At 63.1% G+C, this 57,671-nt stretch carries 49 protein-coding genes (2 of these 49 running past the window's edge); 28 read left to right on the top strand and 21 right to left on the bottom strand.

Going from position 1 to position 57,671, the window contains the following annotated elements; genetic code table 11:
• The 9 genes from DWV00_RS03055 to DWV00_RS03015 form a co-directional block, all read right to left on the bottom strand.
• On the bottom strand, positions 1 to 88 hold the beginning of the coding sequence (locus DWV00_RS03055; protein ID WP_115532019.1) for a RidA family protein. Its footprint begins 266 nt before the window's first position; 88 of the gene's 354 nt are visible here — the first part of the coding sequence; its start codon is at positions 86 to 88; its stop codon lies off the left edge, out of view.
• Positions 89 to 132: 44 nt separating this feature from the next.
• The gene (locus DWV00_RS03050; protein ID WP_245964688.1) at positions 133 to 1,335 is read right to left on the bottom strand and encodes an NAD(P)/FAD-dependent oxidoreductase; all 1,203 of its coding nucleotides are present in this window, start codon (positions 1,333 to 1,335) and stop codon (positions 133 to 135) included.
• Positions 1,328 to 2,734 (bottom strand): NAD(P)/FAD-dependent oxidoreductase, encoded by a 1,407-nt coding sequence (locus tag DWV00_RS03045; protein WP_115532018.1) that lies wholly within the window; start codon positions 2,732 to 2,734, stop codon positions 1,328 to 1,330. Before DWV00_RS03045 ends, DWV00_RS03050 begins: the two co-directional genes overlap by 8 nt.
• Positions 2,724 to 3,083 (bottom strand): (2Fe-2S)-binding protein, encoded by a 360-nt coding sequence (locus DWV00_RS03040; RefSeq protein ID WP_115532017.1) that lies wholly within the window; start codon positions 3,081 to 3,083, stop codon positions 2,724 to 2,726. The genes DWV00_RS03045 and DWV00_RS03040 overlap by 11 nt, the downstream gene beginning before the upstream one ends.
• A gap of 7 nt (positions 3,084 to 3,090) precedes the next feature.
• Entirely contained in the window at positions 3,091 to 4,227 is a 1,137-nt protein-coding gene (locus DWV00_RS03035) for an NAD(P)/FAD-dependent oxidoreductase (protein ID WP_115532016.1), read from the bottom strand.
• Positions 4,224 to 5,021, bottom strand: coding sequence for an ABC transporter permease (locus DWV00_RS03030; RefSeq protein WP_115532015.1), 798 nt, complete (start codon positions 5,019 to 5,021; stop codon positions 4,224 to 4,226). The genes DWV00_RS03035 and DWV00_RS03030 overlap by 4 nt, the downstream gene beginning before the upstream one ends.
• Before the next feature lie 13 nt (positions 5,022 to 5,034).
• Positions 5,035 to 5,907 carry an ABC transporter permease gene (locus tag DWV00_RS03025; protein ID WP_115532014.1) on the bottom strand — a complete coding sequence of 291 codons (873 nt, stop codon included), beginning with the start codon at positions 5,905 to 5,907 and terminating at the stop codon, positions 5,035 to 5,037.
• The gene (locus DWV00_RS03020) at positions 5,894 to 6,964 is read right to left on the bottom strand and encodes an ABC transporter ATP-binding protein (RefSeq protein WP_115532013.1); all 1,071 of its coding nucleotides are present in this window, start codon (positions 6,962 to 6,964) and stop codon (positions 5,894 to 5,896) included. Before DWV00_RS03020 ends, DWV00_RS03025 begins: the two co-directional genes overlap by 14 nt.
• A gap of 83 nt (positions 6,965 to 7,047) precedes the next feature.
• Positions 7,048 to 8,118, bottom strand: a complete 1,071-nt coding sequence (locus tag DWV00_RS03015) for an ABC transporter substrate-binding protein (protein WP_115532012.1) — start codon at positions 8,116 to 8,118, stop codon at positions 7,048 to 7,050.
• Between the two features lie 176 nt (positions 8,119 to 8,294).
• Here DWV00_RS03015 and DWV00_RS03010 point away from each other — a divergent pair, with 176 nt between their 5' ends.
• Positions 8,295 to 9,230 (top strand): LysR substrate-binding domain-containing protein, encoded by a 936-nt coding sequence (locus DWV00_RS03010; RefSeq protein WP_115532011.1) that lies wholly within the window; start codon positions 8,295 to 8,297, stop codon positions 9,228 to 9,230.
• Between the two features lie 32 nt (positions 9,231 to 9,262).
• Here DWV00_RS03010 and DWV00_RS03005 read toward each other — a convergent pair whose 3' ends face one another.
• The gene (locus DWV00_RS03005; protein WP_115532010.1) at positions 9,263 to 10,360 is read right to left on the bottom strand and encodes a porin; all 1,098 of its coding nucleotides are present in this window, start codon (positions 10,358 to 10,360) and stop codon (positions 9,263 to 9,265) included.
• Between the two features lie 438 nt (positions 10,361 to 10,798).
• Between DWV00_RS03005 and DWV00_RS03000 the strand changes: the two genes are divergently transcribed.
• The 7 genes from DWV00_RS03000 to DWV00_RS02970 all read left to right on the top strand — a co-directional run bounded on the left by DWV00_RS03000 (position 10,799) and on the right by DWV00_RS02970 (position 19,446).
• Positions 10,799 to 10,996, top strand: coding sequence for a DUF3311 domain-containing protein (locus DWV00_RS03000; RefSeq protein ID WP_115532009.1), 198 nt, complete (start codon positions 10,799 to 10,801; stop codon positions 10,994 to 10,996).
• Positions 10,993 to 12,489, top strand: a complete 1,497-nt coding sequence (mctP, locus tag DWV00_RS02995; protein WP_115532008.1) for a monocarboxylate uptake permease MctP — start codon at positions 10,993 to 10,995, stop codon at positions 12,487 to 12,489. Before DWV00_RS03000 ends, mctP begins: the two co-directional genes overlap by 4 nt.
• A gap of 324 nt (positions 12,490 to 12,813) precedes the next feature.
• The gene (locus DWV00_RS02990) at positions 12,814 to 15,294 is read left to right on the top strand and encodes a type VI secretion system Vgr family protein (protein WP_115532250.1); all 2,481 of its coding nucleotides are present in this window, start codon (positions 12,814 to 12,816) and stop codon (positions 15,292 to 15,294) included.
• A 107-nt stretch (positions 15,295 to 15,401) separates the two neighbouring features.
• Entirely contained in the window at positions 15,402 to 16,040 is a 639-nt protein-coding gene (locus tag DWV00_RS02985; protein ID WP_115532007.1) for a DUF3304 domain-containing protein, read from the top strand.
• A gap of 15 nt (positions 16,041 to 16,055) precedes the next feature.
• Complete coding sequence (locus tag DWV00_RS02980; protein WP_115532006.1) at positions 16,056 to 18,260, top strand: T6SS phospholipase effector Tle1-like catalytic domain-containing protein; 2,205 nt, start codon at positions 16,056 to 16,058, stop codon at positions 18,258 to 18,260.
• Positions 18,261 to 18,281: 21 nt separating this feature from the next.
• Entirely contained in the window at positions 18,282 to 19,139 is an 858-nt protein-coding gene (locus DWV00_RS02975; protein ID WP_115532005.1) for a DUF4123 domain-containing protein, read from the top strand.
• A gap of 25 nt (positions 19,140 to 19,164) precedes the next feature.
• Entirely contained in the window at positions 19,165 to 19,446 is a 282-nt protein-coding gene (locus tag DWV00_RS02970) for a PAAR domain-containing protein (protein ID WP_115532004.1), read from the top strand.
• 13 nt (positions 19,447 to 19,459) lie between these two features.
• Here DWV00_RS02970 and DWV00_RS02965 read toward each other — a convergent pair whose 3' ends face one another.
• The 3 genes from DWV00_RS02965 to hpnN are packed head-to-tail and all read right to left on the bottom strand — an operon-like array spanning position 19,460 to position 23,826.
• Positions 19,460 to 20,251, bottom strand: coding sequence for a sulfite exporter TauE/SafE family protein (locus tag DWV00_RS02965; RefSeq protein ID WP_115532003.1), 792 nt, complete (start codon positions 20,249 to 20,251; stop codon positions 19,460 to 19,462).
• Positions 20,252 to 20,267: 16 nt separating this feature from the next.
• On the bottom strand, positions 20,268 to 21,197 hold the full coding sequence (locus tag DWV00_RS02960; protein WP_115532002.1) for an MlaA family lipoprotein: 930 nt from the start codon (positions 21,195 to 21,197) through the stop codon (positions 20,268 to 20,270).
• Positions 21,190 to 23,826 carry a hopanoid transporter HpnN gene (gene hpnN, locus DWV00_RS02955; RefSeq protein WP_115532001.1) on the bottom strand — a complete coding sequence of 879 codons (2,637 nt, stop codon included), beginning with the start codon at positions 23,824 to 23,826 and terminating at the stop codon, positions 21,190 to 21,192. Before hpnN ends, DWV00_RS02960 begins: the two co-directional genes overlap by 8 nt.
• Positions 23,827 to 24,047: 221 nt before the next feature.
• Here hpnN and DWV00_RS02950 point away from each other — a divergent pair, with 221 nt between their 5' ends.
• Complete coding sequence (locus DWV00_RS02950; RefSeq protein ID WP_115532000.1) at positions 24,048 to 24,644, top strand: MlaC/ttg2D family ABC transporter substrate-binding protein; 597 nt, start codon at positions 24,048 to 24,050, stop codon at positions 24,642 to 24,644.
• A 123-nt stretch (positions 24,645 to 24,767) separates the two neighbouring features.
• Here the strand turns inward: DWV00_RS02950 and DWV00_RS02945 are convergent, their stop codons facing one another.
• The 4 genes from DWV00_RS02945 to ispH form a co-directional block, all read right to left on the bottom strand.
• Complete coding sequence (locus DWV00_RS02945; RefSeq protein WP_115531999.1) at positions 24,768 to 25,412, bottom strand: response regulator; 645 nt, start codon at positions 25,410 to 25,412, stop codon at positions 24,768 to 24,770.
• Entirely contained in the window at positions 25,409 to 26,842 is a 1,434-nt protein-coding gene (locus tag DWV00_RS02940; RefSeq protein WP_115531998.1) for a cache domain-containing protein, read from the bottom strand. The genes DWV00_RS02945 and DWV00_RS02940 overlap by 4 nt, the downstream gene beginning before the upstream one ends.
• A 216-nt stretch (positions 26,843 to 27,058) precedes the next feature.
• On the bottom strand, positions 27,059 to 28,210 hold the full coding sequence (gene hpnH, locus DWV00_RS02935; protein ID WP_115531997.1) for an adenosyl-hopene transferase HpnH: 1,152 nt from the start codon (positions 28,208 to 28,210) through the stop codon (positions 27,059 to 27,061).
• A 10-nt stretch (positions 28,211 to 28,220) separates the two neighbouring features.
• A complete protein-coding gene (gene ispH / locus DWV00_RS02930) occupies positions 28,221 to 29,165 on the bottom strand; it encodes a 4-hydroxy-3-methylbut-2-enyl diphosphate reductase (protein WP_115531996.1) in 945 nt (314 codons plus the stop codon).
• Between the two features lie 406 nt (positions 29,166 to 29,571).
• On the opposite strand from ispH, the gene DWV00_RS02925 reads away from it, so the two are divergent.
• A complete protein-coding gene (locus tag DWV00_RS02925; protein WP_115531995.1) occupies positions 29,572 to 30,753 on the top strand; it encodes a glycosyltransferase in 1,182 nt (393 codons plus the stop codon).
• Positions 30,754 to 30,762: 9 nt separating this feature from the next.
• Here DWV00_RS02925 and DWV00_RS02920 read toward each other — a convergent pair whose 3' ends face one another.
• The 3 genes from DWV00_RS02920 to DWV00_RS02910 form a co-directional block, all read right to left on the bottom strand.
• Complete coding sequence (locus tag DWV00_RS02920; RefSeq protein ID WP_115531994.1) at positions 30,763 to 31,275, bottom strand: hypothetical protein; 513 nt, start codon at positions 31,273 to 31,275, stop codon at positions 30,763 to 30,765.
• Between the two features lie 105 nt (positions 31,276 to 31,380).
• A complete protein-coding gene (hpnA, locus tag DWV00_RS02915; protein ID WP_115531993.1) occupies positions 31,381 to 32,397 on the bottom strand; it encodes a hopanoid-associated sugar epimerase in 1,017 nt (338 codons plus the stop codon).
• A 102-nt stretch (positions 32,398 to 32,499) separates the two neighbouring features.
• Positions 32,500 to 35,715, bottom strand: coding sequence for a sensor domain-containing protein (locus tag DWV00_RS02910; protein ID WP_147297822.1), 3,216 nt, complete (start codon positions 35,713 to 35,715; stop codon positions 32,500 to 32,502).
• A 168-nt stretch (positions 35,716 to 35,883) separates the two neighbouring features.
• Here DWV00_RS02910 and DWV00_RS02905 point away from each other — a divergent pair, with 168 nt between their 5' ends.
• Both DWV00_RS02905 and rarD read left to right on the top strand, forming a co-directional pair.
• Entirely contained in the window at positions 35,884 to 36,180 is a 297-nt protein-coding gene (locus DWV00_RS02905) for an acylphosphatase (protein WP_115531991.1), read from the top strand.
• A gap of 94 nt (positions 36,181 to 36,274) precedes the next feature.
• A complete protein-coding gene (gene rarD / locus DWV00_RS02900) occupies positions 36,275 to 37,183 on the top strand; it encodes an EamA family transporter RarD (protein WP_115531990.1) in 909 nt (302 codons plus the stop codon).
• A gap of 30 nt (positions 37,184 to 37,213) precedes the next feature.
• Here the strand turns inward: rarD and gcvA are convergent, their stop codons facing one another.
• The gene (gene gcvA / locus DWV00_RS02895; protein WP_115531989.1) at positions 37,214 to 38,134 is read right to left on the bottom strand and encodes a transcriptional regulator GcvA; all 921 of its coding nucleotides are present in this window, start codon (positions 38,132 to 38,134) and stop codon (positions 37,214 to 37,216) included.
• Between the two features lie 307 nt (positions 38,135 to 38,441).
• Between gcvA and DWV00_RS02890 the strand changes: the two genes are divergently transcribed.
• From DWV00_RS02890 to DWV00_RS02815, 16 genes are all read left to right on the top strand, one after another.
• Positions 38,442 to 38,804 carry a CidA/LrgA family protein gene (locus tag DWV00_RS02890; protein WP_115531988.1) on the top strand — a complete coding sequence of 121 codons (363 nt, stop codon included), beginning with the start codon at positions 38,442 to 38,444 and terminating at the stop codon, positions 38,802 to 38,804.
• A 29-nt stretch (positions 38,805 to 38,833) separates the two neighbouring features.
• Complete coding sequence (locus DWV00_RS02885; protein ID WP_181885330.1) at positions 38,834 to 39,517, top strand: LrgB family protein; 684 nt, start codon at positions 38,834 to 38,836, stop codon at positions 39,515 to 39,517.
• A gap of 586 nt (positions 39,518 to 40,103) precedes the next feature.
• Positions 40,104 to 40,679 carry a helix-turn-helix domain-containing protein gene (locus tag DWV00_RS02880; RefSeq protein WP_115531986.1) on the top strand — a complete coding sequence of 192 codons (576 nt, stop codon included), beginning with the start codon at positions 40,104 to 40,106 and terminating at the stop codon, positions 40,677 to 40,679.
• A gap of 362 nt (positions 40,680 to 41,041) precedes the next feature.
• On the top strand, positions 41,042 to 43,777 hold the full coding sequence (locus tag DWV00_RS02875; RefSeq protein ID WP_115531985.1) for a TonB-dependent receptor: 2,736 nt from the start codon (positions 41,042 to 41,044) through the stop codon (positions 43,775 to 43,777).
• Between the two features lie 228 nt (positions 43,778 to 44,005).
• On the top strand, positions 44,006 to 44,701 hold the full coding sequence (locus DWV00_RS02870) for an energy transducer TonB (protein WP_115531984.1): 696 nt from the start codon (positions 44,006 to 44,008) through the stop codon (positions 44,699 to 44,701).
• A gap of 143 nt (positions 44,702 to 44,844) precedes the next feature.
• Entirely contained in the window at positions 44,845 to 45,783 is a 939-nt protein-coding gene (locus tag DWV00_RS02865; protein ID WP_115531983.1) for a MotA/TolQ/ExbB proton channel family protein, read from the top strand.
• A gap of 28 nt (positions 45,784 to 45,811) precedes the next feature.
• Positions 45,812 to 46,234: an ExbD/TolR family protein gene (locus tag DWV00_RS02860; RefSeq protein WP_115531982.1), complete on the top strand. Its 423-nt coding sequence runs from the start codon at positions 45,812 to 45,814 to the stop codon at positions 46,232 to 46,234.
• Between the two features lie 16 nt (positions 46,235 to 46,250).
• Entirely contained in the window at positions 46,251 to 46,679 is a 429-nt protein-coding gene (locus DWV00_RS02855) for an ExbD/TolR family protein (protein ID WP_115531981.1), read from the top strand.
• Positions 46,680 to 46,689: 10 nt separating this feature from the next.
• Entirely contained in the window at positions 46,690 to 47,895 is a 1,206-nt protein-coding gene (locus tag DWV00_RS02850) for a tetratricopeptide repeat protein (protein ID WP_115531980.1), read from the top strand.
• A 148-nt stretch (positions 47,896 to 48,043) separates the two neighbouring features.
• Positions 48,044 to 49,903 (top strand): extracellular solute-binding protein, encoded by a 1,860-nt coding sequence (locus DWV00_RS02845; RefSeq protein WP_115531979.1) that lies wholly within the window; start codon positions 48,044 to 48,046, stop codon positions 49,901 to 49,903.
• A 24-nt stretch (positions 49,904 to 49,927) separates the two neighbouring features.
• Positions 49,928 to 50,986, top strand: a complete 1,059-nt coding sequence (locus DWV00_RS02840) for a microcin C ABC transporter permease YejB (RefSeq protein WP_115531978.1) — start codon at positions 49,928 to 49,930, stop codon at positions 50,984 to 50,986.
• Entirely contained in the window at positions 50,940 to 52,049 is a 1,110-nt protein-coding gene (locus DWV00_RS02835; RefSeq protein WP_115531977.1) for an ABC transporter permease, read from the top strand. Before DWV00_RS02840 ends, DWV00_RS02835 begins: the two co-directional genes overlap by 47 nt.
• Complete coding sequence (locus tag DWV00_RS02830) at positions 52,046 to 53,686, top strand: ABC transporter ATP-binding protein (protein ID WP_115531976.1); 1,641 nt, start codon at positions 52,046 to 52,048, stop codon at positions 53,684 to 53,686. The genes DWV00_RS02835 and DWV00_RS02830 overlap by 4 nt, the downstream gene beginning before the upstream one ends.
• Entirely contained in the window at positions 53,683 to 55,119 is a 1,437-nt protein-coding gene (locus tag DWV00_RS02825) for a TldD/PmbA family protein (protein WP_115531975.1), read from the top strand. The genes DWV00_RS02830 and DWV00_RS02825 overlap by 4 nt, the downstream gene beginning before the upstream one ends.
• Positions 55,119 to 56,453, top strand: coding sequence for a TldD/PmbA family protein (locus tag DWV00_RS02820; RefSeq protein ID WP_115531974.1), 1,335 nt, complete (start codon positions 55,119 to 55,121; stop codon positions 56,451 to 56,453). The genes DWV00_RS02825 and DWV00_RS02820 overlap by 1 nt, the downstream gene beginning before the upstream one ends.
• Positions 56,454 to 56,578: 125 nt before the next feature.
• Positions 56,579 to 57,671, top strand: partial view of a multidrug efflux RND transporter permease subunit gene (locus DWV00_RS02815; protein WP_115532249.1) — the 5' portion only. Its footprint extends 2,072 nt past the window's final position; 1,093 of the gene's 3,165 nt are visible here — the first part of the coding sequence; it begins with the start codon at positions 56,579 to 56,581; its stop codon lies off the right edge, out of view.

Genomic DNA, 57,671 nt, shown 5'->3' with positions numbered 1-57,671 from the left:
ACGTTTGGCCGCCGATGAACACGAGCCCCGCCGCTTTGACGACGCGGCTCATGCGCTGATTGGTATCGATGCGAACGATATCGGACATACAGTGAACTCCCTTAGGTGACCTCGCGTGATTCCGTGAGGCGATTAGTGATGAACGGCGACGCTTGCTGCCGCCGCCTCGGTGGGCGATTTTGCGAATCGATCGATCGCGAACGCATCGAGCGGCAACGACGTGGTCCCGTCGAGCATCATTTGGGAAACGAGCCAGCCACAGCCCGGCCCCAACTGAAAACCGCTGCCGCAATAGCCGAACGAGTAGTAGAGGTTCGATGCGGTGCGGCTCGGAGAAATGACGGGCAGCGAATCGTCGGTGAACGCTTCGACGCCGGCCCACGCGCGATTGATGCCGAGATGTTTCAAATGCGGAAAGAGATCGACGACGGTGCGAGCGCTTCTGGCCAGCCGCATGAAGTCGACTTCGCCATGCCGCCCTTGCAGATCGGCGATACCGATCAGCTTGCCGCCGATCACGACCGTGCCGTTGTCGAACTGCTTGAACGATAGCGGCCGCCCGGTCGCCCCGAGGGTCGCTCGGCAGAACGGCGCGACGCGATGCGTGACCATCAGCATGAGGCCTTCGGGATGCACGGGCACGGGTTCCCCGGCCTGACGCGCCAGCTCTCCCGACCACGCGCCCGCGGCAACCAGCAGCTTTTCCGCGGCGAACAGTCCGCGGGGCGTATAGGCGTACCAGCGTTCACCACGCTGCTCGATGCGGGTGACCGGTGTGCCTTCGTGAAAGCGTACGCCCTGCCGCTCGGCGGCGAGCCGAAATGCCGTGGTCGTGCGAAACGGCAGAGCGTACCCGTCGCGCTCGACCCAAATGCCGCCCGTCACGTGTTTGGCGAGCGCCGGCTCGAGTTCGAGCACCGTTTCCCGGTCGATCACTTTCTCATGTGTGAATCCGTGCGCTTCGAGTAACGCGGCGCGCTCGCGGCATTCATCGAGTTCGGCTTCGGTTTCGGCGATCTTCAATTGGCCGGAAGGGACAAAGCCGCCGCCGTCTCCGACGACGTCGGGCAGCGTGTGCCAGATCTCGCGCGACATCAGCGCCAGCGGAATCTCGGGAAGCGGCCGCCCGAGCGTACGTACGCCGCCGGCATTCACGCCCGACGAATGACGTGCCACGTAGTCGGCTTCGAGCACGATCACATTGACACCGCGGCGCGCGATGTTGAACGCGCTGCTCGTGCCGTGAAGTCCTCCGCCGATCACGAGCACGTCGGCCTCCTCCACGACCGCCGCGCCCGCGCTCACGCTCGTGTTCGAGTGCGATCGATCATTCACCGGCGAGTTCTCCGAGCGTGAGCGGCTTGATCGGCGGGCGGATGCGGTAGTAGCCCACCTCGGCCGGCGACACCTTGCGGGCGTCGGCGATGACCTCCGTCACGGTCAGGCCGCACATGCGCCCTTGGCACGGGCCCATGCCGCAGCGGCCGAACGATTTCGCCTGATTGGGCCCCACGCATCCGAGCGCGACGAAGCTACGCAATTCGCCTGCCGTCACCTCCTCACAGCGGCAAACGATCGTATCGTCAGCGGGGATGCGGTTCGCCTCGCGAGGGCGGTACAAGCTGTCGAGGAACGGACGGATGCGCATCACGCGCGCAAGCAATGCGCGATGCGTTGCCGCTTCGCGATCTCGTGCGGCCGCATCTATTGCGCCGAGTTGCGATACGACGGCGAGGGCCGACAGTGCGCCTTGCTCCGCGGCCGCTTGCGCACCCCCGATCCCGGCACCATCCCCTGCCACGAAAATCCCCGGCACATCGAGTTCGCCCCATGCATCGACTTGCGGCGTGAAGCACAGTTGCGCGTCGTCCCAGCGGTGAGTCGCGCGCAATGCCTGCGTGAACTGCGTGTTCGGCACGACGCCCTGATGCAGCAGAATCACATCCGCCTCGATACGCTGCTGGCCGGCCGGCGTCGTGAACGCAAGCGCTGCGGCGCGCTGCGTTCCATCGCTTGCGGTCGTGCTTTCGACGCGCAGATTGTCGGCACCTTCATGGATCGGCACCCCGGCGTGCCGCAACGTGCGGATCAACTGCAGCCCTTTGCTGAGGAACGGCCACGCGCGCAGCGCCGAGAGCAAATGACGCTTCGCGCGCCAGCGATCTTCGTGCCGAGTCGTATCGACGAGCGCGCGAATCGGTACGCCGGCACGGACGTATTGCCATCCGAGCAGATACAGAAGCGGCCCGCAACCGGCAAGGATGGGCGCGGAAGCGGGGACTTCACCCGAACTCTTCAAGAGAATCTGCGCGGCGCCGGCGGTCAGCACGCCGGGCAGCGTCCAGCCCGGAATGGGGAAGGGCCGCTCGAGCGCACCGCTTGCGAGAATCACGCGCTTGGCCTCGAAGCTGCCGACCTGGCCGTCCTTCAGATAATGCACCGTGCGCTCGCGCGTCACCTGCCATACCGATGCATTGGACACATGCCGCGCACCCGAGTGCGCGAAGGCCTCGGCGATCGCCGAACCGGCCGTGTAATCGGGGCCGAGAATGTCTTTGCGCCGTGCGTCGGCTCGCCCGATCGCGCGATAGATTTGTCCGCCGACGGCATCCTGCTCGTCGAGCAGCACCACGGACAAACCGGCTCGGGCCGCTCGCGTCGCCGCGCTCATGCCGGCGGGGCCGGCGCCTACGACGACGACGTCGACGCTCTCCGATGTGAAATCAGCGGCCATGGACGTTCTCCGGCACGTTGGCGCTCATCGGCGGCAAATCGCGCGCGCCTTCCTGAGAACGAATGCGCATGCCGGCGCGCACTTGCACCATGCAGCTTTGCCGGCTCGGCACGCCGTCGATCTCGACAAGGCACTCGAAGCAGGCGCCCATCATGCAGTAGGGCGCGCGAGGCGAGCCGGACACGGGCGTCGCCCGAAAACGCGAGACCCCGGCGGCCAGCAGCGCGGCCGCGACCGAGCGCCCGCCCGGGACGGAGAGCGCTTGATCGTTGAACCAAATGTCGACGGGCGCATCGGCGCCGGTCAGCGGCTTGAACAGCGATTGATTCGAGTTCGAGTGGGAAGTCATGACAGTTTCAGTGAGCGGGGATCGGGTCGGCGCAAGCGGCAAAGCGGCGCGCGGAGAAAGCCGGCAATTCGGCCGGCATCGGCGCGCCTGCAATCCACGGTGCGAGACGCAGTGCATGGGCGGCGGCGAGCGTCACGCCGCTGTGGCAAGTCACGACGAACGCGCCCGGGTGGATTTCGGATTGGTTGTAGATCGGGAAGCCGTCGGGGCTGTAGACGCGCAGCGCGGCCCAGGTCCGCACGAGCCGAACGTTGCGCAGCGCGGGAAACGTGCGGACGCCGCGGCGAGCGATTTCGCTCAGGATAGGGGTGGCGGTGAAGTCGTCGAAGCCGGCCTGCTCCATCGAATCGCCGAACTGGACGGTGCCTTCGTCGGTTTGACGCACGTTGAGCGTCGGATAGTGGAGGAACGGCGCGACGCGCTCGCTGACCAGGATCATGCCGCGGTTCGGCGCGACGGGCGCATCGAGGCCGACGAGCGGCGCCAGCGCGCGGTTGCCGAGCCCGGCGGCGAGCACGAGCCGCGCCGCCCGGTAGCTGCCGCGATGGCTGTGGACCGTAAAGCCGCCGTCGTTCGATTCGATCCGCTCCGCTCGTTCGCCGGAATGCAGCTTGGCGCCGCGCCGCTGCATGCCGGCATGCAATGCGCGCAACAGCTTCAGCGGATTGACGTGGCCGTCCATCGGCGTATAGCTTGCACCGACAACCTCCGGCCCAAGGCCGGGCACGCGCTCGCGTGCTTCGCGAGGGTCGAGCATTTCGAACGGATAATCGCCGATTTCCTGTTGCAGCGTCGATAGGCGTTTGCGGCGCTCGGCCATCTCGTCGTCGGAGAAACAGAACTGAAACCCGCCGGGCTGGCGCAGGGCGACGTCGATGCCGGTATCGTCGAGCAGGTTTTGGGCGAAACCCGGCCAGCGCGTGGCCGAACCGCGCGACCAGCCGGCGTAAGGCGTGAGGCCGTAGCCTTTGCCCTGAATCCAAACGAGGCCGAAGTTGCCGCGCGACGCACGAAAGCCGCCGTCTCCCTCGTCGAGCACGGTCACGCGCGCACCGTCGCGTGCAAGGCCGTAGGCCAGCGCGGAGCCGACCAGGCCGCCGCCGATCACGATCACGTCGGCGCTATGGGACGTGTTGGAAGTCAATGCACTTCTCCGATCAGGATGCGATCCAGCCCGACGAGGCGATCGAGCAGCACCATCAAGAGGATCGTGCCGACGATCAGCACGGCCGACACCGAGGTGACGAGCGGATCGATGGTTTGTTGGATTTCGTTGTACATGGCGACCGGCAGCGTCGTCGTTCCCGGAGTCGCGACGAAGATGGTCATCGTCAATTCGTCGAAGCTCTGGATGAACGACAGCAGCCAACCGCCGGCCACGCCGGTGCGTATCATCGGCAGCACGACTCGGCGGAACGCGGTGAACCGGCTCGCTCCGCACGACAGCGCGGCACGCTCGGCGTCGCGGTCGAGCCCGACGGCTGACGACAGCGCGAGGCGCAGCGCATAGGGCACGACGATCACGACGTGCGTGGCGACGAGTGCCGCGAACGATCCATTCAGATTCAGCAGCGACAGGAAGCGCAGAAAGGCGATGCCGAGCACGACGGCGGGAATCATCATCGGCGATAGAAAGAACGCCATCAGCGCGCCGCGGCCGGGGAAGCGATAGCGCGCGATGGCGAGCGCCGCCGGCACGGCCAGGATGACGCCGATCGTCGCCGCCGTGAAAGCGAGCCGCACCGAGAGCCAGAATGCCGAGACGATGTCGTCGTCGTCCCAGATGGCGCGGAACCAGCGCAGCGATGCGCCGTGAAACGGCATCGAGATGTAGCCTTTGTCCGTGAACGCGACGAGCAGCACGACGACGAGCGGCGCGAGGATGAACGTGAGAAACAGCGCGTTGAAGGCGAGCGCAAGAAAGCCGTTTTTCTTCATGATCCGGCGCTCCTCAATCGAAGATGTGTTTGAAGCGGCGTTCGGCGAGGCGGCTGCATCCCATCACGATCGCGACGTTGGCGATCAGGAGCAGCACGACGATGCTCGCGCCGAGCGGCCAGTTCAGCGTGCCGAGGAATTCGTCGTAGGCGGCGGTGGCCACCACCTTCAGACGCCGGCCGCCGATCAGCGCGGGTGTCGCGAATGCCGATGCCGACAGCGCGAACACGATGATCGAGCCCGACAGCACGCCCGGCAGAATCTGCGGCAGCACCACGCGCCGGAACACGCGCATCGGCGAGCTGCCGAGCGAACGTCCCGCCCATTCCACCTGCGGATCGAGCTTTTGCAGCGTCGCCCAGACGGACATCACCATGAACGGGACCAGCACGTGCGTCAGTGCGACGATCACGCCCGTCATCGTGAAGACGAAGCGGATCGGCTCTTGCGTGATGTGGAGCGCACGCAGCATGTCATTGATCACGCCGTTGTTGCCGAGCAGGATTTCCCAGCCGAGCGTGCGCACGACCACCGAAATCAGGAGCGGCCCGATCACGATCAGCAGGCAGATCGATTGCCACGGCTTGCGCATGCGCGCGAGCACGATCGTTTCCGGCACGCCGAGTACGATCGACAGCAGCGTTACGGCGAACGCGAGCCCCGCCGTGCGCAAAAAGATCCTGCCGTAGTACGGATCGGTGACGACCTGCAGATAGTTGCGCAGCGTGTAGCCGGGCTGGACGCCGGCCATGTCTTTGAAGACATGGAACGACAGCACGAACGTCAGCGCGAGCGGTATGAGCAGCATCGCGGTGAACAGCAGCAGCGCGGGGGCCGACAGCAGCCACGGCGCGGCGCCGCCGCGCGCATCGTCAAGCGTGGCCATGACGACCCTCCTGATTCAGCACGCGCAGATCGTCGTCGGTCCAGGCAAGCCCGACCTCGCGGCCTTCCTCGGGCGGCGGCGCGCCGAAGTTCGGCTGCGCGACATGCATCCTCCCAAGCGCGGTATCGACGACGAGCAGCCATTGGTTGCCGACGAACACGCGCGTCGCGATGCGCCCTTGCAACCGTGCGTCGCCGTTCGCGAGCCGAACTTTCTCGGGACGGATATAGACGTTGACCGCACCGTCCACGTCGCGCCCTTCGTGCGGAACGTGCAGCGTCGTGCCGGCCACCGCGACTTCCGCGCAGCGCGGATTGCGGCGCAGCACTTCGCCTTCGAGCGTGTTCGTGCGGCCGAGGAACGTCGACGTGAACGGCGTGGCGGGACGCTCGTAGGCGTCGAACGGCGTGCTCAACTGGGCGACTTTGCCGCGATGCATGACGGCGATGCGGTCGCTCATCGTCATCGCCTCGACTTGATCGTGCGTGACGAGAATCGTCGTGATGCCGAGCCGTTTCTGAATGGCGCGCAGCTCGATATGCATTTCCTCGCGCAGCTTCGCATCGAGGTTCGACATCGGCTCGTCGAGCAGCAGGAGTTCGGGCTGCATCGCAATCGCGCGGGCGATCGCCACGCGTTGCCGCTGTCCGCCCGAAAGCTCCTTCGGATAGCGTTCATCGAGACCGCTCAAGTGCACGAGTTCGAGCGCTTCGCCGATACGGCGCCTGCGTTCGTCGCGCTTCATCTTGCGCATCTCGAGCCCGAAGCCGACATTGCCGGCCACGGTCATATGCGGAAACAGCGCGTAGCTCTGAAACACCACGCCGATGCCGCGCTTCTCGGGGCGCGCGTCGGTGATGTCGCGGCCGTCCAGCGTGATGCGGCCGCTCGTCGGCGAGATGAAGCCGGCGATCATCTGAAGCGTCGTCGTCTTGCCGCAACCCGACGGGCCGAGCAGCGACATGAATTCGCCGCGCTCGACCGACAGATCGATGTGCTCGATCGCCGTGAAGTCGCCGTATCGCTTGGAAATGCCTTGCAGGGTGAGGAAACTCATGTGTGTCCATCCTTCATCGAGGGCACGTGGCGGGTGAGGCGCACGGTGCGCTCACCCGCGAATCGCAGCGTCGCTCGTATCGTTCAACGCTCGACGGATCGGTTCCAGCGCTCGGTCCATGCGGAACGGTGCTGATTGATCGTCGTCCAATCGACCGAGGTCAGCTTTGCGATCTGATCGGGACCGTAAGGCACGCGCGCGGCGATGTCGGGCGGCAGCTTGACCGTCTTGTTGACGGGGCCCAGGCCGATGTCTTGCGCTTGCATCGCCTGGACTTCGGGGCTCAGCAAGTACTGGATGAATTGTTGCGAGAGTGCCGGCTGCGCGTTTTGCGCCACGGCGCAGGCACCCACTTGCAGCGCGACGCCGCCTTCCTTCGGATAAATGAACTTGAGCGGGAAGCCCGTGTTCTGCAGCGCAACGGCGCGGCCGCTGCCGTAAGGCGCGATGATCACGTCGCCCGATTGCATGAGCCCGTCCATCTCGCCCGGCGTCGGTGCCCACGACAGCACGTTCGGGGCGACGCGCGTCTTCATCGCCGTGAAGCCCGGATCGATATTCTTCTCGCCGCCGCCGTTCATGCGCGCGAACATGACGAGCGTATGCAGACCGTAGGTATTGGTGATCGGCGGCACGCCCACCTTGCCCTTCAGACGCGGATCGGCAAGCGCCTTCCATGAATCGGGGGCGGGCAGGCCGAGCTTTGCGAACGCCTTCTCGTTGTAGCCGATACCCGTTGCCACCATGCCGACGCCGACGGCCGTCGGCCCGAGATGCGCGAGCGGATAGAGATCCTTCATGACGGGAGCGTCGTCGAGCTTTCCGCACAGGCCGAGTTGCATGGCTTGATACATCGGGCCGTCGTCCATCACCGCCACGTTGATTTGCTCATGGCCCTTCTGCGCTTGCAATTTCGCCAGTGTGTCGCTCGAGTTGCCCGCGACGTAGACGATCTTCACGTGATGCGCTTTTTCGAACGGCGGATCAATCTTCTGACGGTACATGTCTTCGTTCGAACCACCGACGTTCGCCACGTACAGTGTCGTGTCGGCATGAGCGGGAGCGCTGACGGCACAGGTGCCGGCGAGCGTTAGCGCCGCGAACAGCGTTTGCGAAAGCAGGGAAAGGGCACGGTGTTGCGGCACCTTCTTCATGAGACTGTCTCCTGAATTATGTGTAGCGATGGTTCGACGTTTGAGCCGATGTAGCCAAGTTTCGCGCTGTGCGAGCTATATCTCCAATACGAATAAAATACCTACCTATGCATGGGTGATATGACCTAGGGTCCACCCTTACCGTTAATACGGGGCCGGGTTTGGAGGGGGCGAGGATGAATCTGAAGCACATCGAGGCGTTTCGGGCAGTGATGACGGCGGGATCGATGACGGCGGCGGCCAAGGAGCTTTTTACGTCGCAGCCGAACGTGAGCCGGCTGATTTCGCAGCTGGAACGCGAGACTGGGCTCGTGCTGTTTCAGCGCACGGGGGCGCGGCTCATTCCGACGAGCGAGGGCACGGCGTTCTTTCGTGAAGTGGAGCGTGCGTATGTGGGCCTACAGGGGCTAGCCAATGCCGCCGCGCAGATTCGCAATCTCGGCACGGGGCGTTTGCGTATTGCCGCGATGCCGTCGGCGGGATTGACGCTCGTGCCGCGTGCGATCGATCGCTTCCAGCGGCTGCATCCTGGCGTGACCGTGACTCTGCATATGAATACGTCCGGCACGATCAATCATTGGACCGCTTCGCAGTTTTGCGATCTGGGTGTGGCGGTGTACGTCAGCGAGGCATCGAATTGCGACGTCGAATTGCTTTCGACCGTCCCGGCGATGTGTGTGGTGCCGGCCGAACACGCGCTGGCGAAGAAGTCCGTGATCAAGCCCGCGGATTTGCAGGGTGAGTCGTTTATTTCGCTATGTCACGGTGACGGCACGCGCGCGCAGATGGACGAGGTGTTCGCGCGGGCGGGCGTGGAACGAGTGATGGCGATCGAGGCGCAGTACTCCGCGATTTGCTGCGAGATGGTGCGGCTGGGAATGGGGGTGACGCTTTCGCATCCGATCGTTGCTAGGGACTTTGTCGGGCCGGGAATTGCGATTAGGCGGTTTTCACCCGAGGTGCGGTTTCCGATCTACTTGCTGTATCCGCCGCATCGGCCGCGGGAGCGGCTCGCGTCGGCGTTTGTGGAGGTGCTGCGGGAACTGCATGATGAATTTCTCGCGGAGATGAAGGTGCCGCAGCGGCAAGCTACGAAGCGGCGGGGCGGGTAGGCCCCCGCCCCATCCTTCACATTGCTGGTGCGTTAGAACGCGGTGCGAATGCCGACGCGTGCGACCGTTTCGTCGTGCGATGACGAAGCCGCCGTGTCGCCGATTTGGCCGAGCACGGTGCTACCCGTTGCATGCTCGTACAGGCCTTGCGCATAGACTTCGGTACGCTTCGACAAGTGGTAGCCTGCCGTCAAGCCGAACTCGTTGCGATGTGGGAAATAATGCGCGGTCGTGGTGGCGATCGATTCGCGCGTGTACAAATACATCGCCGCGAGATACAACGCCGACGAAACATCCCATTTTGCGTTGGCTTCGATGTTGTCGAATTTCAGCGACTGCTGCGCAGGGAGATCCGGGCGACCGTAGATGTCGCTATGCGTGTACACAAGACCGAACTTCGTCGCGCCGATTGCATAGTTCACGCCGGCTGCGGCAATGCGCTGCCGGCTGGAGATGTATGGCGCATCGGTAACGGCTCCGCCGGTTGTTTCGTCGGCTCCGTCGATATCCATATACGCCGCGGCGGCGGTTAGCGCACCTGCTTGATAGCGTGCGCCGGCGCTCCAGACGCGATTGCTCGCGAATGAGCCGGCCTGATTGCTGAACCCGTAGACACCGCCCAACTGCAGGCCTGCATAGTTTGCGCTGGTGTACTTGATCGCGTTATTGACGCGGAACGAATCGTCTAGATTGTCGGCATCGAACGGATGGGCGAACAGCGTGCCGCCCCAGCTTCCGGCCGCGGCCAGCGGTGCGACATAGTCGACGACGGAATCGTATTGGCGTCCAAGCGTGACGGTGCCGGTCTCCTCCGACGAGAGGCCGACATACGCCTGACGACCGAACATCTGCCCGTTGGGCAGCGCCGCACCGGTATTGAGGGCGAAGCCGTTCTCCAATTGGAAGACCGCGTGCAAGCCGTTGCCGAGATCTTCGCTGCCTTTGAGTCCCCAACGGTCGCCCAGTTGCTGAGTGCCGCTCGTCAACGTGTAGTCCGAATGTCCGTTCACGTTGCGGATGTAGTCGAAGCCTTCATCGATGGTGCCGTATAGCGTGACGCTGCTTTGGGCTTGGGCCACGCAGGCGGCAGCGGCCAGCACAGCCGGCACGAATACTTTCAATGCTTTCAAGATTACCCCGGAGTTGGAATGTGCTCGATTGGCGTCGTTTATTGTGTGGTGCAGATTTGACGGCGGAGGCGATTCTAGCGGATCTGATCTTCGTCCGAGTTATTGGTGTTGTGTGATTGCCAAGGTGTTGATCGCGTGACTTGACAAGGCCGTTGCCAAGATAAGAACACCCGGCGGCGAGCCACGAAACGCCGCGGCGGCTAGCCCTACGTAGTTTTACGTAGCACCCCTAAGTAGTTGTGCGCTTGCGGCCAACATATGGCGCGGAAATACTACGGCCGTCAAACGCGATTCGATTTGCATGAGGCTCAGCCCTGCGCCTCCAAGCAAACAACGCGTTCGGCCCGATTCACCCCACGATAGTTCAATAAAGACAGAGTGCGAGCGGCTGCCCCTGCAAGATGCCGGTCGCCTTATCGTCAGCCCCTAAGGAGCATCATGGAGACCTCCCATCCGCCACGCCGTTCGTGGCTGCCGCTGATTTTGCTGTTGCCGTATTTCGCCTTGCTATGGCTGCCGTTCTATAGCGGCGGCCGGCCTTCGCTACTCGGCTTCCCGTTCTTCTACTGGTACCAGTTCCTCTGGGTGCCGATTACCTCGCTGTTGATGTACGCCGTCTACCGGAGCGCCAAATGACCGAACCCACTTCGATCAATACGACCGCTCTGACGATCTTCATCGCGTTCTTCGCACTCATTACGGTGATGGGTTTCGTCGCGGCACGCTGGAAACGCGGCGACCTCTCGCAACTGCATGAATGGGGACTCGGCGGACGCCAATTCGGCACCGTCATTTCTTGGTTCTTGGTGGGCGGGGATTTCTATACCGCCTACACCGTCATCGCCGTGCCCGCGCTCGTTTACTCCGTGGGCGCGTACGGCTTCTTTGCACTGCCTTACACGATCATCGTCTATCCGTTCGTGTTCGCGGTGATGCCCAAGTTGTGGGAGGCGTGCAAGCGCGGCGACCACATCACCGCGGCCGATTACGTGCAGGGTGTGTTCGGCGGCAAGTGGCTGCCGGCGGCGATTGCCGTGACGGGTATCGTCGCGACGATGCCTTATATCGCGCTGCAGCTCGTCGGCATGCAGGTGGTGATCAAGAGCCTCGGTATCGGCGGCGAACTGCCGCTGATCATCGCCTTCGTGATTCTTGCGCTCTACACCTATGCAAGCGGCCTGCGCGCGCCGGCGATGATCGCGTTCGTGAAGGACATCATGATCTACATCGTGGTGATCGCCGCGGTCTGCTGGATTCCGACCAAGCTCGGCGGCTACGGTGCACTGTTCGATACCGCGGACAAGTACTTTGCGGCGAAGGGCGGTGCCACGGGCATTTTGCTGAAGCCGTCGCAATTCACGGCTTATGCGACGCTCGCACTGGGTTCCGCGCTGGCCGCGTTCATGTATCCGCACACGATGACGGGCGTGCTCTCGTCGAGTTCGGCCGCGACGGTCAAGAAGAACGCGATCTTCCTGCCGGCCTATACCGTGCTGCTCGGTCTGATCGCGCTGCTCGGCTACATGGCGATCGCTGCCGGCGTGCACGTGAAATCGGCATCCGATGTCGTGCCGGCGCTGTTTCTGACGCTGTTCCCGTCGTGGTTCGTCGGCTTCGCGGCCGCGGCAATCGCGATCAGCGCGTTGGTGCCGGCGGCGATCATGTCGATCGGCGCGGCGAATCTGTTCACGCGCAATCTCTATAAGCCGCTGATCGCGCCGAATGCAACGCCGGAGAAGGAAGCGTCGAACGCGAAGCTCGTGTCGCTCGTCGTGAAGTTCGGTGCGCTGCTGTTTATTGTCGTGCTGCCGACGCATTACGCGATCGATATGCAGCTGCTGGGCGGTGTTTGGATCTTGCAGATCTTCCCGGCTGTCGTGTTCTCGCTCTATACGCGCCGCTTGACCTCGTCGGGGCTGTTCCTCGGCTGGCTGGCGGGAATCTCGCTGGGCACGGTGCTGGCCGCCGAGCAGGGATTGAAGCCCGTCTACGCGCTGCATTTCGCGGGGGCGACGTATCCCACGTATATCGGCTTGATCGCGCTGGTCGTCAATATCGTCGTGACGGTGGTCGTTTCGGCTGTGACGGCGAAGAGTCGCGTCGGGCAGGTGGACGTGGCGGTTAGGTAAGAGGATCCGGTCCCGATGTACCAGAAGCCCCGCGTAAGCGGGGCTTCTGCGTTCTAGCGCGACTTTCTTCATTGCCATGTTGCGCGCGCTCTTCGGCTTCTTCTCGATGACGCCCGCTAGCGAGGCGCACACTGTAGCAAGCGGTTTCTCAGTCCTAACGGCGGATCTTCATTGGAAATAGTTGCTGAAAATGCTAAATGGATTGGAAACATTTGCCTGTGAACATCAGATAATTCCGAAAGCGATTTAATCTATCTCACCGCGAAGAGGCCGCTCTGTAGAATCGCCCGAATCTGAATGCTGGCTTATTCGTCGGGCGTGCCAATGAATACCCACCTGTCTGCCCAAGATATCCGGAAGCTCGCTGCAGGAATGCAGAACAATCGGCTATTGACGCTGTCGTTCCCGCAGGACGATGCGCCGTGCGACATCCTGGTGGTGAACCGCCTTGAAGGTGAGGAATCCTTGTCGCGCGATTTCCGATTCGTTATCGAGATGCTGTCCGATAACGCGAAGCTCGATCCTAACGATTTCATCGGCAAGCTGATTTCGGTGCGGTTGCTGCGCAACGACGAAAGCTTCCGGCATTTCAACGGCTACATCTTCTCGTTCCGGCTCGTGCGCGCAGATGGCGGCATAACGTGTTACGAAGCGGACGTCGGCCCATGGATGAGGTACCTGACGCTACGCAAAAACAATAGGCTGTTCTTGAACCAGGCTATCCGTGGCCAAACCGCCACTATCTTCCAAGACTACGGGACGCTGCCGGTATGGGAATGGAAGGTCTACGAGAAAGACCCTTCGATGTCGATGGCGTGCCAGTTCGACGAGCACGACCACAACTACGTCCACCGCCGCTGGGAGCATTTGGGCTTGTGCTATTGGTACGAGCACACGGCAACCGAGCACAAGCTGATCGTGTCCGATCCGATACGCACCGAGCCGGCAATCGACGGCGACAGCCCCAAGATTCGTTACCGCAGCGAGGCAGGCTCACGGGAAGCGGACAGCGTTGCATCGTGGTCGCCTATCGAGCAAATCACGTCCACGCACATTTTGGAGTCTCGCACCGACTTCAAGCACAGCGATCTAAACGCGCGTACCGGCGGCCTGGCCGACGCGCGTACCGATGCTTGGGCTAGCAGTGGCGGGCAGCAGCTGGAGTGGTACGAGTACGCGGGCGCATACGGGCATCGCAACATGGACGACGGGCAGTGGCAAACCAGCCGACGCATCGAAGCGATCGAGGCGATCGCGCGGCAGTACGAGGCGAGCGGCAACAATCGCTTCGTGATGCCGGGACGGTGGTTTCAACTGACGGATCAGGTTGGGTTTCAGCTTAGCCCTAGCCACTACGATGACCAGTACCTGATTACGTTCGCGCATCACGTCGCGACGAATAACTATCTCCAGGGAGTGGGCGCGAAGGCGACGTACAGCAATCGATTTATGTGCGTGAGCAAGCGCACGCGCTGGCGGCCGATACGTGGGTACAACAGTGTCGCCACGCGCATCCTGGCGCCACAGACGGCGACCGTCGTTGGGCCCGAGCGCGAGAGCCTTTACACCGATGAGTACGGCCGCTGCCTGGTGCAATTTCACTGGGACCGCGAGGGCAAATATACGACGTGGGTTCGTGTGTCGAGCGGTTGGGCGGGGGGAGGCCAGGGCATGAGTGCGCTGCCGCGAATCGGCTCCGAGGTCATCGTCATGTGGCTGGATGGGAATCCTGATCATCCCATCGTGACGGGTCGCGTGCAGAACGCGGTGAAGCTATCGGCTTGGCGGTTGCCGCACCAACGTGCGTTGATGGGCATTCGCAGCCCCGAGTTGGTGGGCGAAGAGGGTAATCAGCTAGGCGGCCGCAGCAATCACTTGGTTTTGGATGACACGGCGAATGCGATCCAGGCCCAACTACGCAGTGATCATGCTGCGAGTCAGTTGTCGCTGGGAAGCATCACCCGCATCGAGGGCTGGCATGGCAGGCAGGATGCGCGCGGCGAGGGGTTCGAGCTGCGCACCGATGCCGTGGGTGCGATTCGCTCGGGCAAGGGCATGTTGGTCAGTACCGAGGCGAGGCAAGAGGCGAAGTCGCACATCTCGGATGTGAGTGAGCCGATATCACGTCTCGCAAGTGCGCACGCGCTGCACGACCAAATGAGCACGCTGGCGCAACGGAGCGGAGCGCAGGACGACGGAGGTGACCAGAGCAACGTAGCCGATGCGTTGCATACCCAGATCGAAGGTATCAAGGGCAGCACGGGTAGCCGCGGCGACGATTCGTTTCCTGAACTGAGCGAACCGCATCTGCTGTTCGCCGGTGCGAGCGGGCTGCAAGCGACGACGTCGGCGACTGTTCATGTCAATGGGGGTGATCATGTTGCACTCACAGCGGGACAGAACGTGTCGGTTGCGGCCGGCGCGTCGCTGTATGCGAGTGTGGTCGACAAAATCAGCTTGTTTGCACAACGCGCGGCCATCAGGATCTCGGCCGCCATGGGCGACATCATTCTTCATGCGATAACGAGTTCTATCAAGCTGGAGTCCGCCAAGTCGATTCAACTGCTGACGAAGGTCGTCCAGATAACCGGTGTTGAACGCCTGGAACTGCACGGCGGCAAAAGCCGACTCGTGCTCGACGACAGTGGCGCGCAAATCTTCACGCCTGGGAAATTTGTTGCGTTTGCATCGACACACTCATTGCCGGGGCCGCAGGATTCGCCGGTTGGCCTTGCGCCGAAAGGCGTTTGCGTCGAATGCATGCTGAAGGCTGCACGGAGTGGGGCCGCGCTCGTGCCTCGCTAATTCGGGATTCGATGGATCGCTCGAGCACGCGGACGGAGTGTCGGTGTCCGTGACGTGAACGCCTCATGCAACGCAGACACGCAGTGACGATTCAATGGAGTGACGCGATGTGGGATAGAACAGGTGGCTCGATCCGAAAACGCATCGGTGCGCGATGGCGTATCGCAATGGCCGTTGCGATACCGATGCTCTGCGTGTCTCTGGCCGCGTGCACGGTGGGGCAGTCGACAGCGGTGATGTCGATCGAGATCCCTCGCCATGTCGAACTGCTGTCGGGAGATACCAGGGCATTGAATTACACGCAGTGGTACATCCATACCTTTGCGATAACAGGTCCCGCAGGAAGCCGCATCGGCGGTGGAGGCCCGAATGTGATGCCTATCAGGGCTGATGGCAGACCTTCCGGCGGTGGTAAAGCGGTTTGTTGCACCAGTCTTCCGGCCGAATGGCAGCCGGACCTGAAACTGACAGTGCGCTGGCTGGTGGAAAAGAAGAGGCCCGACGGGAAGAAATGGGGTTATTGGTACAAGGCCGAGAACGTGCGGATTGCACCATATAGCAGCGGGAACACCGGCGACGCGTGGGGCATCTTCCTGCCGGGCGATAGGATTCGCGTCATGCTGACCGACGGCAATCACAATGGGGGCAACAACCCGAACATTCGGCCAGCCGATAACGACCCATACATCGCGCAGGGAGTACTCGACGAAGAGTGGAACCGGCTTTCTCCGCCGGCCCACGACTGATAACGGAGAAATGCGGTGGCGATTCAATGGCCTGAAGCGATACCTGATGGCGGTCGGTTGCAATTATCGGAAAGCGAAGACGCGTTCAGCCTAGGCGTCCTGCGGATGCATGACGAGACCCGGTCATGCCGGCAGACGCTGCAGATCAGCTTGTTCTTTGATGGCACGAATAACAACGACGCTCCGGACAATCCGCTGCGCGACTCGAACAAGCGCACTCATACCAACGTTGCGCGGCTTTTCAATGTGGCACTGGATAAGAACGATGAAAGCATATTTGCGTTCTACATCCCCGGTGTCGGTACACCCTTGCCCGAGATAGGCGAAGAAACCTATCTGCGGATGGGCAAGGCGATGGCGAAGGGCTTTAACCAGCGCTGCGTACTGGGATATATCCGTGTACTGAATGCTGTCTACTACGCGATTGCGCCGGACAACGCCCTGCCTCTGATATCCCGGGACAAAGCGAAAGCGCTCTGCAACGCCGGAGCGAACGGCGACATGAGCGGGTTCGACGAGCCGATCCAGACACTAGGCGTGACCCACAAGCTAGCCGTCGAGAACGAACACCCGCCCCGCACCATCCGGAAGATTTGGATCAACGCGATCGGCTTTTCCCGTGGGGCGGCATGCGCGCGTGCGTTCGTCCACAAACTGGTGAACGAGTGGGCACCGGGAGGAAATCTCGCGAAAAAATTTGAAGGCAGGTACGCGCTGCAATACCAAGTGAACTTCATGGGACTGTTCGATACGGTCGCGTCCGTGGGGCCACCTGATTCAACCCGTGCGACCGTCAACATCGGCACGTTCGATGGGCACTTCGCATTTGCAAACGACGGTGCCATGCGCATTCCCGATTCGGTCCGCTATTGTGTTCACGCGTTCTCGATCCATGAGCAGCGCATGAGTTTCCCGGTCGATTCGATCCGCGAGGTGGGCGGTAGCTATCCTGGAGGCATTCGTCATGAAATCGCCTACCCTGGGGTTCATTCCGATGTCGGTGGCGGCTATGCACCGAACGAGCAGGGTAAAGGGCGAGCGCCCGATCGGCGAGACGGCGGCAAGCTCAGCCAGATCCCCCTGCACGACATGTACATTCACGCGCTCAAGTACGGCGTTCCGCTGACGAAGGGTGACGCGATTCTCGACAGCCCGCAAATGAGGGCAGATTTCGCCCTGCTCCCCCAAACAATCGCCGCCTTCAACGGATGGCTAAAGTCCGCGGGCCCGATCGGCCGCATGGAAGATGCGATCCGTCACGGCATGGAGGAAATGCTGGCATGGCGTGCATTGCGCGCGCAGCCGGACACGCCAGACTACGTCACCCATCAGGGGTTCTTCCGCCAGGCTCACGAAGACCGCATGACCCCTTACAAAGTGGCCGTGAATCTCGAGAAAGCGAAGGATGCCGATCCGCAATTCAAGGCACTGAACGCAAAGCAGGCGCGACTGCTGGGGCAGAGATTGCAGGCAACGCGGGACCGGGAGTATCCGGCCAACATGCCGAGGATCATGGAACTCGACGCGCAGATTGAGGCAGCGAAGCGGGAGATCGATCGACGCACGGAGGCGCTGTGCGGCGTGGCTGGCCATCCAGACGCCACGGACGCCGCACCGGCGCGCCCTGGCGAGGGCGTATGGGACGTCACGACCAACGAGCAGAACGATCTGCGCCAGGGCGCGGAAGAGATGCGCTTGCTGCTGGGCTTTTTGCATCCTGACGAACGCGAGAAGAAATGGAAGGTCGCCGCCACCGTGCGAGTGAACCACGCGCAGCGCGGTGCACACCCAACTGCTCCGACGACCACTCCCACCCTGTCGGTCCCGCACGAACAGCCTGACAGCGACACGCCGAAGGTCACGCTCGCCGAGAGCGGAATCTTGCTTGCATCGACATGGAGCACGATTTTCAGCCAGTTCAGCCCAACGGACGATCTCTTGGCGGCACCCGCACCCGGCGTTATGGGCTTTCTGAAGAAGCATGCTTCGCTAGACGCCGCCGGCCGACTTCAAAAGCCGATCGTCACGCTACTCGACGACTACGTTCACGACAGCCGCATCTGGTTCCGCGTTCCTTGGTTCCACGAATACGCACCGGGCGGCTATGGCTGGCCACGAGTGCTGTTCGAGGGCGGCACAAAGCGAATCGTCTATCTCGGACTTACTTCGGAATCCGAACTGCTCGCGGCCGGCAACACTCAGAAGGCGGCGTGGGCGTAAAGAGCGCGGAGAGAGAACCCTATGCAGCACGATCCCGACCTATTCAGCTTGATCGACGGCGCCGCGAGCCCGGCCAGGCTCGCGCCCCTACTGGAGCAATCCGGCGCTCAGTTCGTTTCGCTATACAAGGCGCTGCCCGAAGCACAGCTCGGACCCGCCTCGCTTTTTCTCGCCCGCATCGACGACCCCGACGCAACGTGGCTCGGCGAATTGAACGAGATCGACCTTCATTCTCCGTGCCTCACGCTCTTCTGGAGTCGTGTCAGCCTTCAGGAGTTGGCAATCCATTTGAGCGCATTTCTGTTTGCCGGAATCGGCGAGGGGATGACCGTGATGATCCGCTTCTTCGATCCGCGGAACACGGGAGCGGTGCTCGAAATGTGGAGCGAACAGATCCGTGACATGTTCTTGTCGCCGATCGTGCGGCTCAAATATCGCGGGCGTCACGAACAGTGGCAGACGGTCGAAAGTGATCCGCCGAACGCGGGCTGCATTTTCCGCTCCGTTGCGATCGACCTCGATCAGCAGGACATCGATAAGCTGACGGCGCATTCGGAGCCCGATGTGCTGATGGCATCGCTGGTCGACTTCGGACACATCGATCAAACGCTCCCATACAGGCGCCGCTTTCTCGACTTCGAACCCCGATACATTCGGGCATTGGATTGGGGATTCGTCGAACCGAGAGACCGGCTGACCTACTGCGACTATTCGTATCGCTTCGGGGCAAATTTCGATCAGCACCGGCAAGTCCGGGACGCCCTAACCTCTCGTCGCGAAACAAGCGCGTCGTTCGACGCGACGATGGACCGGATACCCAGATCGGTATGGAATGACCTGAAGCGTAGGAACGAAGCGTTGTTGCGCGCGTACCCATAGCCAGGCACCGGCAAGGAAACACGACATGCCACGGAAAATCATCGTAGTCGGCGATACGACCTCGCACGGTGGCCGGGTCATCACCGGTTCGGAGACGCACACGATCGCCGGCCGGCAGATCGCCCGGCTGGACGACCTAGTCGACTGCCCCGAAACCTATCCCGATGGCCGCCCGCACGGCATCAACCGAATCGTCGAGGCCCACGTGACGCTCACCATCGGCAACCGGCGCGTGGCGATGCAGGGTCATCGAACCGAGTGCGGCTGCACGCTCATCGGTAGTGTCACGGCCGATGCGGGAGGCTAGCCCGCTACCTACATCACCAACCCAACGCCTTGCGAATCATCTGAAGCGCGGCGCCGAGCACGAACAGCAAGACGATGATGCGAAAGGCGTTTGGCGGCAGCTTGTCGCGAAGCGGTTTAGCGATCTGAATGCCGGCAATGACAGGGACACTGGCGGCGGCGGAAATCAGCAAGTCCGTGCCCGACGCATGCGCGCCGCTCTTGAAAGCGACCAGCAGCGTGACGATCGAGACGACGAGAATGATCGCCATCTGCTTGGTGAACGCTTTTCCGCGCGCCCCCGTGGCGATCAGATAGATCGCGAGCAGCGGGCCTGGAATCGACGCGATGCTCTCCATGAGGGCCGCGCCGAAGCCGAGCACGAAACCGACCGGCCTCACCCACTTGGGCTGGAGTGAGAAACGCGGCGAGGCGAGCAGCAGCAGCGCGGCAAACACGAGCAATCCGCCCGCAACGACCTGCGCATGGTGCGGCTCGAGCGAGATCAGGATCGATACGCCGGCGATGTTGCCGAGCACCGTGCCGATCAGCGGCGCGGCGATGCGGCGCGCCGTGGCCAAGGTTTCGCCGCCTTCCAGCGCCTGCGGAATATTGCCGAGAATCACAGGCATCGACAGGAGCAGCACCGCTTGCTTCACGGGCATCATCTGAATCAGGATCGGCATCGCGACAAGCGGTACGCCGATGCTGACGATGCCTTTGACCATACCGCCGATGATCAGTACCGCAACGAGGCCGGCGAGGGCATAAGGGTGGAGCGCATGCAGCGTCGGCGCGAGCATGCCCTGAGATGCAGCGTGAAGCATTGGTCTGGTCTGCCTATTATTTGCCGCTGGTACCCTTTGGAACGGGCGTGGCGGTGGTGGGTGTCGATGCTGCCGACGGCACAGCCGGCGCGGAGGCGGGCTGAGACACAGCCGGCTCCGATGCAGCAGGTGCTGATGCCGCCGACGGCGCGGCTACGGCCGATGCGCCCGATGCGGCCGCCGGCACTGCTGCGCTCGCCCCGCCGGGTGCGGCGGGAGCAGCGCTTTCGTCCTCGTCGCCATAGTTAGGCAGCGCGGGTGGTTTGGAGGATTCTGCGCCGAGCGCGGCGCGCCGTTGCTGCGTATAGGCGTCGCGCACGAACGAATACTTGTCGAGCGCAGCTTGTTCGAGAATGTTGGTCGCGCCGAGCATGTCGGAGCGCGCACTGACGAACTGCAAGCCGTAGAGCGGCTTCTGCGCGTCGACAGGCGCGTAGATCAGCGGGCTGAAGCGCGTATCGACGGCGAACCCCACGCCGTCGCGGAACGAACTCGGCCCGAAGATCGGCAGCACGATATACGGGCCGGACGGGACGCCCCAATGTCCCAGCGTGAGCCCGAAGTCCTGATGGTGCTTCGGCAAGCGCGCCGGCGTTGCGAAATCGATGAGCCCGCCGATGCCGAACGTCGTGTTCATCGCAAAGCGGATCAAATCTTCGGTCGCATCGGTGATTTTCAACTGCAGCAACTCGTTCGCGATGTTGTTCAGGTCGCCCAAGTTGGAGAAGAAGTTGCTGATCGCCGTGCGCAGCGGGTGCGGCGTGATCGCCTGGTAGCCCTTCGCGATCGGCACGGCAATCGTATGATCGATCGTGTCGTTGACCTTGAAGACGACGCGGTTCATCGGCTCGAACGGGTCGCCGGGCGTGCGTGTGCTCGGACTCGCGCAGCCTGCTAGAAGCCCCGCGACGGCAAGCGTCGCGGCCAAGGTTCGTAGGTTATCCATCGATTCCTTCTAATTCTTTCTTTTGGGCGCGCGCGGAGCGCGGTTTACCCATCAGCACGGGCTGGAACACGACGGCGCCGACGAGCGTGCAAGACAGCGCCAGGGCAAGCAGCCGTCCCATGCTCGCCGTGCCGGGATGGTGCGACAGCCAGAGGCTGCCGAACGCGGTGGCCGTCGTGGCCGCACTGAACAATACCGCATGTGTGAGGCTCGACGAGAGCAAGCTCGTTTGACCCGCACGCCACGCCATCACGAAATAGACTTTGAACGCCACGCCCACCCCGAGCATCAGCGGCAACGCAATGATGTTCGCAAAGTTCAGCGGCATGTCGAAGACAACGCAAAGCTCGAGCGTCACCAGCGCCGAGACGAGCAGCGGGATCATCGTGCGCAGCACGTCGCCGAAGCGGCCCAGCGTGATCCACAGCAGCAGCGTGATCGAGAGCACGGCCCACGCGGCGGCCTGCAAGAACGCCTCGATGATCGTATCGGCCGAATGCAGGATCGAGATCGGGCCGCCGATCGCGTTGGGCTCCGCTTGCTTCACGGCATGGGCGAAGCGGCGCAGCATGGCATCGTCGTCCGAATCGACGCTGGGCGGCACGCGCGGCGAGATTTGCACCAGGGCTCGGCCGTCGGGCGCCACCCAGTCGCGCACGAGCTCCGGCGGCAGCGTCGCGCGCGAGAGCGGGAACGGCTGCAGCAGCGTCGAAAGCTGATGCAAGGAAAGCCGCAGCGGCGTGGCGAAGGCGGCTTCGGCCCGGTCGCGCGTCGCGCTATCGGCCGCCGCGAGCTTGGCCAGCGAGGCCGAGAGCCGCTGCGCCTGCTTCGCGCCGGCCCCGGGGTAATCCTGGGCGGCGTAGGTGAGCTGATTCGATGCGCGCTTCAATGCGGCGACGCGTTGCTCGTCCGTGGCCGGCGGCGCGGGCGGCTGTGTCAGGGCGGGCAGCAGCGTCTGCGCCGCTTGCGCGATCAGCGAAAGCTTTTGCGGCTGATCGGGGGGGATGAACGTCGTGAGCGTCGTGACGCGTCCGACCTCGGGCAGCGCGCCGAGGTGGCGCGCGGTCAGATCGGCCGCCGCGAGCGACGGGGCCAGCACGGCCACGTCGTTGATCGAGGCTTCGGGCGAGTTCTTCAGCGACATCAGCGTCGCCATCGATTCGGTGTGCGGATCCTTCAGATGCAGCGGGTTGAAGTCGAACCGCAGATGAAGCAGCAGCGGCGTCGCGCCGAGGACGACGACGAGCGTGCCCAGCAGAATCGGCTTGCGATGGTCTTGCAGGAAATCGTCGATCGGCGCCAGGCGCTTGAAGCCGGGACGCGAGGCTTCCCCCGGCGGCGCCATCAGCTTGAGTAGGGCCGGCAGCAGCGTCATCGTGCTGAAGTAGGCGACGATCATGCCGACGCCCGCGATCAGGCCGAGCTCCGATACGCCGCGGTATGCCGTCGGCAGGAACGAGAAGAAGCTCGTGGCGACCGCTGCGGCGGCGAGGGTGAGCGGCAGCCCCATCGAATGAGCGGCGCCGACGAGCGCATGATCGAGCCGTTCGTCCCGATTGCGCTCTTCCCGGTATTTCACGCCGTATTGGATCGCGAAATCGGCGCCGAGCCCGACGAACAGCACCATGAACGCCACCGAGATCATGTTCAGCGAGCCGACCATCAGCAGACCGAGCGCGGCCGTGATCGGCAAGCCGACGGCCAGCGTGACGAGCACGGCGAGGATCATCCGCTTCGAACGCAGGGCCAGCCAAAGGATCGCCAGGACGACGATGATCGTGCCGATGCCGTTGACGAGAGCGCCGTCTTCGACCGAGGCGAATTCCTCATCGGAAAGCGGCTGCGCCCCGGTCAGGTGCACGACGGCGCCGTAGCGCTTTTGCAGGTCGAGTTCGCGGGCGACCGTGCGTATCGTGTCCGACGCCTGCGCGCCGGCTTGCAGGGCGCCGTAGTTGACGACGGGGGTGACGGTGACGAACGCGCGGGCAGGCTGGTGCGCCGCGTCCGGATCGACGAGCGCGCGCCAGGAGAACGCGGCGTTCTTGCCCGCCAGTACGGCGTCCACGGTATCGGCCGCGCGCGTGAGCAGGTTCGCCATGGCCGGCAGCTTCACTTGGCCCGATTGCAGCGGCAGGCCCAGCATCGTCGACAAGGTGGTCGAAAGGCCGGTCACGCTGGGATCGTGCGCGAGCGTATTGACGAGCGGGCGCGCCTGCGCGAGCTGGGCCGTCGTGCTGCCGACGTTGTCGACGGACAGGAAGAGCATCCCGTCGTGCTCGAACAGCGACCCGCCGCCCGGCTCCGAAACGGCGCCGATCTGGCTGCGGTAGGCCGGTTTCGACAAGCCGGCGGCGAGCGCATCGGCGGCCGCGTCGGCCATCTCCGGCGCGCTCGCGTCGACGACGGCGAGGATCGTCTGGTCGCGCTGCGGGAACGCGCGGTCCATGGCGTCGCCGAGTGCCGACCATTGGGCGTCCGTTTCGATCAGCTTGCTGACGTCGGTGTTGATCTTGAAGTGCCGCACCGTATAGACGCCGCTCGCCGCGGCCAGCACGAAGGCGAGTACGACGACCAAAATCGGTCGGCGCACGGACCAGTCAACGAGTCGGACGATGAAGGACGTCAGCATGGATCGGGCGGTAGGACTGAGCAAGCGGCAAAACGCCTAAGTATACCGGCGGACGGCCCTGCTCCGGTGGCCGCCGCGCAGAGCGTCGCGGAACCGCCCGCCCCGGGTGTGCGTCGAAACCAGAATCGAACGGGATGGGTATACTGCCCGCACCGCCCGTCGGGCCGTCGCGTCCGCGCGTGCGGTGCCGCCGGCACTCCTTCAATCGAGCTCGAGATTCCATGAAACGTCATTTGTTCGCATTTTTTACCGCGGCGTTCGTGAGCGCCGCCGCTTGGGCGCAAACGGCGCCTGTCGATGTCGTGAAGCAAGCCGTCGTCGGCACCGTCGATGCGATGAAGCAGGATCCCGGCGCGCGCGGCGGCGACTTGGCGAAGATCTCGCAAGTCGTGCAGGCGCACTTTCTGCCCGCCACGAACTTCGAGCGCACGGCCAGGATCGCCGTCGGCGACGCGTGGAAGCAAGCGACGCCCGCGCAGCAGCAAGAGCTGACGAAGCAATTTAAAGTCCTGATGACGCGCACCTACGCGGCCTCGCTGGCGCAGCTGGGCACGCAAGATGCACATTTCTCGTTCAAGCCCGAGGAAGCGACGGCCAACGACGCGCTCGTCATGTCCACGGTCACGACGCCCGGCGACAGCCAGCAAGTCGGCTATCGTCTCGGCAAGACCGGCAATGAATGGAAGATTTACGACATCGACATGTCGGGCGCCTGGCTCATCCAGGTCTATCAGAATCAGTTCAAGGCGCAGTTGAGTCAAGGCGGCGTCGACGGGCTCATCAAGTTCCTCACCGCGCACAACGCGCGGGCCGAGTAAGCCCGAAGTAAGCGCGAAGTCAGTGCGAAGTCAGTGCGAAGCGCAACTGCGGCGTCACCTCGGGCCGTTCCCGGTCGCTAGGGAATGGCCGGGTAACGGCCGCGGCCGCCGCCGATCGGACGGTCAGCGCCGGCGCCGTTCGACGGCGAACTTGATCAACTCGGCCTGCCCTTCGATTTCAAGCTTGCGTTTGACGTTGAGCCGGTGCGTTTCGACCGTTCGCACCGACAGCCCATAGCGCTCCGCGATCTGCTTGCTCGACAGGCCCTCGGCCAATGCGTCGAGAATCTCGCCCTCGCGCGGCGTCAGGCGTTCCACCGGCGTTTGCAGCGCGCTTGCCTGGATCATGCGCGCGGCAATCCCGGCGCTGAAAAAGGTGCGGTTAGCCAGCACCGCCGAAATGGCATGGACGATTTCGGTGGCCGGGGAATCCTTCAGCACATATCCGCTCGCGCCCGCCCGCACGGCCTGCGTCACGTATTCGATGTTGTCGTGCATCGACAGCATCAGGACGCGCACGGCCGGGAAGCGTTCGTGAAATATGCCCGCCAGCGCGATCCCGTTCATTCCGTTCATCCCCACGTCCATCAACGCGAGATCGGGGGCAAGCCGCTCGGCCAGGGATAACGCCTCCTCGGCGTTGCCGGCTTCTCCGATCACGGTCAAGCCCGGTACGCCTTCGAGGCGCAGGCGCAGGCCGTCGCGCACGAGCGGGTGGTCGTCGACGAGGATGATGTTGGAGGTGGAGCGGGAGTCGAGTGCGGTCATGTAGGGCGATCGTTGTGTGCCGGTTCGGCGATGCGCGGCGAAACGGGATGCGGCAGCGGGACGGCGGCCGTGACGACCGTCTGCCCCGGCTGGGAAGCGATCGTCAGCATACCGGCGAGCGGATCGAGCCGCTCGCGCATATTGCGCAAACCGATGCCGCGGCGCGAATCGGCCTGGGTGCGCTCGACGTCGAAGCCCTGGCCGTCGTCGACGATCGTGAGCGTGGCGGCCTTGTCGCGCACGGCGAATGTCAGCGTCGCATGCGACGCGCGCGCGTGCCGTACGATGTTCGTCAGCGCTTCTTGAGCGATCCTGAACAAGGCCGTGTTGACCGTTGCCGGCAGCGCCGCCGTACGCGATTCATGATCCGCCTCGACCCGCATCTCGATGCCGGTTTCCTCGCCGAGCTCCCGCGTCAATTGCTCGAGCGCCGCGGCCAAGCCCAGATCGTCGAGCATCGAGGGGCGCAGCGCGTGTGAAATGCGCCGCACTTCGCGCAGCGCGTGCGACAAGCGCGTCAGCGCGGTACCGAGGGCGGCTTCGGCGGTCGGGACGCGCACGTGTGGGGCGCCCGCCCGTTCGAGGCGGGCGAGCGCCGATTCGAGCAGCAGCTTCACCGATACCATCATCTGGCTGATGCCGTCGTGCAATTCCCGCGACAGCCGCGCGCGCTCGTGCTCCTGCGACTCGACGACCTGCTGCGCGAGGCGTTTGAGCTTCGCATCGGCGCTGCGGTGCTCGGATACGTTCAGGAAGAGGGCGCACGCGGTGATGACGCCGAAGCCCATGAGCGCGATGATGCCGATCCACATCGTCGTGCGCCCGATGTTGGCCGACGCGCGAGCATCGATGCCCGCGAGCGTCTCCTTGACGCCGTCCAGATAGATGCCGGTGCCGATCATCCAGCCCCAGCGCGGCAGCGGCACGACGTAGCCTAGCTTCTCCTCCAAACGGTTCGTCGACGGCCGATGCCAGACGTAGCGTACATAGCCGCCGCCCTTTCTTGCCGTGGCGATCAACTGCTGAATCGTGAGCGCACCGTTAGGATCCCTAAGCAACCACCAATTGTGCCCGACGAGATCGGGCTCGCGCGGATGCATCAGCGAATTGCCCTGCAAGTCGTAGACGAAGAAATAGCCGTCCGGGCCGAAATCCATGCGTTGCAGGACGGCGAGCGCTTGCTGTTGGCGCGCCGCGTTGTCTTGAGCGTTGCCGTGAACGTCGTCGTATAGCGGCGCGATAGCGGTGAGCGCGAGATCGACGTAATGCTTCAGTTCGGTCTGCTTGCTCGACAGATAGGCGGCTTTGACCGTCTCTCGCTGCGCTTCGGCGAGTGCCGTTGCCTGCAGGTGTACGCCGATGCCGATCCCTGCAATCGCCAGGAGAAATGGAACGATCGCCAGCAAGAAGATCTTCGTCTTGATTTTCATGGTCGACCGAAGGGATGCAAAACGCCGTATGGCAGGCGTAAGAATACTCCATGGACCGGCGGGATCCGCTTAGTCTGAACCCCCATGCCGGCGGGGATGCCGCGAACTCGATGACCGGCAAATGAGCGACTAAAGCAAAGCGGCGCGGCCCCTTGGTGGGGACCGCGCCGCTTTCATGAAGGTGTCCGAACGATTCGTCCGGTTACGCTTCGGTTTTCAGTGCGCCGCAGCCGCGCGCGCGTTCTTCGAGTTGGCCGAGTGCTTGATTTCCTCGAGCTTGATCTCGACGTGGCGCGAGAAGACGTATTCGGCCGGACGCTGCTTGTCGAGCGGAATATCCTTCGAGAACGCGCCTTCGATCTTCGGGCCGCGCAAGCTTACGCCCAGTGCTTTCAGCGGATGGGCGACGGTGTCCATCACGGCCGTCGCTTCGAAGCCGCTATGGACCATGCAGTCGGCGCACTTTTCGTAGTTGCCGGTGCCATACGCGTCCCAGTCGGTCTCTTCCATCAGTTCCTTGAAGCTCTTCGCGTAGCCTTCGCCAACGAGGTAGCACGGACGCTGCCAGCCGAACACCGTGCGCGCCGGGTTGCCCCAGGGCGTGCAGTGGTAAGTCTGGTTGCCGGCGAGGAAGTCGAGGAACATCGCCGATTGGCTGAACGACCAGTTCTTGCCGCGGTTGCCGCGCTTGAAGATTTCGCGGAAGAGCTGCTTCGTCTTGTCGCGATTGAGGAAGTGCTGCTGATCGGGGGCGCGCTCGTAGGCATAGCCGGGCGAGACGGTAATGCCGTCGACGCCCATCGGGCCGAGCGTATCGAAGAACGCCGCCACGCGCTCGGGCTTGGCGTCGTTGAACAGCGTGCAGTTGATGTTGACGCGGAAGCCGCGGCGCTTCGCTTCGCGAATCGCGGCAACGGCCTTCTCGTAGACGCCTTCTTGCGACACCGAGTGATCGTGCATCGCTTGGTCGCCGTCGAGGTGGACGGACCAGACGAAGTACGGGCTCGGCTGGTAGTCGTCCATCTTCTTTTCCATCAGCAGCGCGTTCGTGCACAGATAGACGAACTTCTTGCGCGCGATGATGCCCTTGACGATCGTGGGCATTTCCTTGTGCAGCAGCGGTTCGCCGCCGGCGATCGACACGACGGGCGCCCCGCACTCGTCGACGGCGCCGAGACATTCCTCGACCGACAGACGCTGATTGAGGATGGGATCCGGGTAATCGATCTTGCCGCAGCCGTTGCAAGCCAAGTTGCAGCGGAAGAGCGGCTCGAGCATCAGCGCGAGCGGATAGCGCTTGTTACCGGTGAAATGTTGACGCGTGATATAGGCACCAACGCGAACTTTTTGCAACAGAGGGATCGACAAGGCAACCTCCTTAAACTTGACGTGCCGCGACGGGCTCGAGGAGCTTCGCCGGCAGCTTGAATTCGACTTTTTCTTCGCGGCCGTCCATCGTCGAGACTTCGACGTGGCCCAGCGCGCGCAGCGCGTCAATGACGTGCTCTACCATTTCCTCGGGTGCCGACGCACCGGCCGTGATACCGACCGCTTGCGCATGGGCGAACCATTCGGGCTTGAGCTCGGAGCCGTCCGCGACGAGATAGCTCGGCACGCCCGTTTCGGCACCGATTTCGCGCAGGCGATTCGAGTTCGAGCTGTTCGTCGCGCCGACGACGAGCAGCACATCGACTTGCGCGCTCAACTCGCGGACAGCGGCTTGCCGGTTTTGCGTCGCGTAGCAAATGTCGCGCGTGTCCGGCCCGACGATGTTGCTGAAACGCCGCATCAGCGCTTCGATGATGCCGCGCGTATCGTCGACCGACAGCGTGGTTTGCGTGACGTAGGCGAGCGGCGTATCGTCAGGCAAATCGAGCTTGGCGACCTCGGCCTCGCTTTGAACGAGCAGCACCTTGCCCGGAATTTGCCCGATCGTGCCCTCGACTTCGGGGTGCCCGGCGTGGCCGATCAAAATCAGGGTGCGGCCGGCCGCGACGTATTGGCGGCCTTGCACGTGTACCTTCGTGACGAGCGGGCACGTGGCGTCAAGGACGTCGAGCCCACGCTCCTGCGCATCGCGTTCCACGCTTTGCGCCACGCCGTGGGCGCTGAAAATGGCAACCGCGCCGTGCGGAACCTCATCGAGTTCCTCGACGAAACGCGCGCCCTTGCTGCGCAGATTTTCGACGACGTGCCGGTTGTGCACGATTTCATGGCGCACGTACACAGGCGCCCCGTGCCGTTGCAACGCACGATCGACGATCTCGATCGCGCGGACGACACCCGCACAAAAGCCGCGGGGCTGAGCAAGGATGACTCGCATGGTATGGCGAACTCCGACCGAATCGGGGTATCGAGCCGCCTGCCGTTTAGCAGCGTGATCGCCCAGACTCCAACTATTATTAAGAACGCGGGCGTGAAAGCCGGCAAACCAACCCAAACGCGCATTCTAACGCTATCAGGCCGCGAACGCTTCCGGCCGGGCAGTCGGGCGTTGCAAGAATGTCAGCGTGCCGGCCCGGCCCATGTTCAGCAAGCCGGCAGCCAACATGCCCGGCAAGCCGCTAAACTAGCGGACTCGGCGGGTTCGGCCACGTTTAGGTTACATCCGGGCTGCGCCGCTATTACATTGTTGTTTCCATGATATTACGCAGACATTACGCAAACATTGCGTGTCGCCGCCGTAGTCATCGTATTTCGCACCTATTCTTTCAATTTCATTTCATCGCATGACCGTCGCCCTCTTTGGCTTGTCCGTCCTCTCGCTCGTCATCTGGTGCGTCTTGCTGTTCGCGCGGGGCGGGTTTTGGCGCACGCGCTGCGCACCGCCGATCGCCGGCGATGCAATCGCCGCGATCGAGGCCTGGCCCGCGGTCGTGGCCGTCGTGCCGGCCCGTAACGAGGCCGACGTGATCGGCGCGGCCGTCACGTCCCTGCTCGAACAAGCGTACAAAGGCGAATTCCATGTGATCGTCGTCGACGATCACAGCACCGACGGCACCGCCGAGTGCGCGCGCGCAGCGGCGCTGGCACTGGGTAAGCCCGAGCGCTTGACGGTGCTCAAGGCCGAACCGCTGCCGTCCGGGTGGTCAGGCAAAGTGTGGGCGCAATCGCAAGGCGTCGCCGCCATCGGCTCGCGCGGGCTTCCGGCCGATTACCTGCTGCTGACCGATGCTGACATCGCGCATCCGGCCGATGCCGTGGAGCAGCTCGTTGCGCGCGCGGCGACCGAACGGCGCGACCTCGTCTCGCTGATGGTGCGGCTGCGTTGCGATTCCCTCTGGGAGAAGGCGTTGATTCCGGCGTTCGTCTTCTTCTTCGCCAAGCTCTATCCGTTCAGCCGGGTCAACAACCCGCGCAACAAGACGGCGGCGGCGGCCGGCGGCTGCATGCTGGTGAAGCGCGCGGCGCTCGAGGAGGCCGGCGGCATGGAGGCGATTCGCGCGGCGCTGATCGACGACTGTACGCTGGCGGCACTGATCAAGCATCGCGGCCAGGGCGGCCATGCGATTCGGCTCGACGTCGCGGCGAACAGCCGTTCGCTGCGCCCTTACGACGGCCCCGGCGAGATCTGGAACATGATCGCGCGCACGGCCTTCACGCAATTGCGCTATTCGCCGCTGCTGCTGCTCGGCACGCTGGTCGGGATGACGGTGATTTACCTCGCGCCGCCCGTCGTCGCGCTGGTGCTCGGCGCGCTGGGTTGGCCGGCGTGGCTGGCATGGGCTGCCATGTGCTGCGCCTATGCGCCGATGCTCCGCTATTACGGCCGTTCGCCGTGGTGGGCCCCGGCGCTGCCGCTCGTGGCGCTGTTTTACGTCGGCGCGACGTTGGCTTCGGCCATTCGATATTGGCGCGGCAAGGGCGGCCAATGGAAGGCGCGCGTGCAGGCACCCGCGCAAGGCGGGTGAAGCGGCCCGCTATCGCTGCGTGAGCATCATGTAAAGCTGGACGGCGGCTTCGGGCGAGAACGTGAACGGCACCCAGCCGTGGCCCGTATGCCGCGCAATCAACAGACGATCGCCGTTGGCTTGCTTTTGCATCGCCACGACCGGATTTTTCGTCGACGCGAAGCGCCAGCCGGCCGGGATGCCCATTGGCGGCTCCGGGGTCATCGAGGCGCGCGCGTTCGCCAGCTCCTCGATCAATTGACCGATTTGCTCGGGGTGCAGCGTGACGGTTTGCTCGCCGATGCTCAGTGTCAGTTCGTTGTGCGAAGGACGCGCCACACGCAGCGTGGGCTTCTCGTCGTTCGTTTTCTCGTCGTTCGTTTCGTGGGCTACGGCGGCGGCTGCAACGGCCGCCTGCGCGGCGTCTTGCGCTTCGGTGCGCTCGGCCTGAGCTTGCTCGGCCGCGGCTTGCGTCAGCCGGACGAGTTCGCTGAGCCGATCGACTTGCGCGTCGATCGCGCCGATCTGTTCTTCCAGGTTCATGCCGGTCAATCTCAAGCAAAGAGACGCGATTCTACCGGCTGCTCGCCGCTTGCATCCGGGAGCGACGCCGGCGAGTTGTAACAAAATGCACGCGCCGCGACCGCATCAGTGCTTGCCCTTCAAGTATCCGGCTTCTTGGAACCATTGCAGCGCGTCGCGCAGTCCGTCGAGGTAGGGCCGTGCGCGATAGCCGATTTCGCGCTCGGCCTTGGCCGACGTGAAATACATCTTGTTCTTCGACATCTTGAGCCCGTCGACAGTCACGAAGGGCTCGCGCTTCGTGAGCTTGGCCACGCATTCGGCGCCGACCGCCAATGGGTAAAGCGGCCAGCGCGGCAGGCTGATCGTCGGCGGCTTGCGGCCCGTTTCCTTGGCGATGTCGGCGAGCATGCGCTGCAAGGGCAGATTCTCGCCGCCGAGAATGTAGCGCTCTCCGATTCGCCCGCGCTCGAGCGCGAGCAAATGGCCCTCGGCGACATCGTCGACGTGGACGAGATTCAAGCCCGTATCGACGAAGGCCGGAATCTTGCCGAGCGCGGCTTCGACGATGATGCGGCCCGTCGGTGTCGGGCGCACGTCGCGCGGGCCGATCGGCGTCGACGGGTTGACGATGACGGCGGGCAGCCGATCGCGTTCGATCATCCGCTCGACGGCGCGCTCGGCCAGCACCTTGCTGCGCTTGTAGACGCCGATGGCCTGCTGCGCCGTGAGCGGCGAAGTTTCGTCGGCCACGCGGCCTTCGCTCGTGACCTTCAAGGTTGCGACGCTGCTCGTATAGACGATGCGCTCGACGCCCTCCGCGAGCGCGGCCCGCATCGTCGCTTCGGTGCCTTCGAGATTGGCGCGCTCGATTTCGGACGGATCGGGTGCCCAGAGCCGGTAGTCGGCGGCCACGTGCATGAGGTATCGCACGCCGCGCAGGGCCGCGCGCATCGATTGCTCGTCGCGCATATCGCCGACGACGATTTCGGCGTCGAGCGATTCGACGTTCTTGCGCGGGCTCGTTGCGCGCACAAGCACGCGCACGCGCATGCCGCGTGCGAGCGCCGCGCGGGCGACGGCGGAGCCGACGAAGCCCGATGCGCCCGTGACGAGCACGAGATCGCCTGATGATTCGGTCATGGTGTGGCGCGGATGCGTTCGTTGCGGTGATGCGGCGAGATTGTACTGGTTGTCGTTGCGCGCCGTCGTGGATCGCCGCCGAGCCGGGGCCGCTGATCCGCCTCAGCTATACGCCATCATGCCTTCGTTGAATTGGCGGATGAACGCGTGTGCATCGGCGGCGGGCATTGCGCGTGCAAAGCGATAGCCCTGCACGACGCTGCAGCCATGCCGGCGCAGGAAGGCGAGTTGCGTTTCGGTTTCGACGCCCTCGGCCACGACCTCGAAGCCGAGCGCACGGCCGAGCGAGAGAATCGCGCGCGTGATGACTTCGTCTTCGCGATGGCGGCCGATGCCCGATACGAACGACATGTCGAGTTTCAACCGCTCCGCTTGGAAATTGCGGATGTAGGACAAGCTCGAATAGCCGGTGCCGAAATCGTCGATCGCCAGATCGATGTCCATCGCGCGCAAGGCACGCAGCACGTCGAGCGCGCCGACCGTCATCAGCGCGCCTTCCGTGATCTCGATCTCGAGCAGGCGCGGCGATAGGCGCGCGCGCGTGAGTGCCCGCTGCACGACGCGCAGAATGTCGCCTCTCGCAAACTGCCGCGGCGAAAGATTGACCGACATCCGCAGCCCCGGCAACGTCTCTTGCCAGACCTGCGCCTGGAAGCAGGCTTGCTGCATGACCCATTCGCCGATTGGAACGATGAGGCCGTTTTCTTCCGCGATCGGGATGAACGTCCCGGGACTGACGGGTCCGAGTTCCTGATCGGTCCATCGCAGCAGCGCTTCGACGCCGGTCACGCGATTCGTCTGTAAATCGACCTGCGGTTGATACTCGAGACGGAATTCGCCGTTGGCGAGTGCCGCGCGCATGCGGCGCGACAGCGCCAGCCGCTCGTCGGCACGCCGGCCCAGTTCCGGCATGAAGTGCTGCAGCGCATTGCGTCCGTTCGATTTGGCCCGGTACATCGCGAGGTCGGCGCGGCGCAGCAGCGTTTCGGGATCGGTGCCGTCGGTCGGGAAGCAGGCCACGCCGATGCTCGTTTCGACGTGAAATTCGGTATCGTCGATCCATACGGGACGCGCGAATGCGTGCGATACGCACGCGAGCACTTCGCTGAGCCGATCGTTGTGAGTGTTGGTATTGGCACTAGCATTAGCATTAGCGTGAGCGTCAACGTTAGCGCCCTGACGGATCACCATCACGAACTCGTCGCCGCCATAGCGCGAGACGGTATCGGCCTCGCCGACGCACGAGCCCAGCCGCGCGCCGATTTCCCGCAGCAGGCGATCGCCGACGCCGTGCCCGAGGCTGTCGTTGACGTCCTTGAAGTGGTCGATGTCCATGAAGACGACGGCGACGCGCGTGCCGTCCCGCTCCGCGTCGCTTATCGCTTGAACGAGGCGTTCGTTGAGACGGTACCGGTTCGGCAAGGCCGTCAGCGAATCGAAATTGGCCTGCCGCGTCAGCAAATCGCGCGATTGAACGAGTTCCGTGACATCGTTGACGACGCTGATGTGATGCGTGACGCTGCCGTGATCGTCGCGAACGGGCGCGATGTAGATCTGGTTCCAAACGAGTGCCCCGTCGCGCCGGTTACTGCGCAGCAGCGTGGTGACTTCGCTCTCGTCGGCCAGCGCGCGCCGTATCGTGTCGACCCCCTCTTGGTTTCGATCGTCGCCGTGCAGGAAGCTGAAATCCAACCCTTTGACGTCGTCGACGGAATGACCGGTGATGCGCTCGAACGCGGGGTTCGCATACTCGATCAGCTCGCCGTCTTCCGTGACGCGCGTGATCAGCACGGCGTTGACGATCGCGTCGAGCGCGCGGCTGCGCAGCCGAAGCGCGAGATCGATGCCCTTGCGCTCGGTCACGTCTTCGTAGGTCGCGAGCAGGCCCATGACCTCGCCATGCGTGTTGCGCAGCGGCACCTTCGTCTTGCGCAGCCATCGCCATGCGCCGTTTGCCGCCGGCGAGAATTCCTCGTAGTTCGAGAGTGCCTCCCCGGCCTGGATGACCTCGCTATCGCGCAGGCGCGCGTTGGCGGCCGCGGCGCGCCAGGGAAGGTCGTAGTCGGTGAGCCCGACGATTTGCGAGGTGTCGTCGACGCCGACATCTTGTGCGAACGCGCGGTTGCATCCGAGATAGCGCGACTCCGTGTCTTTCCAGAAGATGCGCTGCGGCACGCTGTCGATCACGGCTTCGAGCATTTGCTTCGATTGCCGCAATGCTTCCTTCGCGTTTTCCTTTTCGGTGACATCGATCGCGACGACGAAGCATGCGCGGCGATTCGCGTAAGTCAGGAAGTGATACGACGGTTCGACGAAAAATCGCGAGCCGTCTTTGCGGACATGCGTGCGCATGTCGCTGGAGCCGCTACTCGGGGATGGGTTCGCCGAACCCATCCTCGCCGCGTACTTGATGAAGCGCGCGATGAACTCGGCGCTCTCTTCGGCCGGCCGCAATGCGGCGATCGACATTCCGGCCAACTCCTCACGTTCGTATCCGTATTGCCGCACCGCGGCACCGTTGATGGCGGCGATCGTCAGCGTTTCGACGTCGTAGATGAGCATCGGCAGCGGATGCTCTTCAAAGTACTCGCGAAAGCGGGCTTCGCCTTCCTCGCTTGAAATGCGTGCGCGGGCGCGCTCGAGCCCGAGACGATGATTGGCGAGGAAGCCGTAGACGAGGAAAACGAACGCCGCCGCGACCGCCGCCGCGAACGCGGTCCGCTCGGATGCGTAGCGGCGGGCGATGTTCGCCGCACGCGGGTCGCCCGACAAGTTTTGCGCCGCGGCAAGCGTGCGCAAGCCGACGGCCACGCGGTGACGGCTGTCTTCGACCAGGAGCAGCGCATCGCGCGGCAGCACGACCGAGGATGCCTCGGGCGTTTCGCCGTGCGCGGTTTCGGCGATGCTGCGCTGCCATTCGTGCGTGGCCGAGCGCAGCTCCTCGATGCTGCGCTCGCTCGCTGCGGACTTGCTGAACGCCCGCGCCAGGGCATTGAGCGTTTGCTCGGCGCGCTGGATCCGCGCCGTGGGCCAGGGCGCCGTGCGCGAGTTCGGGTCGGCGACGAGACGCAGGAAGTCCGCGTCGGCCTGCGCGTACAAGTCTTGCAGTTCTTCTACGTTGTCACGAACTTGTAATGTATGTGCCATCTGAGCGTCGTCGAGTTCTCGCGCCGCAAAGATTTGGCTTGCCCCGAACGCGACGATGCCGACCGCGATCGCGCAGACGGCGACGGTCAGAATAGTGGTGCTGTGCTCGTCCAGCCAGTCTTTCAAAAAGCCTTTGCGAGCGACTCGTGTCGCGCGATCCAGTAGCGCCACTGTTAGGTCTCCTCTGGCTTATTAAGCTGTCGCGCATACGCAATCACAGCGTTTAACGACCGCGAACCGGGATTTCTTTAGACCCGAATTGTTAGGTGCTGCTAAAAAAACGATTTCAGCCGGACGACTACAATGCGGGGATTGACGCAAAGGCACTGGGGAATGGCAATGGAAGGTCCGGATTTGGACAACAAAGTCGAGACGTATTACGCACACGTGCGCGGCGTCGTGCAGGGCGTGGGTTTTCGGCATGCAACCGTGAGACAGGCGCACGCGCTCGGCGTCACGGGGTGGGTGGCAAATCTCGCCGACGGCTCGGTCGAAGCGATGCTGCAAGGATCGGCGAATCAAATCGACAGGATGCTCGAATGGATGCGGCGTGGGCCGCCTTCGGCGCGCGTGACCGATTTCTTCAGCGAAGAGCGCCAGGTCGATAAGCGCTTCGTGCGCTTCGAGCAGCATTGAGCGTGGAAACACGGGGCGCCGATTACGATATCGGCCTTATTACCGGCGGTGCGGGCGACGTGCTTTGCGCGACCGGCGTGCCGCTGTATACAAAATGAATCAACATGAAACGGGGCGTGGAATCGCGCTTTCGGTCACGGCTACGACATTATTTGCGCTGTTATCGGTGTATACCCGGATTTTGCATCCGCTCGACGGGCTGGACATCTTTGCTTGGCGCATTGTCTGGACGGCGCCGGGTGCGTTGATGCTTGTTTGGATGCGAGGGCGTCGCGCGCAGTTCGAGGCGCTCGCGATCGCTTCGCTGCGAGAGCCGATCAAAGGGGTGATGCTGCTGCTGGCGAGTGCGTTGCTCGGCGCGCAGCTTTGGCTGTTCATGTGGGCGCCGTTGCACGGCCGCGTGCTCGAGGTCTCGCTCGGATATTTTTTGCTACCGCTGTCGATGGTGCTCGTCGGGCGGTTCTATTATCGCGAGCAGCTCGTTCCGCTGCAGTGGCTGGCTGTTGCGTTTGCCGTGCTCGGTGTCGCGCACGAGCTATGGGTAACGCATGCGTTTTCGTGGCCTACTCTCGTTGTCGCGCTCGGCTATCCGCCGTACTTTATTCTGCGCCGGAAGATCGGCGCCGATTCGCTCGCCACGTTCGCGTTGGAAATATTGCTGCTGCTGCCCGTTGCCGTCGCTGTCATTGCGCTGAGTCCCGGTGCTCAGGCAGCGCTGCAGCGGCCGCTTTTGTGGGCGTTGTTGTTGCCAGGGCTCGGTGCGTTGAGTACGGTTGCACTCGCGAGCTATCTTGCTGCTAGTCGTTTGTTGCCGATGGCTTTGTTCGGGATTCTCGGCTATGTCGAGCCTGTGCTGCTCGTGCTCTTTTCGGTCACGCTGCTCGGCGAGACTCTATCGGTGCGGCAGATCGGTACCTACGCGCCGATCTGGATGGCCGTGGCCGTGACGGCCGTGCACAGCGTGTTGTTGTTGCGCGAGCAACGAAGGGATCGAGTGGGTTGATGTCGATTGCATCGACGGCGACCCGAATCATCAACCCAACGACCTCACGCCTTCCCGCACTTCATCGAAGAGCCAATCGCGAAAGGTCTTCACGGTTGACGTGTCCGCTTTGTCTTGCGTGCACACGAAATGAAAGTGCAGCCCCGTTGGAATTTCCGGTCCGAATGGAATGGCCAAGCGCCCGGCGCGTACATCGGGCGCAGCCAACACGCGTCGCCCGAGCACGACTCCCGAACCCTCCACAGCGGCTTGGATCGCATGATCCGCGTGATTGAAAAATAGCCCACGGGTAGCATCAACGTTCACGCCCGCGAGCGTGAGCCATTCCGGCCAACCCATCGCGCCCGAATCGACCATCCGCAGCGACTCGTCGTGGATCAACGGCATGTGCTCGAGATCTCCGACCGTGAGCGGCCGGCCGAGGGCTTCGATCAGCGAAGGGCTGCACATCGGCACGACCGATTCCTCGATCAGGCGCTCAATGTGCAAGCCGATGGCATCGATGCGTCCGAAACGAATCGCCACGTCGATGCCCTCCTTGGCGAAATCGCACCGCGACAACGAAGCGGACACACGTGTCTTGATATCGGGATGCAACTCCGCGAATTTCGATAGGCGCGGCACGAGCCATTTGCTCGTGAATGCAGGGCCCGCGGTAATGACCAGGCGCTCGGGTTCCCGGCTTTTGTCCACCCAGGTCATCGCGCGCGTCAAATGCGCGAAACCCAGCGTCACTTCCTCGAAGCAGCGTTTGCCGTGCTCGCTCAATTCGATCGCGCGGTTGGAGCGGCAAAACAGCTCGACGCCGAGATATTCCTCGATGCTGCGGATCTGGTGACTGACGGCGGCCGGGGTCACGAACAGTTCTTCCGCCGCCTTCTTGAAGCTCAGGTGCCGCGCGGCGGCTTCAAACGCACGCAGCGCGTTCAACGGCGGCAATCGGTGTTTCATCGCGTCCCGGCTTCAATAAAGGTAATCCGAACGCGAGGATTATTAGCACCCTTCGCCCGACTGGAACAGCCGGCTCAAACTGAATCACGGTATAACCGCGTCGACGCGGCGAAGTACGAATCGAAGCGCGAAGCGTTTGCCGTGACCGAGCCCCGCACCGCGTTACCTGACGCCTGGGATCGCCGCCGACGTGAGAAAAACTAATCCGACGCGCTCGATTACTCGCTTTTTTTGCCCGCCAGCCGATGGGATAGTCGTACTCGACCGGCACCGCTGTCGGCGGTGCTTCGATACGGAGCTTTCGACCATGTTTGGTTTTGCCTTTTATATCGCCTTGGATCTCATCGGCGACTACCTGTCCGCGCGATTCGCGCTCCCCGTGCCGGGGTCGATCATCGCGCTCGGCCTGGTGTTCGCGATGTTGACCGCACGCGGCAAGGTGGATGAACCGCTCAAGGCATCGTCCGACATGCTGCTGCGGTACCTGGCCGTAATGCTAGTGCCGACCTGCGTCGGCGTCATTACGTTGATACAGCATGCGCCGTCGGGGATGGCGACGCTGATCGTCGTGCTCGTACTGGCATTGGTGATCGGTAGCCTCGCGACGGGATGGATGGCCAACGCGCTGCTTGCACGCTACCGCGCCGCGAACGCGCCGGCTGCATCCTGAATACGAATCTCGACGTCCTTAAAGCCGCCATGACGATTTTCAACGATACGATGGGTTGGCTCGCGCTGACGATCGCTGCCTACGCGGCCGGCGACTGGCTCTATCTGCGCGCCGGAAGATGGCCCGTGCTGCATCCGGTCATGCTGGCCTCGGCTGCGCTGATCGCGCTGCTGTTGGTTACCGGGTTGCCGTACGGTCGGTATTTCCATGCGACCGGCCTGCTTCACGATTTGCTGGGGCCCGCGGTCGTCGCGCTAGCCGTGCCGCTCTACGAGAACATACACAAGGCGCGGGCCACGCTGGTGCCCATCCTCGTCGCGATCCTGCTCGCCGGCTTCGCGGTGACGGGCAGCGCGCTGCTGCTGGGTCATCTGTTCGGGTTGAGCCCGGCCATGCAGCATTCGCTCTGCACGAAATCGGTGACGACGCCCATCGCTTTGTCGATAGCGAGCAAGATCGGCGGCTCCATACCGCTGACGATCCTCGGTGTGTTCGTGACAGGGCTCGTCGGCGTCGTTGCAACCCCGTTTCTAATGAAGATGATCGGTGTGGACAGCCCCGCCGTGAAGGGCTTCACGCTCGGCGTGACATCCCACACCTTCGGCATCACGCGAGCCATCGAATTCGGTTCCGAGGCCGTTGCTTTCGCAACGCTAGGGATGGCATTGATGGGAGGCGTCTCCGCTGTCCTCGTTCCCGCGTTCTTTCATTAGCTGCTCTCTGTATTTCTCCATCCTTTTTTGGGCGCCGTCGAAACGGCGCCCGCTTTGCGTCGATTGCTGCATCGCAAAATAACCAACCGGGTCGATTCTTGTCGTCGACCTAACGGTCGGTCAACAAATGAAACTAATTAGAAATAAAATAGAAAGCTTAGTGAAATACTTTGGGTTAACAAAGTTAGATTGATCCCTCTAAAGAGAAGTGCTCCGGTTGCGCATGTCATCCTGCTATCGTCATGGCGCGCACCTTCTTGGCCTCACGAGCGCAGGTTGCAATGGATCGATTCTGGTTGCAACGCGAGTTGCAATGTCGGCGATTCCAACCAATTCTTCACTGCGCGGCTCCATTCAAATCGCTTTATAGAAAAGGCATTTAGCTTCACTCGAATAATCGCAAGACGGTTGCACCATGGGTAATCCCGCATCGACGTACGGGGCACCTCTCGCGGTACGTTACGCGTCGCGCGCTGGCGCTGGCACCGTCGCGGTGCATTGATGCGTGAATCGGCTCCGGGTAAACCTTGGGTAAACGTAATTTGCTTCTATCAAACAATTTTTGACGGCCGGTTTTAGTCCTGATATGGTTCCGCACACTGAAGATAAGACGAGCGCTGCTCTTGTGCTGGGCAGCAAAATTAGAGCGCTTCGCAAAAGGCTCCAACGCACACTAGACGAAACGGCAACGGCTGCCGGCATATCGAAGCCGTTCCTTTCGCAAGTCGAGCGAGGGCTGGCCACGCCGTCCATTACGTCGTTGGCAGGTATTGCGAAAGCGCTTGGAGTGACGGTGCAGTACTTCGTCGATACGCCGACAGAAGCAAAATCGGTACGGCGCGTGGACGAATTGCAGTTCTTTAGCTTTGCCGACTCGGCCAACCTTTTTGCCCGGCTCACGAACGTGTCGGGCGATAGGCAGCTCGACGCGATTCTCGTCCGGTTGCCCGCGGGTCAGCCGCCGTCGGAAGTGACGACGCATGCGGGAGAGGAATTCTTGTATGTGTTGCGCGGTGAGATATCGCTGAGCCTCGAGGGTTCGACCTTCGTACTGCACGCAGGAGACAGCGCGCACTATGAGTCGACGGTCCCACATGGATGGGCCAATACCGCAGGCGATGAAACCGTGCTGGTTTGGGTCGGAACGCCAAAGTTGTTTTGATTAGCCGCTGTTCGTTTTTTGCGGGTGCTGGTCTTCACATGACAGTTAGGAATCCTAAATTGTCCGAACTGTAGTGCGTAACCGGTAGCCGAGCGCATCTCGCCGCCTCGTAGCGGCTGAGATCGCACGCTTGCACGCCCATCGTCGGTTCGCAGGCGCTGTGCGTACGTTAAGACTTAGGACTACTAACTAAATCAAGGCGCTTCATTTAGGTGAAGACATGCAGTCGTGGTTGCGCATTGGTGGTGCAGTGCAAGAACGAGGCAGTCAACAGGGGGCGGTACAGCGGTGCCGCAAGCGCCGAAGGTGAGCCAGGCCTTCGCGCAAAACAACTTGGCGTTATCGACGAGAGAAGGGGAAAAATGAAACTGACGGCTTTAGGATCGGCCATACGCAAAATAGTGTGGGCTGAGGTGGCATTGACGGCGGCATTGGGCACGTCGGTTGCCTTCGCGCAGAGTCAGCCGGCTACTGCGCCGGTGAGCGCATCGGGTGCGACCGCGGCGGCTGCGCCGGCCGCGGGATCGGGCACGGCCGCGGCGGCGACGCCGGCCACCGGTGCGACGACGGAGAAGAAGGGCAACGTGCAGCAGCTCAAGCGCTTCGAAGTGACGGGCTCGCTGATCCGCAGTTCCGACAAAGTCGGTTTCAATCAGGTTCAAACGGTAACGGCCAAGCAGATCCAGTCGAGCGGCGCGACGTCGGTTGCCGACTTCCTGCGCGATACGGCGGCGAACTCGGCCAATAGCTGGAGCGAAGGCCAATCGGGCAACTTCGCGGCAGGCGCGGCGGGTTTGGCGCTGCGCGGCCTGAGCGAAAAATACACGCTGGTGCTCGTCGACGGCCAACGTGTCGCGCCGTTTGCGTTCTTCTCCAATAGCGTCGATTCGTTCTTCGACCTGAACACGCTTCCGCTGAACGACATCGAGCGAATCGAAATCGTGAAGACCGGTGCCGTGTCGCAGTACGGCTCGGACGCAGTCGCCGGCGTGGTGAACATCATCACGAAGCACAACTTCCACGGCTTGGAACTCGACGGCAGCTACGGCAGCGCCGTCAACGGCGGCGGCGGCGATGGCACGACGAAGTTCGGCATCTTGGGCGGCTTCGGCAATCTGAACAGCGACCGCTTCAACATCACCGCCGCGGCGAGCTATTACAAGTCGAACGGCTTCACACTGGCCGATCGCGACTCGACGCAAAACGAAGACTTCACGAACAAGCCCGGCGGCTACTCGCTGCTCGCGCCTTCGTACTGGAACATGCCCGGCGGCAGCGCGCAAGCGCTGGGCACTTGCCCGTTCGGCGGTTCGGTGCATCCCGCGGCGACGAACTCGATCACGCAGGGCATGCCGGGCACGCTGTGCGGCATGAATTCGGCCGAAAGCATGTCGATCTCGCCGATGATGGAGCGCCTGAACGCCAAGATCCATGGCGACTTCAAGATCAATGACAACACCACGGCCTTCGCGGACCTCCTGCTGAGCAGCAACCAATCCACGACGAACGACGGGATCTGGGGCAACACGATCGGCAACCCGCAAAGCCCGGCGCTCGTCTGGAATCCGCAGACGAAGCAGTTGTCGCCGTTCAACACCGTTGTGCCGGCCAGCAATCCGTACAACCCGTTCGGAGTGGCGACGCCGCTGACGTACTCGTTCCCGGCAGCCACCGGCGAAAAGACGAACGCCACCTACTGGCGTGCGGCCACTGGCGTCAAGGGATCGTTCTCGCTGCCGCGCGGAGACTGGGATTGGTCGACGTCGATTAGCCATTCGCAGAGCACGGTTGCGAACGACTACTACAATTCGCTCAACGTCAACGCGCTGAACAACATCTATCAGAACGGCGCGCTCGACTTCGCGAACCCGTCGGCCACGCCGAATTGGGCGAACGGCCTGTACGAAGGTGCGACCACGTTCGCGGTGTCGAAGCTCGACACGGTCGACGCGACGATTTCGACGCCGAATCTGTTCCATCTGCCGGCGGGTGACGTGGGTGTCGGCTTCGGTGCGCAGTTCACGCATCAAAGCGAAGCGCTGACGCCCGGCTCCGAGTTCCTCAATGGCGATGTCATCAGCCCGAACCTGCAGACTGCGATCGGCCAGCGGAACGTCGCGGCGGTGTACTACCAGTTCGACATTCCGATCATCCACAACTTGACGTTCAGCCAGTCGGGCCGCTACGACCATTACAGCGACGTCGGTGGTGCCTTCTCGCCGCGCTTCGCGTTGCGCTACCAGCCGGTGAAGGCGTTGACGATGTACACGTCGTATAGCCGCGGCTTCCGCGCGCCGACGTTCGTCGAGGACAGCAATTCGAAAACGCTCGGCATTCAGATCGATCCGAACACCGGCCTGAACTACACGTCGATCACGGTGGGCAACCCGAATCTGGCGCCCGAGCATACGCGCAACATCAACATCGGCTTCGAGCTGTCGCCGACGCGCACGACCGACGTGGGCTTGGACTGGTACAAGATTCGCGTGGATAACGTCATCGGTCAGGGCGCACCTTCGCAGGTCGTCACGGATCCGACGACGGGCGACATTCTCTACAAGACGATCCCGTATCAGAACCTCGGCTATCTGGACACGAACGGTTTCGAAGGTACCTTCCGCCAGGCACTGCCGACGCAAGTCGGGACGTTCACGCTGTCGGGCGACTGGGCCTACGTCAACCAGTTCAAGCTCGGGGCGCCGGGCCAGGCTCCGATCAACGGCGCGGGCAACGACTATACGCTCACGCAGCCGTTTGGCGGCAGCTTCCCGCGCTGGCGCGGCAACACCACGCTGGACTGGACGTACCACAAGTTCGACGCAGCTCTGACCTGGCAATTCACGGGCCCGTACGCGCAAAACTTGTTGCCGCAGCCCGCTCCTTCGAAGGTCGGCTCGTACAGCCAGTTCAACTTGATGGTCACGTACACGGGCTTCAAGCACTGGACGATCTTCGGCGGCATCGACAACATTTTCAACCGCGTACCGCCGTACGACCCGCTGTTCGCACAAGGCACGTTGGATTTGAACGGCTACGACCAGTCGATCTACTCGTATGTAGGCCGCTTCGCTCAGATCGGCGCGACGTATAAGTTCTAAGACTAAAAAAGAGCAAGGCATCTCGAGCTAGCTAGTCGGTCCGTCGTCTTCGTGCCTAGTGCAACGCTTCGCTTCATCACAGAAGGCGACGCGCGAAGCACGAAGCGGCGGACCTGTTTTAAAGCAGTGGCAAGTCCCTTGTGATCGGCCTCACCCCGCGGTTCGTTGCACGACGAGCGCCGCAATCACGGAACAAGGCGATTCACGCCGGGAGGATCGAAGGTGGGTATGAAAGTGGAAGGACAATCGCCCGGCGCATCGGCCGGGATGGCATGGTCAGGTCGCCCACGCGAGTTCGGGCGAAAGCAGCAAAACCCCGTGCGCCGCTTCGGCGGCATCGCAGCGGTCATCGTATTGCACATCGTGCTTATCTATGCCCTGCTCAACGGCCTTGCAACGAAGGTCGTGCACGTCATTCAGCATCCGATCGAAACCAAAATCATCGAGCCGGTGAAACCTCCGCCGCCGCCGCCGCTGCCGCCCGTGCAGCTGCCGCCGCCGAAGTTCGCGCCGCCGCCTCCGCCGTTCGTGCCGCCGCCCGAGGTGCCGGTGCAAGCGCCGCCGCAGGCAACCATCACGCATCAAGCGACGCCGGTGCAGTCCGCGCCCGTCGTAGCGCCGCCTCCGCCCGCGCCGGCTAAACCCGCCGTGCATACGGAAGTCGGTGTCGTGTGTCCGAATTCGGATCAGATTCGCGGTTCGATCGCTTATCCGAAGGATGCGCAGGAAAACGGCGATACAGGCGACGTGCTCGTCGAGTTCACGGTCGATCCGCAAGGCCACATCACGAACGAGCGCGTGGCGAAGTCGTCCGATCACGACAGCCTCGACGACGCGGCGTTCAAAGCGGTCAAGCGATTCAACTGCATCGCGCAAGGTCAAGCTGTTCGGGTGCAAGTGCCGTTCTCGTTCAACCTCAACTAAATTGAGCGTTGGGCAACGACGGACAGATGCAAACGAGCGACAGATTCGCATGGGACCGGACCAAGCACTAAGGCGCGAAGTCCGATCGACATCGGTACAACAGGTTTCAAGAGTTCAACGATTGAACTGAACTGGAGCAGATTATGAAGAAGCGTTCCCTCGCCCTACTGGCCACCTCCACCGTGATCGCCGTTGCGACGGCCACCACCGTCCTGCCGCAATTCGCCTATGCGCAAGCAAGCGATGCCGCGGCAACCGCCGCGGCTAGCGCAACGAATGCGACGACGGCTACGGCCGCCGCAAGCGACACCGCCACGCAGCAAACCGCGGCACCCGCTGCCGATCAGCCGGCGCCTCCGCCGGCACCGGCGGCCACCGAAACGGTCACCAATCCGTACGGTCTCGGCGCAATGTGGAAGAACGGCGATTTCGTCGCGCGCTTCGTGCTGATTCTGCTCGCCATCATGTCGATGGGCAGCTGGTACATCATGATCACGAAGTTCTTCGAGCAATTCCGCGCGAACCGCCGCGCCAAGGCGGCCGACCAGCAACTGTGGTCGGCTCCGACGCTGTCCGAAGGCGCCAAGCAGCTCGACGAATCGTCGCCGTTCCGCTTCATCGCCGAGACGGCGATCGAAGCTGGCGAGCACCACGACGAAGCGCTGCTCGAAGCCGTTGATCGCAATACGTGGATCGACGTGTCGGTCGAGCGCGCCATCACGAACGTCGCCAACCGCCTGCAAGACGGCCTGGCCTTCCTCGCGACGGTCGGCTCGACGGCCCCGTTCGTCGGCCTGTTCGGTACGGTGTGGGGGATCTATCACGCACTGACGGCCATCGGTATCGCCGGCCAAGCGTCGATCGACAAGGTGGCGGGCCCCGTCGGCGAAGCGCTGATCATGACGGCAATCGGCTTGGCAGTGGCCGTGCCCGCGGTGCTCGGCTACAACTTCCTGGTTCGCCGCAACAAGTCGGTGATGGAGCGTGTGCGTGGCTTCGGTGCTCAACTGCACACGGTGCTGCTCGCGGGCGGCAAGCGCCCGGCACGTGCAGCGAACCGCGCCGCGTCGCTGGTTCAGTAATCTCCCGTCCCGATAAGCGAGGTCCACCATGGCCATGAGCGTTGGAGGCGAGGACGACGACGAAGTCATCGCCGCCATTAACACCACGCCGCTCGTCGACGTGATGCTCGTGTTGCTGATCATCTTCTTGATCACCATCCCGGTCGTCACGCATACGGTGCCGCTGCAACTGCCCCTGGAACGGGTGCATCCGCTGCAGACGACGCCGAAGAGCATCGAAGTCGCGGTCAACAAGGACGGCGACTTCTTCTGGAACGAATCGCATGTCGATGGCCCGACGCTTCTGACGAAGCTCAAGGCGGTGTCCGCGATGCAGCCGCAGCCCGAGATTCACGTGCGCGGCGATCAGAACACGCGCTACGAGTTCATCGGCCGCGTCATCACCGACTGCGAGCGCGCCGGCATCGCCAAGGTGTCGTTCATCACGCAGCCGCCTGCGCGCGGCGGCTAACCGGAGGAAATGGATTATGGGAATGAACGTCTCCTCGGGTGGCAGCGGCGAACCGGAAGTGATGGTCGACATCAACACGACGCCGTTGATCGACGTGATGCTCGTGCTGTTGATCATGCTGATCATCACGATTCCGATTCAGATGCACGCCGTGAAGATGAATCTGCCGGTCGGCAATCCGCCGCCGCCGGCGGTCCAGCCGCAAGTCGTGCAGATCGACATCGACTTCGACGGCACGATGACGTGGAACGGCGCGCCGATCCCGGATCAAGCCACGCTCGAGTCGAAGCTCTCGCAAGTGGCGGCCGAGCCTGTACAGGACGAGATCCACGTGCGGCCGAACAAGCTCGTGCCGTACAAGGATGTCGCCGAGGTCATGGCGGCGGCGCAGCGCGTCGGTGCGACGAAGATCGGTTTGATCGGCAACGAGCAGTACATGCAATAAGGAAGTGGCAATGCGAACGATCCATCGACGGTTCAAGCACGCCGCGCTCGCGGCGGCCAGTTGCGCGTTTCTCGTGCTGGCGGCGGCGCCGGCCCCGAGCTTTGCGGCCGACACGCTGCGCCCCGAAGTGGGCAAGCCTCTGAACGACGCCCAGAATCTGTACCGCGCGCACAAGTACAAGGACGCGCTCGGGAAGATCGCGCAAGCGGCAGCCGTGCCGAACAAGACGCCGTACGAAACGTACATGGTCGAGGAAATGCGCGGCGCGGCGGCGATGGCCGCGGGCGATACCGGCACCGCGGCGCAGGCGTACGAAGGCTTGCTGAGCAGCGGGCAGCTGAAGGGCGAGGACGAACAGCGCGTCACCGCCACGCTGGCCGGCGTGTATTTTCAGGAGCGCAACTATGCGCGCGCCATCACGGTGGCGCAGCGCTACTTGAAGGCGGGCGGCACCGATCCGCAGATGCGTACGCTGCTCGTGCAGTCGTACTACCTGTCGAACGACTGCGGCAGCGTCGTCAAGCTGCTCAAGCCGTCGATCGATGCCGACGCGCATGCGGGCCGCGCGCCGGACGAGTCGCAACTGCAACTGCTCGGCACGTGCGCGCAGCGCGTCAAGGATGACGCAACGTATCGCGGCGCGCTCGAAAAGCTCGTGGCTTATCACCCGAAGCAGTCGTACTGGGCCGATCTCTTCACGGCGATTCGCAATAAGCCCGGCTATTCGTCGAATCTCGACGTCGACACGTACCGCCTGCGCCGCGTCACGGGTTCGCTCGCGAGCGCCGACGATTACATGGAGATGACGCAGCTTTCGATCGTCGCCGGTACGCCGGCCGAGGCGAAGCAGGTGATCGATCAGGGGTTCTCGTCGGGCGTGCTCGGCCACGATGCGCAGGCCGACAGAGAGAAACGTCTGCAAGCGCTCGCCGCCAAGCGCGCGCAAGCCGGCGTCGACAAGGCGAATCCGCCGGCGCCCGTCGACGAGGGTTTCAATCTCGTCTTCGCGGGTAAAGCGCAGCAAGGCCTGTCGATGATGGAAGCGGCGATTGCGAAGGGTAAGCTCGATCACCCCGATCAAGCGCAACTCCACTTGGGTATCGCTTATTACGTCGCCGGACAAAAGGCGCGCGCGGTTCAAGCATTCCGCGCCGTGAAAGGCACGGACGGGTCGAGCGATTTGGCCCAGCTTTGGTTGCTGGTAGCGTCGAAGTGAGGCGGCGCGGTGCCCTGATTTAGGGCACACAGGGGGGGAGGCCGTCGCGGGTGGGGTGCCCGCGACGGCTTCAGTTCACCCCCTTGAAGCACCGTTCCAAAGAATGGCGCGCCGGCGTCGATCGGCGTGCGTCCCTACGCACTGAAAGATGAAACCTTTCCTGTTTCGCCTAGCGTTCGCGGCAGCGCTCGGCTTGGCATTCGCGACCGGCGCGCAAGCCAAGTCCGCGATTGCGCAATTCGGCGATCCTAAATATCCGCCGGATTTCACGCATTTCGATTATGCGGATCCCGACGCTCCGAATACGGGGACGTTGAAGTTCCAGAACTACGATCAGTCGCAAAGTTACGATTCGCTTAATCCGTTCATCGTGCGCGGATTGCCGGCGCCCGACGTCAGAAACCTGATGTTCGAGACGCTGATGCAGCGCAGCTGGGATGAGCTGGCTTCCGAATACCCGCTGATTGCCGATGACGTGGAAGTGGCGCCCGATGGGATGTCGGCGACGTTCCATATCAATCCGAAAGCGCACTTCTCGAACGGCGATCCGATCACGGCAGCCGACGTCAAGTATTCGTTCGATACGCTCAAGAGCCAGCAAGCCTCGCCGATGGTTTCGTCGCAATTCGCGGAGATCAAGCGAGCGACCGTGATCGATCGCTCGACCGTGCGCTTCGATTTCGTCGACAACTCGCGCGCCGCCCCGCTGATCGCGGGCGACATCCCCGTGTTTTCGCCGAAGTGGGGGATGCAGGCAAACGGCAAGCGCTTGCCGTTCGATCAGATTTCCGTCGAACCGCCGATCGCGAGCGGCCCCTATCTGGTCGAACAGCGTAAGAACGACAAGGACATCGTCTATCGCCGCGATCCGAATTATTGGGCTGCCGATCTGCCTTCCCGGCGCGGCATGTTTCATTTCGATCGCATCGTCTTCAAGCTCTACCTCGATCAATACACGAAGCTCGAAGCCTTCAAGGCCGGCAACGACGATGTCGATCGCGAGTACAGCGCGACGCAATGGGCGCGCAAGTATGTGGGTAAGAATTTCGACAACGGGATGCTCAAGAAGGAGACGTTCCCCGACGGCCCCGCCCAGATGCAGGGCTTCATGGTCAACACGCGCAAGCCGGAATTCCAGGACCCGCGCGTGCGTCACGCGCTGGCGCTCGCGTTCGATTACGACTGGATGAACCGGATGATGTTTTACGGCCAGTACACGCGGCTGAACAGCTTCTGGGACGCAAGCCCGTTCGGCGCGACCGGCATGCCGAGCGAGAAGGAACTGAAGCTGCTCGAGCCGTTCCGGGCCGAGCTTCCGCCCGAAGTATTCGGCCCGATGGTGAAGCAGCCGAGCACGAATCCGCCCGGCTCGCTGCGGGCCAACCTGGTCAAAGCGCGCGAGCTGCTGGGCGAAGCGGGCTGGCACTACCGCGACGGCGCATTGCGCAATGCCGCGGGCACGCCGATGACGATCGAGATCATGGACGACGAACCCGGGTTCGATCGCTTGCTGATTCCTTACACGCAAGCGCTGCAGACGCTCGGCATCGACGCGCACATGCGGGAGATCGACAGCGCGCTCTATCAAAAGCGGCTCGATAGCTTCCAGTTCGACATGACGACCTACATCTACCCGCCGGTGACGATTCCGGGCATCGAACTCGAGCGCCGCTTCGGCAGCCGGGCAGCCTCGGAGATCGGCTCGGAGAACTACTCGGGCATTCACTCGAAGGCGGTCGATGCGCTCGTGCATGCGGCGGTTTCCGCCACCGATCTCGACGATCTCGAAGCCGCCACGCGCGCGCTCGATCGGGTGTTGATCAACGAGTATTACGTGGTACCCCAGTATTACGAGCGCAATGTCCGCATCGCCTATAAGAAGACGATCGCACACCCGCGCGTGGTGCCCGACTCGTATCAGTCGGAGGATTGGATCATCGATTACTGGTTTCCGAATCCCCAAGGGGCGGCGGCCATCAAGACGTCGGCTCCGGCCGGCTCGCATTAAAGCATCGGGATACTGAGGACTCCTATGTTTGCCTATATTCTCAGACGTCTGCTGCTGATGATTCCGACTCTGGTCGGCGTCGTCACGGTGACGTTCTTCGTCACGCAGTTCGTGCCTGGCGGCCCGGTGGAGCAGATGATTACCCAGCTGCGTCACGGCCAGGCCAATCACGGCGGCGACGGCGGCGGCGGTGGCGGCGGCGGTTATCACGCGAGCCAGGGTGTCGATCCGCAGCAGATCGCGCAGATCAAGAAGCAGTTCGGCTTCGACAAGCCGCCGCTTACACGCTATTTCTTGATGCTGAAAGCCTACGCGACGTTCGATCTCGGGCAGTCGTACTTTCAGCACGAGAGCGTGTGGGAGGTCATCAAATCGAAGCTGCCGGTGTCGATCTCGCTCGGGCTCTGGACGATCGTGCTGACCTACGCGGTCTCGGTGCCGCTCGGGATCGCGAAAGCCGTGCGCAACGGATCCCGCTTCGATGCAGTGTCGAGCGTGCTCGTGCTGATCGGCTATGCGATTCCGGGCTTCGTGCTGGGCGTGCTGCTGTTGATGCTGTTCGGCGGCGGCACGTTCTGGGATGTGTTCCCGATGCGCGGCTTGACGTCCGATAACTTCGACGACCTGACCGCGATCGGCAAGTTGCTCGACTACCTGTGGCACATGGTGCTGCCGGTCACGGCGTCGGTGGTAGGCAATTTCGCGATCGTGACGATCCTCACGAAGAACACGTTCCTCGAGGAGATCGGCCGGCAATACGTGTTGACGGCACGCGCCAAAGGCGCGCCCGAGCGCGACGTGCTGTGGAAGCACGTGCTGCGCAATGCCGCGATTCCGTTGCTGACTGGCCTGCCCGCGGCTTTCGTGGGTGCTTTTCTGAACGGCAACTTGCTGATCGAGACGCTGTTTTCGCTCGACGGCATGGGCCAGCTTTCGTACGACTCGGTGATACGCCGCGACTACCCCGTGGTGCTCGGCTCGCTGTTCCTGTTCACCTTGATCGGCCTCGTAACCAAACTGATTGCTGACGTCTGCTATGTCCTCGTCGACCCCCGCATCCAATTCGACCGCATGGACCGCTAAGCCGGCCCTCGTGCCGGTAGCGTCGATCTCGCCATGGCGGCGCACGTGGCTGCGCTTCAAGAGCCAGCGGCTCGGCTATTGGAGCTTGGTCATCTTCGTCTCGCTGTTCGCGATCAGCTTGATCGGCGAGGTACTGTGCAACGACAAGCCGCTCGTCGTTCGCTACCAAGGCCACTACTACTTTCCGATCGCGAAGGAATACCCCGAGACGCAGTTCGGCGGCGATTTCCCGGCGAAGACGAACTATCTCGATCCGTATATCCGCTCGCATATCGAATCGAACGGCAACTTCGCGATCTATCCGCCGAATCACAACTACTACGACACGATCGACTACTTCGCCGTGCGGCCGTTCCCGGCGCCGCCGTCCGCATCGAATTGGCTCGGAACCGACCAATTCGGCCGCGACGTGCTGTCACGCCTGCTCTACGGCTTCCGCGTGTCGGTGCTGATGGCGCTGGCGCTGACGATCTCCGGGGTCTTCTTCGGGGTCTTGAGCGGTGCGCTGCAGGGCTTTTACGGCGGCAAGACCGATTTGATCGGGCAGCGGCTCGTCGAGATCTGGAGTTCGATGCCCGATCTCTATCTGCTGATCATCTTCGCGTCGATCTTCGAGCCCACGCTTTGGCTGCTGTTCATCCTGCTGTCGATGTTCGGCTGGCTCGTGCTGTCGGATTACGTGCGCGCCGAATTCCTGCGCAACCGTTCGCTCGACTACGTGAAAGCCGCGCGGACGATGGGGCTCTCGAATTGGCAGATCATTTGGCGCCACGTGCTGCCCAACAGTTTGACGCCCGTCATCACGTTCCTGCCGTTCCGCATGAGCGCGGCGATTCTGTCGCTCACGAGTCTCGACTTCCTCGGTCTCGGGGTGCCTCCGCCCACGCCGAGCCTCGGCGAGCTGCTGCAGGAAGGCAAGAACAACCTCGACGCCTGGTGGATTTCGGTGTCGGCCTTCGCGGCGCTCGTGGTGACGCTGCTGCTGCTGACGTTCATGGGCGATGCGCTGCGCAACGCACTCGACACGCGCAATCGCGGCTCCGCTTTCGGAGGGGCGAAATGATGCCTACGAGTCCTTTGCTCAGTATCGAGAATCTGTCGATCAGCTTCGGCGCCAAGAAATGCGTCAATGAATTGAATTTGGCGGTGGCGCGCGGCGAGCGCGTCGCGCTCGTCGGCGAATCGGGATCGGGCAAGAGCCTGACGGCGCTGTCGATCCTGCGCCTCCTGGAACATGCGACCACCTCGGGCCGCATCGTCTTCGAAGGCGAGGACCTGCTGGCGAAGACGGAGCAGCAGATGCGCGGCATTCGCGGCGCGGATATCGCGATGGTGTTCCAAGAGCCGATGACGGCGCTCAATCCGCTCTACACCGTCGGCAAGCAAATCGCCGAAAGCCTGCGTCTGCATGAGGGGCTGCGGCCGAACGCGGCACGCGCGCGCGGCATCGAATTGCTGCGCCGTACCGGCATCCCCGAGCCCGAGCGCCGCATCGACAGCTTTCCTCATCAGCTTTCGGGCGGACAACGCCAGCGCGCGATGATCGCGATGGCGCTGGCGTGCCGGCCGCGCTTACTGCTGGCCGACGAGCCGACGACGGCGCTCGACGTGACCGTGCGCCAGCAGATCGTCGATCTGTTGATCGAACTGCAGGAGCAGGAGGCCGCCGATCGCGGCATGGCCGTGCTCTTGATCACGCACGATCTGAATCTCGTGCGGCGGTTCGCGCAGCGCGTCGCCGTGATGGAGAAGGGCGTGCTCGTCGAAACGAACACGACCGAAGCGCTGTTTGCGAATCCGCAGCACCCCTATACGAAACGGCTGCTCGATAGCGAGCCGCGGCGTTGTGTCGATCCGGTGCCCGCCGAGTCGAACAATGTGCTTGAAATCCGGGGCTTGGCTGTCGACTATCGGATGAGCGCGAAAGGACTGCGCTCATTGTTCGGCAGTGCCAAGTTCCGTGCGCTGCAGGACGTCGATTTGACGTTGCGGCGCGGCGAGACGGTGGGGATCGTCGGCGAATCGGGCTCAGGCAAATCGACGCTGGCCTCGACGGTGCTCGGGCTGCAGCGCGCGGCGGCCGGCGAGATCCGCGTGGGCGGTCGTCCGCTCGCGAGCTATCGTTCGTCGAGCGCCGAATGGTGCGCGCTGTGCGCGCGGATGCAGGTCGTGTTTCAGGATCCGTTCGGCTCGCTTTCGCCGCGCATGACGGTCGAGCAGATCGTCGGCGAGGGCCTGCGCGTGCACAAGCCCAAGCTCGGCGCGAACGAACGGGGCCATCGCGTGGTCGAATTGCTCGAGGAAGTCGGGCTGCCCGCCGATGCGCTGCTGCGTTACCCGCACGAGTTCTCGGGCGGCCAGCGCCAGCGTATTGCGATCGCGCGCGCACTGGCGGTGGAGCCCGAGTTGCTCGTGCTCGACGAGCCGACGAGCGCGCTCGACGTCTCCGTGCAGCAGCAAGTGCTGGCGCTCCTCACGCGCCTGCAAAAGAAGTATGGGCTTAGCTACCTGTTCATCACGCACGATCTCGCGGTCATGTGGGCGATGGCGCATCGCGTCGTCGTGATGAAATCGGGCCGCATCGTCGAGTCGGGCGATACGCTCGATGTTTTGCACGCGCCAAGCCATCCCTATACGCAATCGCTGCTCGCGGCATCGATGCAGGTGCCCGAGGCGGACGCAAACGAGGCTATTGCATGATCGATGAGCGCTGGTCGCGTTCGGCGGCGGCCCTAAGCAGCGATGCCGAGTTCTGGTCGCTTCGTATCGTCGACGATCGCTCCGACGAACACACGGTGCGCAACGATGTCGCGCAGCCGTTCAGGACGGTCCGCGATCGAGGCGCGCTGCTGACGGCGTGGTGCGGCGCCGGTGCCGGTTATGCGGCGACCGCGGATTTGTCGGCCGCCGGCCTGCAATCCGCGCTCGATCTCGCTGCCGCGCGCGCCCGCGCGGCGGCGGCCGTGACGCTCGTGGACCATCGAAGCGCACCGCGGCCCGCCGCGAGCGGCAGCTACGTCTCGCCGAATGCCGAGGCCGCGTTGCCTTCGCGCGGCGAATGGATCGAACGGCTGGCAAAGGAATGCGCAGCCGCGGCGATCGATGGGCGCGTCGTCGAGCGTACGGCCAGTATGCGGGTCGCGCATAGCGATCAGCTCTACGTCACGAGCGACGGCATCCGCATCGAGCAGCGGTTCCGCTACCTCATGCCGCAAATGACGGTTGTCGCGCACGAAAGCGGCGACACGCAGGTGCGCACGCTCGGCGGATTCCAAGCCTTGCTCGCGCAGGGCGGGATGGAGATTCTCGCGCGCTATCGCTTCGACGGTTCCGGTGCGCGGGTGGCCGACGAAGCGCTGCAACTGCTTGCCGCGCCAAATTGCCCGTCCGGCGTTCGCGATCTGCTATTGATGCCCGATCAGATGATGCTGCAGATCCACGAGTCGATCGGCCATCCGCTCGAACTCGACCGCATCTTGGGCGATGAACGCAACTTCGCGGGCTGGAGCTTCGTGACGCCCGATATGTTCGGGAGCTACCGCTACGGATCGGAATTGCTGAACGTGACGTTCGATCCGTCGCTGCGCGAGCAAGCCGCCTCCTACGCTTTCGACGACGAAGGGACCGAGGCGCGCAAACAGTATCTGATCCGAGACGGCGTGCTCGAGCGTCCGCTGGGTGGCACGCTGTCACAGCGGCGCGCGCAGCTTCCGGGCGTGGCCAATTCGCGTTCGTCGAATTGGAACCGCGCACCGATCGACCGCATGGCGAACCTGAACATCGAGCCGGGTACGAGTTCGCTCGCGGACATGATCGCCGGCATCGAGCGCGGGATCCTCATGCGCACGAACACGTCGTGGTCGATCGACGATCGCCGCAACAAATTTCAATTCGGCTGCGAGTTCGGGCAATTGATCGAGAACGGCAAACTCACGCACGTCGTCAAACAGCCGAATTATCGCGGTGTGTCGGCCAGCTTTTGGCGCAGCCTGAAAGCGGTCGGCGACGACACGACGCGCGAAACGTACGGCACGCCGCTGTGCGGCAAGGGCGAGCCCGCGCAGATCATTCACGTCGGCCACGCGTCGCCGGCGTGCCTGTTCGCCGACGTCGACGTATTCGGGGGAGAGTGATGGCGACATTCGATTGGAAGCGCCATTTCAGCGCGCTGGCCGATGCCGTCGAGCAATTGCGCGAAGGCAGCGAGGTGACGTTGCTGTCGCTTTCCGCTGAGCACTCCGAGTTCATCCGCTTCAACCAGGCGAAGGTCCGGCAAATCGGCAGCGTTTTGCAGGGCAAACTGACGCTGCGCCTCATCGACGGCGCGCGCCAGGCGTACTCGACGATGACCGTAGCCGGCCGGTTGGATGCCGATCTGGACGAAGCCGCGCAGGCACTGGCGATGCTGCGCGAGAGCTTGCGCGACGCTCCCGAAGATCCTCACCTATTGTTCGGGCAATCGCCCTGGTCGCAATCTACTCAGCGCACGGGCTGTCTGCCGGACCCGCAGGCGCTTGTGCGGACGGTGGCCGAGCGTGCGCGCGGGCTCGATTTCGTCGGGTTCTATGCGGGCGGCGCGATATCGCGCGGCTTCGCTTCATCCACCGGCAGCCGGGGCTGGTACGAAGTCGATAACTTCAACTTCAGCTGGTCGCTCTACGATCGCAGCGGGCGCGCGATCAAGAGCGAATATGCGGGCGATGCGTGGGACGACGCGGTATTCGCCCATAAGCTCGAGGAGGCGGCGTCGAGATTGCCGATTCTCGCGCGTACCCCGCGCGTGCTGACGCCCGGGCGGTATCGCACCTATCTGGCGCCGTCCGCGTTGGGCGAGCTGATCGCAATGGTCGCGTACGAAGGTTTTTCGGCGCGTCAGCAAGCGACGTCGCGCAGCGCCCTCTACAAGCTCCATACGGGCGAGGCGGCGTTCGATCCTCGCGTCACGCTGACCGAGGATCTCGATCTCGGGATTACGCCGGGTTTCAATGCCGACGGCTATCTGCGCGAAAGCGTGCCGCTCGTGGCGAACGGGCGTGGCGCCGAGCGGCTGACCGATGCGCGCAGTGCTCGCGAGTACGGCTTGACGCCGAACGGGGCGATCGCGGAAGAAGCCACTTCGTCGCTGGCGATGAACGGCGGCGATCTGCATGCGGGCGACGTCTTGGCCGCGCTCGATACTGGCCTTTACGTCGGCAACCTCTGGTACGTCAACTTTTCGGATCGCATGCATTGCCGGATGACGGGCATGACGCGCTTCGCGACGTTCTGGGTGGAGAACGGCCGGATCGTGGCGCCCGTCGAGGCGATGCGCTTCGACGATAGCCTTTATCGCCTGCTTGGCGATCAGCTTGAACGGCTCGACGCCGAGCCCGAACTGTTACTCAACGATTCCACATGGGGCGAGCGAGCCACCGGCGGAATGAAATTGCCGGGGGCGCTCGCGAAGTCGTTCGAACTCACGCTCTGATCTAACCTGACGGTATCGGATGAAAAGAAATACAACAATAAAACTCGGGATTGGAGTGGTGCGGCGCGCGGTGCCATCGTGCGCCGGCAACTCACGCGCGGCTTGTGCGCGGCGGGGGTGAGCACGTGCCTTCATTTTTCATCGATCGGCCCGTCTTTGCCTGGATCGTCGCACTCGCCATCATCCTCGCGGGCGCGCTCGCGCTGCCGATGCTGCCCGTGGCGCAGTATCCGCGCCTCGCGCCGCCGCGGGTCATCATTGCCGCCGAATATCCCGGCGCGTCGGCCGAGGAAGTCGACAGCAACGTCGCGAGCTTGATCGAGCAGAGCCTCGATGGCGCCGATGGTCTCCAGTACTACGAAACGACGAGCGATGCGCTCGGCGAACTCGAAATCGACGTCACGTTCGCGCCGGGAACGAATCCGGACTTGGCGATGGTCGACGTGCAGAACCGCTTGAAGCAGATCGAGCCGCGTTTGCCGCAGCAAGTCGTGCAGCAGGGCATCAGCGTGTTCAAGGCGGCGAACACGTTTCTGATGCTCGTGACGCTCGTGTCGACGGACGGTACGCGCGATTCGACCGCGCTCAGCGATTATCTGAACCGATTCCTGCTGCGCGAACTGAAGCGCACGCCGGGCGTGGGTTCGGCCCAGCTATGGGATGCCGACCGCGCGATGCGAATCTGGCTCGATCCAATGAAGCTGCGCGAATATAACCTCTCGCCGGCCGACGTGGATGCGGCGATCCAAGCGCAGAACGCGACGGTGACGGCGGGGGCGATCGGCGATGCGCCGGCGGTGAAGGGACAGGCGATCACCGCGTCCGTGGACGTGCACGGTCAGTTGCGGACGCCCGAAGAGTTTGCCGCGATCGTGCTCAAAGCGCAGCCCGACGGCTCCGTCGTGCGGCTTGGCGACGTCGCGCGTGTCGAACTCGGCGCCGATAGCTATACGTTCTGGTCACGCTTGAACGGCAAGACCGCCGCGACGGTCGGCATCCAGTTGGGGCCGCTCGGCAATGCGCTAGCCACGTCCAATGCGATTCACAAGCGGATCGCCGAGTTGTCGAAGACGTTGCCGCCCGGCATCGCCGTGAAAATCCCCTTCGACGGCGCGCATTTCGTGAAGATCGCCATCAGCGAAGTCGTGCTGACGCTCATCGAAGCGATCGTGCTCGTCTTTTGCGTGATGTGGCTGTTCCTGCGCGATTTGCGCTACA

Source organism: Trinickia dinghuensis, assembly GCF_003367175.1.
In the GTDB taxonomy this organism is placed as follows: domain Bacteria; phylum Pseudomonadota; class Gammaproteobacteria; order Burkholderiales; family Burkholderiaceae; genus Trinickia; species Trinickia dinghuensis.
The sequence above is the reverse complement of the archived record's forward strand: the minus strand, read 5'-3'. Positions and strand labels throughout refer to the sequence as shown.

What these genes read in the sequence shown, in the direction of transcription:
- DWV00_RS03045 (WP_115532018.1), bottom strand. Translation starts at nt 2,734, where the DNA reads ATGGCCGCTGATTTCACATCGGAGAGCGTCGACGTCGTCGTCGTAGGC.
- DWV00_RS03040 (WP_115532017.1), bottom strand. Translation starts at nt 3,083, where the DNA reads ATGACTTCCCACTCGAACTCGAATCAATCGCTGTTCAAGCCGCTGACC.
- DWV00_RS03030 (WP_115532015.1), bottom strand. Translation starts at nt 5,021, where the DNA reads ATGAAGAAAAACGGCTTTCTTGCGCTCGCCTTCAACGCGCTGTTTCTC.
- DWV00_RS03025 (WP_115532014.1), bottom strand. Translation starts at nt 5,907, where the DNA reads ATGGCCACGCTTGACGATGCGCGCGGCGGCGCCGCGCCGTGGCTGCTG.
- DWV00_RS03020 (WP_115532013.1), bottom strand. Translation starts at nt 6,964, where the DNA reads ATGAGTTTCCTCACCCTGCAAGGCATTTCCAAGCGATACGGCGACTTC.
- DWV00_RS03015 (WP_115532012.1), bottom strand. Translation starts at nt 8,118, where the DNA reads ATGAAGAAGGTGCCGCAACACCGTGCCCTTTCCCTGCTTTCGCAAACG.
- DWV00_RS03010 (WP_115532011.1), top strand. Translation starts at nt 8,295, where the DNA reads ATGAATCTGAAGCACATCGAGGCGTTTCGGGCAGTGATGACGGCGGGA.
- DWV00_RS03000 (WP_115532009.1), top strand. Translation starts at nt 10,799, where the DNA reads ATGGAGACCTCCCATCCGCCACGCCGTTCGTGGCTGCCGCTGATTTTG.
- mctP (WP_115532008.1), top strand. Translation starts at nt 10,993, where the DNA reads ATGACCGAACCCACTTCGATCAATACGACCGCTCTGACGATCTTCATC.
- DWV00_RS02990 (WP_115532250.1), top strand. Translation starts at nt 12,814, where the DNA reads ATGAATACCCACCTGTCTGCCCAAGATATCCGGAAGCTCGCTGCAGGA.
- DWV00_RS02985 (WP_115532007.1), top strand. Translation starts at nt 15,402, where the DNA reads ATGTGGGATAGAACAGGTGGCTCGATCCGAAAACGCATCGGTGCGCGA.
- DWV00_RS02975 (WP_115532005.1), top strand. Translation starts at nt 18,282, where the DNA reads ATGCAGCACGATCCCGACCTATTCAGCTTGATCGACGGCGCCGCGAGC.
- DWV00_RS02970 (WP_115532004.1), top strand. Translation starts at nt 19,165, where the DNA reads ATGCCACGGAAAATCATCGTAGTCGGCGATACGACCTCGCACGGTGGC.
- DWV00_RS02965 (WP_115532003.1), bottom strand. Translation starts at nt 20,251, where the DNA reads ATGCTTCACGCTGCATCTCAGGGCATGCTCGCGCCGACGCTGCATGCG.
- DWV00_RS02960 (WP_115532002.1), bottom strand. Translation starts at nt 21,197, where the DNA reads ATGGATAACCTACGAACCTTGGCCGCGACGCTTGCCGTCGCGGGGCTT.
- hpnN (WP_115532001.1), bottom strand. Translation starts at nt 23,826, where the DNA reads ATGCTGACGTCCTTCATCGTCCGACTCGTTGACTGGTCCGTGCGCCGA.
- DWV00_RS02950 (WP_115532000.1), top strand. Translation starts at nt 24,048, where the DNA reads ATGAAACGTCATTTGTTCGCATTTTTTACCGCGGCGTTCGTGAGCGCC.
- DWV00_RS02945 (WP_115531999.1), bottom strand. Translation starts at nt 25,412, where the DNA reads ATGACCGCACTCGACTCCCGCTCCACCTCCAACATCATCCTCGTCGAC.
- DWV00_RS02940 (WP_115531998.1), bottom strand. Translation starts at nt 26,842, where the DNA reads ATGAAAATCAAGACGAAGATCTTCTTGCTGGCGATCGTTCCATTTCTC.
- ispH (WP_115531996.1), bottom strand. Translation starts at nt 29,165, where the DNA reads ATGCGAGTCATCCTTGCTCAGCCCCGCGGCTTTTGTGCGGGTGTCGTC.
- DWV00_RS02925 (WP_115531995.1), top strand. Translation starts at nt 29,572, where the DNA reads ATGACCGTCGCCCTCTTTGGCTTGTCCGTCCTCTCGCTCGTCATCTGG.
- DWV00_RS02920 (WP_115531994.1), bottom strand. Translation starts at nt 31,275, where the DNA reads ATGAACCTGGAAGAACAGATCGGCGCGATCGACGCGCAAGTCGATCGG.
- hpnA (WP_115531993.1), bottom strand. Translation starts at nt 32,397, where the DNA reads ATGACCGAATCATCAGGCGATCTCGTGCTCGTCACGGGCGCATCGGGC.
- DWV00_RS02905 (WP_115531991.1), top strand. Translation starts at nt 35,884, where the DNA reads ATGGAAGGTCCGGATTTGGACAACAAAGTCGAGACGTATTACGCACAC.
- rarD (WP_115531990.1), top strand. Translation starts at nt 36,275, where the DNA reads ATGAATCAACATGAAACGGGGCGTGGAATCGCGCTTTCGGTCACGGCT.
- gcvA (WP_115531989.1), bottom strand. Translation starts at nt 38,134, where the DNA reads ATGAAACACCGATTGCCGCCGTTGAACGCGCTGCGTGCGTTTGAAGCC.
- DWV00_RS02890 (WP_115531988.1), top strand. Translation starts at nt 38,442, where the DNA reads ATGTTTGGTTTTGCCTTTTATATCGCCTTGGATCTCATCGGCGACTAC.
- DWV00_RS02885 (WP_181885330.1), top strand. Translation starts at nt 38,834, where the DNA reads ATGACGATTTTCAACGATACGATGGGTTGGCTCGCGCTGACGATCGCT.
- DWV00_RS02880 (WP_115531986.1), top strand. Translation starts at nt 40,104, where the DNA reads ATGGTTCCGCACACTGAAGATAAGACGAGCGCTGCTCTTGTGCTGGGC.
- DWV00_RS02875 (WP_115531985.1), top strand. Translation starts at nt 41,042, where the DNA reads ATGAAACTGACGGCTTTAGGATCGGCCATACGCAAAATAGTGTGGGCT.
- DWV00_RS02870 (WP_115531984.1), top strand. Translation starts at nt 44,006, where the DNA reads ATGAAAGTGGAAGGACAATCGCCCGGCGCATCGGCCGGGATGGCATGG.
- DWV00_RS02865 (WP_115531983.1), top strand. Translation starts at nt 44,845, where the DNA reads ATGAAGAAGCGTTCCCTCGCCCTACTGGCCACCTCCACCGTGATCGCC.
- DWV00_RS02860 (WP_115531982.1), top strand. Translation starts at nt 45,812, where the DNA reads ATGGCCATGAGCGTTGGAGGCGAGGACGACGACGAAGTCATCGCCGCC.
- DWV00_RS02855 (WP_115531981.1), top strand. Translation starts at nt 46,251, where the DNA reads ATGGGAATGAACGTCTCCTCGGGTGGCAGCGGCGAACCGGAAGTGATG.
- DWV00_RS02850 (WP_115531980.1), top strand. Translation starts at nt 46,690, where the DNA reads ATGCGAACGATCCATCGACGGTTCAAGCACGCCGCGCTCGCGGCGGCC.
- DWV00_RS02845 (WP_115531979.1), top strand. Translation starts at nt 48,044, where the DNA reads ATGAAACCTTTCCTGTTTCGCCTAGCGTTCGCGGCAGCGCTCGGCTTG.
- DWV00_RS02840 (WP_115531978.1), top strand. Translation starts at nt 49,928, where the DNA reads ATGTTTGCCTATATTCTCAGACGTCTGCTGCTGATGATTCCGACTCTG.
- DWV00_RS02835 (WP_115531977.1), top strand. Translation starts at nt 50,940, where the DNA reads ATGTCCTCGTCGACCCCCGCATCCAATTCGACCGCATGGACCGCTAAG.
- DWV00_RS02830 (WP_115531976.1), top strand. Translation starts at nt 52,046, where the DNA reads ATGATGCCTACGAGTCCTTTGCTCAGTATCGAGAATCTGTCGATCAGC.
- DWV00_RS02825 (WP_115531975.1), top strand. Translation starts at nt 53,683, where the DNA reads ATGATCGATGAGCGCTGGTCGCGTTCGGCGGCGGCCCTAAGCAGCGAT.
- DWV00_RS02820 (WP_115531974.1), top strand. Translation starts at nt 55,119, where the DNA reads ATGGCGACATTCGATTGGAAGCGCCATTTCAGCGCGCTGGCCGATGCC.